At 61.8% G+C, this 57,671-nt stretch carries 48 protein-coding genes and 1 pseudogene (1 of these 49 running past the window's edge); 31 read left to right on the top strand and 18 right to left on the bottom strand.

Annotated elements, in window-relative coordinates:
• From LIX93_RS28650 to LIX93_RS28610, 9 genes are all read left to right on the top strand, one after another.
• A protein-coding gene (locus tag LIX93_RS28650) for an OprD family outer membrane porin (RefSeq protein ID WP_226507399.1) crosses the window boundary here: on the top strand, positions 1–518 show its final stretch. Its footprint begins 886 nt before the window's first position; the window shows 518 of its 1,404 coding nt (coding positions 887–1,404); its start codon lies off the left edge, out of view; it ends in the stop codon at positions 516–518.
• 69 nt (positions 519–587) lie between these two features.
• Positions 588–2,183 (top strand): ABC transporter substrate-binding protein, encoded by a 1,596-nt coding sequence (locus tag LIX93_RS28645; RefSeq protein WP_226507398.1) that lies wholly within the window; start codon positions 588–590, stop codon positions 2,181–2,183.
• A gap of 77 nt (positions 2,184–2,260) precedes the next feature.
• Positions 2,261–3,271: an ABC transporter permease subunit gene (locus LIX93_RS28640; RefSeq protein WP_226507397.1), complete on the top strand. Its 1,011-nt coding sequence runs from the start codon at positions 2,261–2,263 to the stop codon at positions 3,269–3,271.
• Positions 3,272–3,281: 10 nt separating this feature from the next.
• A complete protein-coding gene (locus LIX93_RS28635) occupies positions 3,282–4,193 on the top strand; it encodes an ABC transporter permease subunit (protein WP_226507396.1) in 912 nt (303 codons plus the stop codon).
• Between the two features lie 10 nt (positions 4,194–4,203).
• Positions 4,204–5,172 (top strand): oligopeptide/dipeptide ABC transporter ATP-binding protein, encoded by a 969-nt coding sequence (locus LIX93_RS28630; protein ID WP_226507395.1) that lies wholly within the window; start codon positions 4,204–4,206, stop codon positions 5,170–5,172.
• Positions 5,172–6,140 carry a peptide ABC transporter ATP-binding protein gene (locus tag LIX93_RS28625; protein ID WP_226507394.1) on the top strand — a complete coding sequence of 323 codons (969 nt, stop codon included), beginning with the start codon at positions 5,172–5,174 and terminating at the stop codon, positions 6,138–6,140. The genes LIX93_RS28630 and LIX93_RS28625 overlap by 1 nt, the downstream gene beginning before the upstream one ends.
• A 265-nt stretch (positions 6,141–6,405) precedes the next feature.
• Positions 6,406–7,653: an AMP-binding protein gene (locus LIX93_RS28620; protein ID WP_226507393.1), complete on the top strand. Its 1,248-nt coding sequence runs from the start codon at positions 6,406–6,408 to the stop codon at positions 7,651–7,653.
• Positions 7,646–10,789 carry an outer membrane lipoprotein-sorting protein gene (locus LIX93_RS28615; RefSeq protein WP_226507392.1) on the top strand — a complete coding sequence of 1,048 codons (3,144 nt, stop codon included), beginning with the start codon at positions 7,646–7,648 and terminating at the stop codon, positions 10,787–10,789. Before LIX93_RS28620 ends, LIX93_RS28615 begins: the two co-directional genes overlap by 8 nt.
• Positions 10,786–12,006 (top strand): porin, encoded by a 1,221-nt coding sequence (locus LIX93_RS28610; protein WP_226507391.1) that lies wholly within the window; start codon positions 10,786–10,788, stop codon positions 12,004–12,006. The genes LIX93_RS28615 and LIX93_RS28610 overlap by 4 nt, the downstream gene beginning before the upstream one ends.
• Here the strand turns inward: LIX93_RS28610 and LIX93_RS28605 are convergent.
• The 4 genes from LIX93_RS28605 to LIX93_RS28590 all read right to left on the bottom strand — a co-directional run bounded on the left by LIX93_RS28605 (position 12,003) and on the right by LIX93_RS28590 (position 15,492).
• Positions 12,003–12,596, bottom strand: coding sequence for a TetR/AcrR family transcriptional regulator (locus LIX93_RS28605; protein ID WP_226507390.1), 594 nt, complete (start codon positions 12,594–12,596; stop codon positions 12,003–12,005). The two genes, LIX93_RS28610 and LIX93_RS28605, sit on opposite strands and share 4 nt — an antisense overlap.
• Positions 12,597–12,775: 179 nt before the next feature.
• Positions 12,776–12,988 (bottom strand): hypothetical protein, encoded by a 213-nt coding sequence (locus tag LIX93_RS28600; RefSeq protein WP_346015254.1) that lies wholly within the window; start codon positions 12,986–12,988, stop codon positions 12,776–12,778.
• Between the two features lie 78 nt (positions 12,989–13,066).
• Entirely contained in the window at positions 13,067–14,650 is a 1,584-nt protein-coding gene (locus LIX93_RS28595; RefSeq protein ID WP_226507389.1) for a peptide chain release factor 3, read from the bottom strand.
• 98 nt (positions 14,651–14,748) lie between these two features.
• The gene (locus LIX93_RS28590; RefSeq protein WP_226507388.1) at positions 14,749–15,492 is read right to left on the bottom strand and encodes a phosphatase PAP2 family protein; all 744 of its coding nucleotides are present in this window, start codon (positions 15,490–15,492) and stop codon (positions 14,749–14,751) included.
• Between the two features lie 636 nt (positions 15,493–16,128).
• Between LIX93_RS28590 and LIX93_RS28585 the strand changes: the two genes are divergently transcribed.
• From LIX93_RS28585 to LIX93_RS28565, 5 genes are all read left to right on the top strand, one after another.
• The gene (locus LIX93_RS28585; RefSeq protein ID WP_226507387.1) at positions 16,129–16,842 is read left to right on the top strand and encodes an ABC transporter permease; all 714 of its coding nucleotides are present in this window, start codon (positions 16,129–16,131) and stop codon (positions 16,840–16,842) included.
• Between the two features lie 14 nt (positions 16,843–16,856).
• A complete protein-coding gene (locus LIX93_RS28580) occupies positions 16,857–17,774 on the top strand; it encodes a glycine betaine ABC transporter substrate-binding protein (protein ID WP_226507386.1) in 918 nt (305 codons plus the stop codon).
• Positions 17,771–18,424 carry an ABC transporter permease gene (locus LIX93_RS28575; RefSeq protein ID WP_226507385.1) on the top strand — a complete coding sequence of 218 codons (654 nt, stop codon included), beginning with the start codon at positions 17,771–17,773 and terminating at the stop codon, positions 18,422–18,424. Before LIX93_RS28580 ends, LIX93_RS28575 begins: the two co-directional genes overlap by 4 nt.
• Entirely contained in the window at positions 18,421–19,578 is a 1,158-nt protein-coding gene (locus LIX93_RS28570; protein WP_226507384.1) for an ABC transporter ATP-binding protein, read from the top strand. Before LIX93_RS28575 ends, LIX93_RS28570 begins: the two co-directional genes overlap by 4 nt.
• A 494-nt stretch (positions 19,579–20,072) precedes the next feature.
• Complete coding sequence (locus LIX93_RS28565; protein ID WP_226507383.1) at positions 20,073–21,236, top strand: type III PLP-dependent enzyme; 1,164 nt, start codon at positions 20,073–20,075, stop codon at positions 21,234–21,236.
• A gap of 176 nt (positions 21,237–21,412) precedes the next feature.
• Here LIX93_RS28565 and LIX93_RS28560 read toward each other — a convergent pair whose 3' ends face one another.
• Positions 21,413–22,174, bottom strand: coding sequence for a tetratricopeptide repeat protein (locus tag LIX93_RS28560; RefSeq protein WP_226507382.1), 762 nt, complete (start codon positions 22,172–22,174; stop codon positions 21,413–21,415).
• Between the two features lies 1 nt (position 22,175).
• Entirely contained in the window at positions 22,176–22,856 is a 681-nt protein-coding gene (locus tag LIX93_RS28555) for a Fe2+-dependent dioxygenase (RefSeq protein WP_226507381.1), read from the bottom strand.
• Positions 22,857–23,061: 205 nt separating this feature from the next.
• On the opposite strand from LIX93_RS28555, the gene LIX93_RS28550 reads away from it, so the two are divergent.
• Positions 23,062–25,305 (top strand): TonB-dependent siderophore receptor, encoded by a 2,244-nt coding sequence (locus LIX93_RS28550; RefSeq protein WP_226507380.1) that lies wholly within the window; start codon positions 23,062–23,064, stop codon positions 25,303–25,305.
• A gap of 134 nt (positions 25,306–25,439) precedes the next feature.
• Positions 25,440–27,998: a sulfite reductase flavoprotein subunit alpha gene (locus LIX93_RS28545; protein ID WP_226507379.1), complete on the top strand. Its 2,559-nt coding sequence runs from the start codon at positions 25,440–25,442 to the stop codon at positions 27,996–27,998.
• Between the two features lie 231 nt (positions 27,999–28,229).
• Here the strand turns inward: LIX93_RS28545 and LIX93_RS28540 are convergent, their stop codons facing one another.
• Genes LIX93_RS28540 through ptsP form a run of 3 tightly spaced genes read right to left on the bottom strand, consistent with a single transcriptional unit; the run spans position 28,230 to position 33,786 of the window.
• The gene (locus LIX93_RS28540; RefSeq protein WP_226507378.1) at positions 28,230–29,966 is read right to left on the bottom strand and encodes a PTS fructose-like transporter subunit IIB; all 1,737 of its coding nucleotides are present in this window, start codon (positions 29,964–29,966) and stop codon (positions 28,230–28,232) included.
• 11 nt (positions 29,967–29,977) lie between these two features.
• Positions 29,978–30,919 carry a 1-phosphofructokinase gene (pfkB, locus tag LIX93_RS28535; RefSeq protein WP_226507377.1) on the bottom strand — a complete coding sequence of 314 codons (942 nt, stop codon included), beginning with the start codon at positions 30,917–30,919 and terminating at the stop codon, positions 29,978–29,980.
• Positions 30,919–33,786 (bottom strand): phosphoenolpyruvate--protein phosphotransferase, encoded by a 2,868-nt coding sequence (gene ptsP, locus LIX93_RS28530; protein ID WP_226507376.1) that lies wholly within the window; start codon positions 33,784–33,786, stop codon positions 30,919–30,921. The genes pfkB and ptsP overlap by 1 nt, the downstream gene beginning before the upstream one ends.
• A gap of 394 nt (positions 33,787–34,180) precedes the next feature.
• Between ptsP and cra the strand changes: the two genes are divergently transcribed.
• Positions 34,181–35,176 (top strand): catabolite repressor/activator, encoded by a 996-nt coding sequence (gene cra / locus LIX93_RS28525; protein WP_226507375.1) that lies wholly within the window; start codon positions 34,181–34,183, stop codon positions 35,174–35,176.
• 2 nt (positions 35,177–35,178) lie between these two features.
• Entirely contained in the window at positions 35,179–35,991 is an 813-nt protein-coding gene (locus LIX93_RS28520) for a TatD family hydrolase (protein WP_226507374.1), read from the top strand.
• Here the strand turns inward: LIX93_RS28520 and ampE are convergent.
• From ampE to LIX93_RS28505, 3 genes are all read right to left on the bottom strand, one after another.
• Entirely contained in the window at positions 35,985–36,821 is an 837-nt protein-coding gene (gene ampE / locus LIX93_RS28515) for a regulatory signaling modulator protein AmpE (RefSeq protein WP_226507373.1), read from the bottom strand. The genes LIX93_RS28520 and ampE overlap by 7 nt on opposite strands.
• Positions 36,818–37,381 carry a 1,6-anhydro-N-acetylmuramyl-L-alanine amidase AmpD gene (gene ampD / locus LIX93_RS28510; protein ID WP_226507372.1) on the bottom strand — a complete coding sequence of 188 codons (564 nt, stop codon included), beginning with the start codon at positions 37,379–37,381 and terminating at the stop codon, positions 36,818–36,820. Before ampD ends, ampE begins: the two co-directional genes overlap by 4 nt.
• A gap of 72 nt (positions 37,382–37,453) precedes the next feature.
• Positions 37,454–39,661, bottom strand: coding sequence for a DUF1631 domain-containing protein (locus LIX93_RS28505; protein WP_226507371.1), 2,208 nt, complete (start codon positions 39,659–39,661; stop codon positions 37,454–37,456).
• A 373-nt stretch (positions 39,662–40,034) separates the two neighbouring features.
• On the opposite strand from LIX93_RS28505, the gene nadC reads away from it, so the two are divergent.
• Positions 40,035–40,883 (top strand): carboxylating nicotinate-nucleotide diphosphorylase, encoded by an 849-nt coding sequence (gene nadC / locus LIX93_RS28500; protein WP_226507370.1) that lies wholly within the window; start codon positions 40,035–40,037, stop codon positions 40,881–40,883.
• A gap of 211 nt (positions 40,884–41,094) precedes the next feature.
• Here the strand turns inward: nadC and LIX93_RS28495 are convergent, their stop codons facing one another.
• Positions 41,095–41,316 (bottom strand): hypothetical protein, encoded by a 222-nt coding sequence (locus tag LIX93_RS28495; protein ID WP_226507369.1) that lies wholly within the window; start codon positions 41,314–41,316, stop codon positions 41,095–41,097.
• Between the two features lie 182 nt (positions 41,317–41,498).
• Here LIX93_RS28495 and LIX93_RS28490 point away from each other — a divergent pair, with 182 nt between their 5' ends.
• On the top strand, positions 41,499–41,693 hold the full coding sequence (locus LIX93_RS28490; protein ID WP_226507368.1) for a hypothetical protein: 195 nt from the start codon (positions 41,499–41,501) through the stop codon (positions 41,691–41,693).
• Here LIX93_RS28490 and LIX93_RS28485 read toward each other — a convergent pair.
• On the bottom strand, positions 41,679–41,942 hold the full coding sequence (locus LIX93_RS28485; protein ID WP_226507367.1) for a hypothetical protein: 264 nt from the start codon (positions 41,940–41,942) through the stop codon (positions 41,679–41,681). The two genes, LIX93_RS28490 and LIX93_RS28485, sit on opposite strands and share 15 nt — an antisense overlap.
• Before the next feature lie 115 nt (positions 41,943–42,057).
• Positions 42,058–43,107: a LacI family DNA-binding transcriptional regulator gene (locus tag LIX93_RS28480; RefSeq protein ID WP_226507366.1), complete on the bottom strand. Its 1,050-nt coding sequence runs from the start codon at positions 43,105–43,107 to the stop codon at positions 42,058–42,060.
• A gap of 333 nt (positions 43,108–43,440) precedes the next feature.
• On the opposite strand from LIX93_RS28480, the pseudogene LIX93_RS28475 reads away from it, so the two are divergent.
• The 4 genes and pseudogenes from LIX93_RS28475 to LIX93_RS28460 all read left to right on the top strand — a co-directional run.
• Positions 43,441–45,546 (top strand): annotated as a pseudogene (locus tag LIX93_RS28475) (TonB-dependent receptor); the annotation flags it as partial.
• Between the two features lie 158 nt (positions 45,547–45,704).
• Complete coding sequence (locus tag LIX93_RS28470) at positions 45,705–47,036, top strand: LLM class flavin-dependent oxidoreductase (protein WP_226507364.1); 1,332 nt, start codon at positions 45,705–45,707, stop codon at positions 47,034–47,036.
• Positions 47,037–47,044: 8 nt separating this feature from the next.
• The gene (mgrA, locus tag LIX93_RS28465; protein WP_226507363.1) at positions 47,045–48,082 is read left to right on the top strand and encodes an L-glyceraldehyde 3-phosphate reductase; all 1,038 of its coding nucleotides are present in this window, start codon (positions 47,045–47,047) and stop codon (positions 48,080–48,082) included.
• An 11-nt stretch (positions 48,083–48,093) separates the two neighbouring features.
• Positions 48,094–49,023 carry a sulfonate ABC transporter substrate-binding protein gene (locus LIX93_RS28460; protein WP_226507362.1) on the top strand — a complete coding sequence of 310 codons (930 nt, stop codon included), beginning with the start codon at positions 48,094–48,096 and terminating at the stop codon, positions 49,021–49,023.
• 43 nt (positions 49,024–49,066) lie between these two features.
• Here LIX93_RS28460 and LIX93_RS28455 read toward each other — a convergent pair whose 3' ends face one another.
• Positions 49,067–49,468, bottom strand: a complete 402-nt coding sequence (locus LIX93_RS28455) for a cupin domain-containing protein (protein ID WP_226507361.1) — start codon at positions 49,466–49,468, stop codon at positions 49,067–49,069.
• Between the two features lie 106 nt (positions 49,469–49,574).
• Between LIX93_RS28455 and LIX93_RS28450 the strand changes: the two genes are divergently transcribed.
• From LIX93_RS28450 to LIX93_RS28435, 4 genes are all read left to right on the top strand, one after another.
• Positions 49,575–50,054 (top strand): OsmC family protein, encoded by a 480-nt coding sequence (locus tag LIX93_RS28450; RefSeq protein WP_226507360.1) that lies wholly within the window; start codon positions 49,575–49,577, stop codon positions 50,052–50,054.
• 131 nt (positions 50,055–50,185) lie between these two features.
• Positions 50,186–50,806 carry a hypothetical protein gene (locus LIX93_RS28445; protein ID WP_226507359.1) on the top strand — a complete coding sequence of 207 codons (621 nt, stop codon included), beginning with the start codon at positions 50,186–50,188 and terminating at the stop codon, positions 50,804–50,806.
• A gap of 10 nt (positions 50,807–50,816) precedes the next feature.
• Positions 50,817–52,061, top strand: a complete 1,245-nt coding sequence (locus tag LIX93_RS28440) for an AAA family ATPase (RefSeq protein ID WP_226507358.1) — start codon at positions 50,817–50,819, stop codon at positions 52,059–52,061.
• A gap of 3 nt (positions 52,062–52,064) precedes the next feature.
• A complete protein-coding gene (locus LIX93_RS28435; protein ID WP_226507357.1) occupies positions 52,065–53,474 on the top strand; it encodes a hypothetical protein in 1,410 nt (469 codons plus the stop codon).
• Between the two features lie 488 nt (positions 53,475–53,962).
• Here LIX93_RS28435 and LIX93_RS28430 read toward each other — a convergent pair whose 3' ends face one another.
• A complete protein-coding gene (locus LIX93_RS28430) occupies positions 53,963–54,634 on the bottom strand; it encodes a hypothetical protein (protein ID WP_226507356.1) in 672 nt (223 codons plus the stop codon).
• A gap of 212 nt (positions 54,635–54,846) precedes the next feature.
• Here LIX93_RS28430 and LIX93_RS28425 point away from each other — a divergent pair, with 212 nt between their 5' ends.
• Positions 54,847–56,469, top strand: coding sequence for a methyl-accepting chemotaxis protein (locus tag LIX93_RS28425; RefSeq protein WP_226507355.1), 1,623 nt, complete (start codon positions 54,847–54,849; stop codon positions 56,467–56,469).
• A gap of 78 nt (positions 56,470–56,547) precedes the next feature.
• Here LIX93_RS28425 and LIX93_RS28420 read toward each other — a convergent pair whose 3' ends face one another.
• Positions 56,548–56,709, bottom strand: a complete 162-nt coding sequence (locus LIX93_RS28420; RefSeq protein WP_226507354.1) for a hypothetical protein — start codon at positions 56,707–56,709, stop codon at positions 56,548–56,550.
• A 211-nt stretch (positions 56,710–56,920) separates the two neighbouring features.
• Here LIX93_RS28420 and LIX93_RS28415 point away from each other — a divergent pair, with 211 nt between their 5' ends.
• On the top strand, positions 56,921–57,220 hold the full coding sequence (locus tag LIX93_RS28415; protein WP_226507353.1) for a type II toxin-antitoxin system RelB/DinJ family antitoxin: 300 nt from the start codon (positions 56,921–56,923) through the stop codon (positions 57,218–57,220).
• On the top strand, positions 57,177–57,488 hold the full coding sequence (locus tag LIX93_RS28410) for a type II toxin-antitoxin system YafQ family toxin (protein ID WP_226507352.1): 312 nt from the start codon (positions 57,177–57,179) through the stop codon (positions 57,486–57,488). Before LIX93_RS28415 ends, LIX93_RS28410 begins: the two co-directional genes overlap by 44 nt.
• The last annotated feature ends 183 nt before the right edge of the window (positions 57,489–57,671 follow it).

The following is a 57,671-nucleotide window of genomic DNA, read 5'->3' as shown; positions in this document are numbered from 1 at the left end:
AGACCCGCGACACCGGCCAGCGCAAGCTGGGCGCCATCGACAACAACACCTACAGCCTGAGCCTCACCGCCAGCCACAAGGCCCACAGCCTGACCCTGGCGTACCAGGAGGTCGACGGTAACGAGTACTTCGATTACCTGCACGAAACCAACGGCATCTACCTGGCCAACTCGCTGCTCTCGGACTTCAACGGCCCCAACGAGAAGTCCGTGCAGGTCGCCTACGGCCTGGACATGACCGGCTACGGCGTGCCCGGCCTGGCGATGAATATCTACACGGCGCGTGGCTGGGGCATCGACGGCACCCACTACAAAGGCGGCGCCTATGACGTGCTCGCCCTCGACGGCGAAAAACACATCGAATACGGCATCGGCGCCAGCTACGTGATCCAGAGCGGCGCACTCAAGAACAGCCGTATCAAAGCCACCTACGCGACCCACCGCGCCAGCGCCAATCAGGCCGATGGCAGCCTGAGAGAGCTGCGCGTGGTCACGCAGATCCCATTCAACCTGCTGTAACCAACGGCTGCGGTCGATTCGACGGATCGGCCGCAGCGACTAATCTGCACTTGAGCGAAGAGGGTTCCAATGAAAGCGCATCCACTCCACGCAGCACTCGCGGTTGCCTTGCTGAGCCTTTCCGGCGGTCTGCTGGCCAAACCGCTGGTAGTCTGTACCGAGGCCAGCCCCGAGGGCTTCGACATCGTCCAGTACACCGCTGCGACGACCGCCGATGCGGTATCGGAAACCATCTTCAATCGCCTGGTGGACTTCGTGCCCGGCACCACCGACATCGAGCCGGGCCTGGCCAGCAGCTGGGACATCAGCGCCGATGGCCTGACCTACACCTTCCACCTGCGCCAAGGCGTCAAGTTCCAGACCACCGACTACTTCAAGCCCAGCCGTGAGTTCAACGCCGATGACGTGCTGTGGAGCTTCGAGCGCCAACTCGATCCCAAGCACCCCTGGCATGAACAGACCAGCTTCGGTTATCCCTATTTCGAAACCATGGGTTTCAAGGACCTGATCGCGCGCATCGACAAGGTCGACGACCACACCGTCACCTTCACCCTCAAGCGCGCCGAAGCGCCATTCCTGCGCGACATGGCCATGGGCTTCACCTCGATCTACTCCGCCGAATATGGCGACCAGTTGCTCAAGCAAGGCAAGCAGGCCGACCTCAACAGCAAGCCGGTCGGCACCGGGCCGTTCATCTTCAGCCGTTACAACAAAGACGCTCAGGTGCGCTACAAGGCCAACCCGGACTACTACAAGGGCAAGCCGCCGGCCGATCCGCTGGTGTTCGCCATCACCGTGGACAGCAACGTGCGCATGCAAAAGATTCGCGCCAACGAGTGCCAGGTGGCGGTGTATCCCAAGCCCGACGATATCAAGGCGCTCAAGGCCGACCCGAATTTGCGGGTCGAAGAGATGGACGCGTTGATGACCAGCTTCCTGGGCATCAACACCCAGCATAAGTACTTGAGCGATATCCGCGTGCGCGAGGCCATCGCCCTGGCGCTCGACAAACAGAATTTCGTGCGCACGCTGTTCGGCGAAGGCAATGCCACGCCGGCAGTCGGCCCCTACCCGACCACCTTGCTGGGGTATAATCGCGCGCTCGTGGACACCCCCTACGATCCGGCCCGTGCGCGCGAACTGCTCAAGCAGGCAGGCGTGCCCGAAGGCACCGTGCTGACCGTGTTCACCCGCAACGGCGGCGGCGCGACCAACCCCAATCCGGCGCTGGGGGCGCAATTATTGCAAGCTGACCTGGCCAAGGTCGGGCTCAAGGTGGATATCCACGTGCTGGAATGGGGCGAGCTGCTCAAGCGCCTGAAGAGCGGCGAGCACGACCTGGGCTTCTATGGCTGGGCCGGCGACAACGGCGACCCGGACAACTTCCTGGCTCCGAACCTGAGCTGCGCGGCCGCCAGCAACGGCGAAAACATCGCCCGCTGGTGCGACAAGGACTTCGATGCACTGTTGGCTGGCGCCCGCGCCACCACTGAACCGGCCAAGCGCGCGGCACTCTATGAACAGGCGCAGGTGATTTTCCAGCAGCAACACCCGTGGATCGCCCTGGCCTACCCCAAGCTGTTCACTGTTACACGCACCGATGTCGAAGGCTTTCACATAAGCCCACTGACCAATAACAACTTCGCCACCACGCATGTGAAGTGAAGACAACGCTGAGTTGGGCGTTCTATCCGAACGCCCGATGCAGGCATGCCTAGCCGGCTGATGAGGTATCACGAAAGATGTTGAGTTTTATTGCCCGCCGATTGGGATTGCTGATCCCTACCTTCTTCGGCATCACCTTGTTGACGTTCGCGCTCATCAGGATGATCCCCGGAGATCCCGTCGAAGTGATGATGGGCGAACGCCGTGTGGACCCCGAGATGCACGCGCAGGCCATGGAACGGCTGGGTCTGAACAAGCCGCTGTACGCACAGTATCTCGATTACGTGGGCAAACTGGCCCACGGTGATCTGGGCGAATCGCTGCGCACCCGCACCAGTGTGTGGGGCGAGTTCAAGTCGCTGTTTCCGGCCACCCTGGAGCTGTCCATCGCGGCGCTGATCTTCGCCGGGGTGTTCGGCCTGCTGGCCGGGGTCATCGCCGCACTCAAGCGAGGGTCCCTGTTCGACCATGGGGTCATGGGCATCTCCCTGGCGGGGTATTCGATGCCGATCTTCTGGTGGGGGTTGATCCTCATCATGTTCTTCTCCGTGAGCCTGGGGTGGACGCCCGTGTCGGGGCGCATCGACCTGCTCTACGACATCGAGCCCCGCACCGGCTTCATGCTGATCGACACCTTGCTCAGCGACGAACAAGGCGCCTTCGTCGACGCCGTACGTCACCTGATCCTGCCCTCCATCGTGCTCGGCACCATCCCGCTGGCGGTGATCGCGCGCATGACCCGCTCCTCGATGCTCGAAGTGCTGCGTGAAGACTACGTGCGAACCGCCCGGGCCAAGGGCCTGTCGCCGGCCCGCGTAGTATTCGTGCACGGCTTGCGCAATGCACTGATCCCAGTGCTGACGGTGTTCGGCCTGCAAGTCGGCACCCTGCTGGCCGGCGCCGTGCTGACCGAAACCATTTTCTCCTGGCCGGGCATCGGCAAATGGCTGATCGAAGCCATCGGCGCCCGCGACTACCCCGTGGTGCAGAACGGCATTCTGTTGATTGCCTGCCTGGTCATTCTGGTCAACTTCGTCGTGGACATCCTCTACGGCCTGGCCAACCCACGTATCCGTCATCAGCGCTGAGACCCTAATCATGAGTACGCCAACCCCTGCGGTCGCAGTCGATCAAAGTCTGCTTTACCCCTCCCCCTACAAGGAATTCTGGCACGCGTTCGCCAAGAACAAAGGCGCCGTCGCCGGCCTGCTGTTCATGATCCTGATCGTGTTCTGCGCGCTGTTCGCCCCCTGGGTAGCGCCGCATGACCCTAGCGAGCAGTTCCGAGATGCACTGCTCACTCCGCCATCCTGGCTCGAGGGTGGCCAGTGGCAGTACCTGCTCGGTACCGATGAACTGGGTCGCGACCTGCTGTCGCGGCTGATCCACGGCTCGCGGCTGTCGCTGCTGATCGGTTTGTCATCGGTATTGATGTCGCTGATTCCGGGGATCTTCCTGGGCCTGATCGCCGGTTTCTTCCCGCGCATCATGGGGCCGTCGATCATGCGCCTGATGGACGTGATGCTGGCTCTGCCATCGCTGCTGCTGGCTGTGGCGATCGTCGCCATCCTCGGCCCTGGCCTGATCAATACCGTGATCGCCATCGCCGTGGTCTCGTTGCCCTCCTATGTGCGCCTGACTCGGGCAGCGGTGATGGGCGAACTGAACCGCGACTACGTTACCGCTGCACGCCTGGCGGGTGCTTCGCTGCCACGGCTGATGTTCGTCACCGTGCTGCCCAACTGCATGGCGCCGCTGATCGTGCAGGCGACCTTGAGCTTCAGTTCGGCGATCCTCGACGCTGCCGCCTTGGGCTTCCTGGGCCTGGGTGTGCAACCGCCGACGCCCGAGTGGGGCACCATGCTCGCCTCGGCGCGGGACTACATCGAACGCGCCTGGTGGGTGGTGAGCCTGCCTGGCCTGACCATCTTGCTCAGCGTGCTGGCAATCAACCTGATGGGCGACGGACTGCGCGATGCGCTGGACCCGAAACTCAAGAATGCCGCCTGAGGAGCCGACCATGTCACTGTTGAATATTTCCAATCTCTCGGTGCGCTTCGGCGACCGTAACGCGGTACCGGTGGTCGACGGCCTCGACCTCAAGGTCGACAAGGGCGAAGTGCTGGCGATCGTCGGCGAATCCGGCTCGGGCAAATCGGTGACCATGATGGCGCTGATGGGCCTGGTCGATGCACCCGGCATCGTCACCGCCGACTCACTGGTGTTCGATGGCAACGATATGCTCAACCTGAGCAGTCGCCAGCGCCGCAAGGTGGTGGGCAAGGACCTGGCGATGATCTTCCAGGACCCGATGACCGCCCTCAACCCCAGCTACACCGTAGGTTTCCAGATCGAAGAAGTGCTGCGCCAGCACCTGGGCATGTCCGGAAAAGCGGCGCGCCAACGGGCGTTGGAGCTGCTGAAAAAAGTCGAGATCCCGGCCCCGGAAAGCCGCCTCGATGCCTATCCGCACCAGCTGTCCGGCGGCATGAGCCAGCGGGTGGCGATTGCCATGGCCATCGCCGGCGAGCCGAAACTGCTCATCGCCGACGAGCCGACCACCGCCCTGGACGTGACCATTCAGGCGCAGATCATGGAGCTGCTGCTCAACCTGCAACAAGAGCAGAACATGGCCCTGATCCTCATCACCCACGACCTCGCCGTGGTCGCCGAGACCGCCCAGCGCGTGTGCGTAATGTATGCCGGCCAGGCGGTCGAAGTGGGCCATGTCCCACAACTGTTCGACGTGCCGGGGCACCCTTACAGCGAAGCGCTGCTGGCGGCGATTCCCGAGCACAGCGCAGGCGCCGAGCGCCTGGCGACCCTGCCGGGTATCGTTCCCGGCCGCTATGACCGGCCGCAAGGCTGTCTGTTGTCGCCACGTTGCCCCTATGTACAGGAAAACTGCCGCACCCAACGCCCCGGCCTCGACCCCAAGGCCCACAGCCTGGCCCGTTGTTTCTATCCGCTGAACCAGGAGGTGGCGTGATGAGCGTCGTACTGACCGCCCGTGACCTGACCCGTCACTATCATGTCTCCACCGGCCTGTTCAAACCCCAAGCCGTGGTGCGCGCCCTCAATGGCGTGTCCTTCGAGCTGGAAGCCGGCAAGACCTTGGCCGTGGTGGGCGAGTCGGGGTGTGGCAAGTCCACCCTGGCCCGCGCCCTGACCCTGATCGAAGAGCCTTCATCGGGCTCGCTGCAGATTGCCGGCCAAGAGGTGCACGGCGCCACCAAGGCCGAACGCAAGCAGTTGCGCAAAGACGTGCAGATGGTTTTCCAGAGCCCCTATGCCTCGCTCAACCCGCGGCAGAAGATCGGCGATCAACTGGGCGAGCCGCTGCTGATCAACACCTCGCTGAGCAAGGCAGAGCGGCGCGAGAAGGTCCAGGCGATGATGCAGCAGGTGGGCTTGCGCCCCGAGCATTATCAGCGCTATCCGCACATGTTCTCCGGTGGCCAGCGCCAGCGTATCGCCCTGGCGCGGGCGATGATGCTGCAGCCCAAGGTGCTGGTGGCGGACGAACCGACCTCGGCGCTGGACGTGTCGATCCAGGCCCAGGTGCTGAACCTGTTCATGGACCTGCAACAGCAATACCAGACCGCCTACGTGTTCATTTCTCACAACCTGGCCGTGGTACGTCACGTGGCCGACGATGTGCTGGTGATGTACCTCGGCCGACCGGCGGAGATGGGCCCCAAGGAGGACTTGTATACCCGGCCGTTGCACCCTTACACCCAGGCGCTGCTGTCCGCCACGCCGACCCTCAAGCCGGACCCGCTCAAGCCGAAGATCAAGATCGTCGGGGAACTGCCAAATCCGCTCAATCCACCCTCCGGCTGCGCCTTCCACAAGCGCTGCCCCTATGCGACGCAACGTTGCAGCGATGAGATTCCGGAGTTTCGCAAAGTGGATACGCGGCAGGTGGCGTGCCATTACGCGGAGCAGTTCCTGTAACCCGCCACGCTGCGTAGCGAGGGGGCTTGCCCCCGAAACACCCGACCTGTGATTCGTGCAGTGTCGGAGCGGGGCTATCGGTGGCAAGCCCCCTCGCTACAGATTCAATAGCACGTGCACTGGCTCCCTAGGTCCAGCCTGCTCCCAGCGGTAAGAGCCTGAGTCCGTTACCCCAAGGGTATTGGTCTTTAGCGAGCAGAACTATCAGGTTCGATGACCACCAGTCGGGGCCGCCGTGGCGCCCACTCAAAGGTGCCCGCCCGAGTTGCAGGGGCTCCGTATTGATATATACAGACTTGTATGTATACTGCGGCGACCTTCTTTTCGCGAGCTAATCACAATGGACGTCTCCAGCTCTGGCATTGGGGAAAGTGCCCCTGCGCACGCGCTTTTCAACCGCTTTGACACTTTCGTCGATCTACTGCGCTGGCGCGCCGGGGCTACACCTGATCGCCTTGCGCTGACATTCGCGAGCAGTAGCGAACAGGCACAATCTTTCACCTACGCCCAACTCGATCTGGGCGCTCGAGCAATCGCCGCCACACTGCAACAGCACCATTGCGCCGGCGAACGCGCGGTGATCCTGTTGCAACCCGGCACGCACTACATTCTCGCGCTGCTGGGTTGCTGGTACGCGCGGGTGACTGCGGTCCCGGTCTTTTCACCCCGCGAAAATTCGTCCAATGAACGGGTACGCTTGATTCTTCAGGACGCCGGCGCACGCGCGGTGCTCAGTACCGCGAGCGTGCTGAGCGGCCTCGACCGCGGCGAGTGGCGCAGCGGCGGCAAAGGCGAAATCGCCTTTGTAGCCATCGATCAAGTGGCACCGCAAACGGCCCAGAACTGGCGCACACCAAGCCTGAGCAGTCAGACCCTGGCGGTATTGCAGTACACCTCCGGCTCGACCGGTGCTCCCAAAGGCGTACGCCTGCAACACCGCCACTTGCTGAAGAACTCGGAGATGATTCATCGCGCGATGGACACCCGTGAGGATGACATCGGGGTGTTCTGGCTACCGCCTTACCATGACATGGGGCTGATCGGCAGCATCCTGCAACCCCTCTACCGCACGCTGGACGTGCCCCGCTCGCGATTATTCAACTATCTCAGCAACCCGGCCAACGACCTGCACTGGCAGGCCTCGTGCGTAGAAGCACGCCTGCTTCAGGACAGCACCGAGGTGGGGAGTCGGTATGCGATCGTGTTCAGTTTTCTTGGCCGACGCATGAATTTCGAATGCCAGATCACCTGCGTCGAGGCCCCCGCGAGGTATGGCTTCAAAGTGCTGCAGGGGTCATTTCAATACGAAGGCCTGTATCGCTTCGAAGAAGCAGAGGACGGCACGCGCCTGCATTGGCAGTTCGATGTCGAGCCCGGCAGATTTTTCGGCATCGTGCCGGTTTCATTATTGAAAAAGGTTCTGGTTTCCCAGATCGAAAAGGACTTCGCGAAGCTGGCAACCCTGCTTCGACACGTCGACCCAGCGACTTCCAAGGAGTTGATCAATGAATAAGTACGCCCACTTCATCATCCGCTATCGGCTCTGGGTGATCATCCTGACAGTGGCAATCACCGCCGTGCTGGGAAGCTTCGGAGCCGGCCTGAAGGTCATCATCGACCCTGCTACCCTCGCCCCTCAGGGCCATCCGTTGATCAAATCGACCAACCAGGTCGAAAAAATCTTCGGCTCCAAATACCTGATGCTCATTGGCATCACACCCAAGCAGGGCGATATCTATCAACCCCACGTGCTCGAGACCGTCAGCGCGATCACCCGCCAGCTGGACGCTACACCCGGCGTGGTGCGCTCCACGTTGCTGAGCCTGGGCAGTCATCAGGCCAAGGGCATCGAGGGCACGGCCGAGGGCATGGAGGCACGCCAACTGCTGGGAGAACCCGGCGAGCCAGTCGACTACGCAGCGTTGCGCAAGACCCTGGCCGACAACCCGGTCTATCAGAACGCGGTGATCTCGGCCGATGGCCGTACCGCCGCGATCCTGGTCGAGCTCAAGGAGCGCTCGGATGGTTTCAGCAACATGGTGGCGCCGATTCACAAGGTGGTCGATGCTTTCCAGTCGGATGACTACACCATCACCTATGGGGGCAATCCGGTCTATCTGGAAAAAACCGAGCAGTTCGCCAACCGCATCAACATTCTCTTCCCGATCGCCATCCTGGTCATCGGCCTGCTGCACTTCGAAGCCTTCCGGACCAAGCAGGGCCTGATCCTGCCCTTGGTTACCGCACTGATGGCGGTAATGTGGGGCACCGGCTTCATGGGCGTACTGGGCCAGTCGATGGACATCTTCAACTCCCCCACACCCATCCTGATCCTCGCTGTGGCGGCCGGACACGCGGTGCAACTCCTCAAGCGCTACTACGAGGAATACGCGCGCTTGCGGCAGGCCGGCGAGCTCAGCCCCGACGCCGCCAATCGCCAGGCCGTGGTCAACTCCATGGTAGGCGTCGGCCCGGTCATGCTGATTGCGGGGAGCATCGCCGCCATTGGTTTCTTCTCGTTGCTGGTTTTCGATATTGCCACCATCCGTGCTTTCGGGATCTTTACCGGTGTCGGCATCCTCAGCGCCATGCTGCTTGAGATGACGTTCATCCCGGCCATCCGCTCCCTGCTCAAGCCGCCGGGCGATAAAGCCCTGCGTCTGGAACAAGAGCAGCGTATATGGGATCGCATTCCTGCCGCGGCCGCACGCTGGGTGATTGATCCGACCCGACGCAAATCGATGTTCGTCCTCTATTTCCTGGCGACTGTCGGCCTGGTACTGGCGATGCAGAACGTGGTGATCGACAACGCCACCAAGAACTTCTTCTCCGCCAACCTTGATATCCAGAAGGACGATGCGTTCCTCAATCAGCAGCTCGGCGGCACCAACAGCCTGTATGTGATGGTCGAGGGCCAGGCGCCTGATGCCATCAAGCGCCCCGACGTACTGACGGCCATCGCCAATCTGCAGCACTTCGCCCAAACCCGGCCGGAAGTCGGCAAGACCCTGTCGATCGTCGACTTCATCCGCCGCATGAACCAGGCCATGCACGCCGATGACCGCGCCTTCAGCACCGTGCCCACCAGTGAAAACCTCATCTCCCAGTACCTGTTGCTGTACTCGATGTCAGGCGAGCCGGGGGATTTCGATTCGTACGTGGATTACAGCTACCGGCGCGCCAAGGTGACCCTGTTGCTCAAGACCGGCAACAATGCCGTGGTCAAGAAACTCCTAGACGCGTTGCAGAGCGAAGCCGACCGTACCTTCCCTGCCGATGTCAAAGTCAGCTTCGGCGGTGATGTGGCGCAGACCGTGGCGCTCACCGATACCCTGGTCAATGGCAAGATCCGCAACATCGTTCAGGTCGGCCTGGCGATCTTCCTGATCTCGGCGCTGGTGTTCCGTTCGGCCTTCGCCGGTCTCATCGTCCTTACGCCACTGGCATTATCGGTGGTGGCGGTATTCGGCATCATGGGGCTGCTGCACATTCCCCTCAACATCCCCAATTCGTTGATTTCCGCCATGGCAGTCGGCATCGGCGCGGACTATGCGATCTACATTCTCTACCGCCTGCGCGAGCAAGTGCGAAGTGGCGAAGAGCCCGCCGCCGCCGTGCGCAACACCCTGGCCACCGCTGGCAAGGCATCGCTGTTCGTCGCCACGGCGGTGGCGGGGGGTTACGGGGTATTGGCGCTGTCATTGGGCTACAACGTGCATCTGTGGTTGTCGATGTTCATCGTCATCGCGATGCTCGTCAGCGTCTGCGCGTCGTTGACGCTGGTACCGGCCCTGGCCCTGGCGTTCAAGCCGGCTTTCATCTTCAAGGGCAGAACGCAGTACGCCACTCAGTTGAACGCGGGCCTGGTGCTGCTGGGCGTCGCGTTGTTGGCAGGCAATACGCCCTCGGCAAAGGCCGCCACCTTGAGCCCCGAACAAGTCATGCAGAACAGCTTCGTGAGCACCAAGGTGCTGGACTCTTCAACCGACGCCACCTTTACCCTCACCAACGCTAACGGCGAACAGCGAGTCCGCAAGACCGAAGGCGCCACGCGCCTGCAAGGCGACGGCAGCGATGATAATTCCCGTTATGTGAAGTTCGTCTCACCCCCTGATATCAAGGGTACCGCGACGCTGCTGGTGGAACACAGTGGAGCCGACGACGACATGTGGGTGTACCTGCCGGCACTAAGCAAGGTGCGCCGGCTCTCGGCGTCCAACAAGCGCGACAGCTTCGTGGGCACCGACTTCAGCTACGGCGACATCATCGGCCACAATCCGGCGCAATGGCAGCAGCGCCTGGTGCGCATGGAGGCGCTGCCCGATGGCACTCAAGCCTATGTGATCGAATCGACGCCAAAGACCGAAAAAGTCGGCAAGGACACCGGCTATTCGAAGATGCAGAGCTGGGTGCGGGCCGACAACTTCGTGGCGGTAAAAGTGGAGTTCGCTGACCTCAATGGGCAGCCGATCAAGCGCATCGTCGCCAACCAACTGCAGCCGGTCGGCAACCATGGCAAGTGGCAGCCCATGAGCTCCGAGGCCGAAAACCTGCAAACGGGGCACAAGACCACGATCCGCTTCGAGCACTTCGTGGCGGATCAGGGGGTGGCGGATCAGCTCTTCAAACCACAGGCACTGGACCGATGAGGCCTCTGGCTGCGCTGTTGCTGAGTACCGTACCAGTGCTGGCCATGGCGAATGTAGAGGTCGATAACGCGCTGACATTGCGCGGTGGCGAGTGGAGCGGCGATCGCTCCCTCACCTCGCAGAGTGACATCGTCACGGGCACCGCGGGCATCCGCACGCGACTCGATACCGAGTCTGCCGGCCAAGGCATCTTCGATGCCTGGGCCAATGTCCAGAACACCAGCGCGCCGCGCCACGGCCTGGTACGCGAGGCTTATTGGCGCGACGACGTGGATAATCTGAGCATCAAGGCCGGGCGGCAGATCATCGTCTGGGGGCGGGCCGACGGCCTCAACCCCACAGATAATCTGTCGCCACGAGACTTTACGCTGCTGACCCCCGTGGATGGCGACCAGCGTTATGGCAACACCGCGCTGAATCTGAGCTATGAATGGGACGTGGGGACCCTGACCGCCCTATGGTTCCCACAAGCGGCGGCTCACACTATCCCACTGACCCGGCTGGCCAATGTCAGCTACGACGTGCAGCAGCCCGATCAATCGCAGTGGGCACTGAAATGGGACATGAGCGGCGATAACATCGATGGCTCCGTGTCCTACTTCGATGGCGTCGACCCCATGCCCGATCTGGTGCCGGGAATGCTGACCAGCACCGGTGCGACGGTCAAGGTCAAGGCCCAGCGCACGCGGTTCTGGGGGGCAGACATGAGCATGACGCAAGGCGGCACCATCTGGCGCGCCGAAACCGCCCTGTCTGAGACCCAAAGCAGTGGCTCCGATGATTTCAGGCACAAGAAAAACCAGTTGTGGTTCGTGGGGGGCGGCGAATGGCGTCTCTTCGATACCGCGACGCTGGGGCTGCAGTTGACCTACACCCATGTATTCGACTACGCCGACGCCCATGACCTGGCCCCCGGGTTCGAGCGTGAAGTGGCGCTGCGCCAGGCGGCCACCAGCGGCCAGACGTCAAGGGACCAGGCAGGCTTCACCTGGCGCCTGGCCGATACCTGGTTCAATGAGCTGCTCAGGGTGGAATTCAGCGGTGTGGCGCAGCAAACCTCGGGCAGCGGCATCGCCCGCCTCAAAGCCGACTATGCCCTGACCGATAACATCAAGCTGACTGCCGGGATGGACTACTACTATGGCCCGAAACTCACCTTCTTCGGCCAGTTGCGTGACGACCAGACGGTCTACACGCAAGCCGAGTATCGCTTCTAGCGGCTGGCCACGCTGAGGCTTTGGGCGGCCCCCGGCGGGTGCTGGTGCAACAGTACCAGCATGGCCTGAGTCGCGGCATCCAGCGGCTGGCCGGACACGCCGATGAACGCCAGATTACGCGCCCCCTCGAACAGCATCAGGCATTGCAGTGCCAGGCAAGGTGCGTCGGCGTAGCCAAGATTGGCCAGCATCGCGGCAAACAGATCAACCAAGGTACGCTTGTGACGCAGGCACATCTGATGCACCGGATCGGCAGGATCGGGGTAGGCACTGGCGGCGATCACGAACAGACAGGTACGCGAGACGGGCTCGACGAACCTGGCTCTGTACCAGTCCAGCAGCAGTGCAAAGCGCACCTCCAGCACCGGTGGCGCATCGGCAACGCACTGCATCACTTCGCTGACGATTTGTTCATGATACAAGGCCAGCACGTTGACGATGAGGTTGTCGCGGGAGGGGAAGTATTTGTACAGCGTCATCTTGCTGACACCGGACACCTTGATGAGGCGATCGATGCCGACATTCTGCAGCCCTTCATCAAGAAAGAGTTCCAGGGCGGTCGTTAGAAGTTTTTGTCTGGCAGCTGACATCAAGGGCCTCTCGACGGAACGTCACCTTATCAATGGCGGGTAGAAAACCGCGCGACGCCTTTTGGTTGACGCCGGGAAAGTGGCATAGAATACCTTATCCCTACGTGGATTGTGCTGAAGCCAGATTTGGACAATAAAACATTCCTGCCGACTCCCCTCATCACCCCGGCAGCCGATGATCATGTCGAGGGGTGGGCACGCAATGTCTCGATCAACCGCAGATGATGCTGCAAGCTTACTGAGACCGCCCCGGCGCGGTGGCTGAGGATGATCGGCAACGTCGCGTTGGTTTCCTGCAGGCTCACCTCGCGAATATTATCGCGGTGCAGAATGCGCACCGACTCCGGCACCAGGGTGATACCAATGCCTGCCGCGATCAGGCCGACGGCCATCGGCAACTCGTTGCTCCACTGGGGCCCCTTCGCTGTAAATCCCCCATAGAAAAAGCAGCCCGAAGGCTTCTTTTTCTATCAGTGATGTTCCCGCGTCGCGCGGAATTTCACATCCGGCCAGCGCTCTTCCATCAGCGCCAGATTGACCCGTGTCGGGGCCAGGTAGGTCAGGTGGCCGCCGCCATCTACCGCGAGGTTTTCCACCGCCTTGTTCTCGAATTCCTCGAGCTTCTTCTTGTCCCCGCATTCGATCCAGCGCGCCGAGTACACGGTGATCGGCTCGTAGGCGCATTCGACCTTGTACTCTTCCTTCAAGCGGCTGGCGACCACATCGAACTGCAGCACACCCACGGCGCCGAGAATGATGTCGTTGCTGCGGGTCGGGAAGAACACCTGAGTGGCGCCCTCTTCGGCTAGCTGCTGCAGGCCCTGACGCAGTTGCTTGGACTTGAGCGGGTCTTTCAGGCGCACGCGGCGGAACAGCTCCGGGGCGAAGTGCGGGATACCGGTGAAGCCCAGCGCCTCGCCTTCGGTGAAGGTGTCGCCGATCTGGATGGTGCCGTGGTTGTGCAGGCCGATGATGTCGCCGGCCCAGGCCTCGACCAGTTGCTCGCGCTCGGACGAGAAGAACGTCAACGCGTCGCCGATGCGCACGTCCTTGCCGGTGCGCACGTGGCGCATCTTCATGCCTTGGTCGTACTTGCCCGAACAGATGCGCATGAAGGCGATGCGGTCACGGTGCTTAGGGTCCATGTTCGCCTGGATCTTGAACACGAAGCCGGTGAATTTCTCTTCGACCGGCTCCACGGTCCGCTCGTTGGCGACGCGAGCCAGCGGGCGCGGCGCCCAGTTCACCACGGCATCGAGCACGTGATCGACACCGAAGTTGCCCAGCGCGGTGCCAAAGAACACCGGCGTCAGCTGGCCGTTCATGAACTCGTCCTGGTTGAATTCGTGGCAGGCCCCCTGTACCAGCTCCAACTGGTCGACGAAGCGATCGTACTCGTCGCCCAGATGCGCGCGGGCCTCATCGGAGTCGAGCTTCTCGATGATCTTGGTTTCGGTGCGCTCGTGGCCGTGCCCCGGGGTGTAGACGATGATGTAGTCATCGGCCAGGTGGTACACGCCCTTGAAGTCACGGTAGCAACCAATCGGCCAGGTTATCGGCGCGGCCTTGATCTTGAGCACGGCTTCGATCTCGTCGAGCAGTTCGATCGGGTCGCGGATATCGCGGTCGAGCTTGTTGATGAAGCTGACGATGGGCGTATCGCGCAGGCGGCAGACGTCCATCAAGGCGATGGTGCGCGGCTCGACGCCTTTACCGCCGTCGAGCACCATCAGCGCCGAGTCCACTGCGGTCAAGGTGCGGTAGGTGTCTTCCGAGAAGTCTTCGTGACCCGGGGTGTCGAGCAGGTTGATCATGTGCTCGCGATAGGGGAACTGCATCACCGAGGTGGTGATGGAAATCCCGCGCTGCTTCTCCATTTCCATCCAGTCAGACGTAGCGTGCCGGTCGGACTTGCGCGACTTCACCGTACCGGCGATGGCAATGGCCTTGCCCATCAGCAAGAGTTTCTCGGTGATGGTGGTCTTACCGGCGTCCGGGTGGGAAATAATGGCGAAGGTGCGGCGTTTCGCGACTTCGGCGGCCTGTTGGGTCATGAGAGATCGCCTGCGAGGTGATTCAAAAAAGGGCGCAGATTATAGCCTAAAGGGGGGCGAGCTGAAACCATGAGGCCAACTCGCCGGTCGCCCCATTCTCAAGCCGTCGCCAAGGCTACCTTAGGTGCTTTCTGCACGGCGGGATGCGGACGGTAGAGCATCACGCGGTAGGTCCCGAGGCAGATCAACCAGCAGAAAATCGCTGCCCAGACGTTGTGTGACAAAAAGTGAGCACCCTGAATCATCCGCACCACCGAGAACAGCGTCCCCAGACCAAACGCGAACAGCAGGCCAGCACGGGCCATGCGCGGACGACGGTCGCGCAGCACGAAAAACAGCGCGAACAGGGCAAAACCGGTGGCGGCATGCCCGCCCGGCCAGCAGCGCCCAGCTTCGATAGCGACCGGACGGTGCTCGAACAGTTTGCTGTACGTTTCCTTGCCGCCGAACTCGGTCACATCCCACGGGCATTGCACACCCGTCACGGTTTTCAGCGGCGGGGTGTAGCTGGTGGCCAGGGTCATGGCGACGACCAGGCAGGCCAGCTCCTTGCGGATCGGCATCAAGCGCTTGACCTTGAAGCTGGCAAAATAGCCCAGCGCGCCAAATACGCCGATGGCGATCACCAACTGCTTGGCTCGGTCGTGCAGGATGTCTTCCAGCCAATGGCTGTGCCGGCCAATGAATGCATGGTCGACGGTGCTGTAGAAGAGCTTCTCGATGTCCATATCGATGTTGGTCAGTTCCAGCAGGCATAGCGCGATGGCGATGACGGCTGGAATGCCCAGGCAGATCCAGTAATTCAACGGACGTGACGTGGGACGCGAGAAGGTGGCTGACATGAGGGGTCCACTGCGGAAAGAAACGGCACCTCACGTTATGGCAATGAGGCTCGAGTACTGCAGGCGCGCTGCAGTCTGGGCCTGAAACTGTTTGTTACACATCATTTAGAAGTGAAAATAGCGTCAAACGCCTGAGACAGTAGCTATCCGCTATCCCGTTCGAACAGCACCGGCCTTCCTTACTTGGGGCTTCGGCGGCAGGGGATGAACTCATCGCAAATTTCGACTTGCCATGACAAATCCACCTTCTGAGGAAGATACCCTTAAGTGATTTATTTTTAGACAGCGTTCGGCATCCCTACCCCCCGGTCTTGGCCGATTTGAGAGGGGGGAATTTCCTTCTCGACAGGGTGGGAACACTGGCATCTCAAAATTTCACGCACTGCCGATACATGGCCAAATGCCAACTCACGGGGAACCTTTTCTGCCCCGCGCACGTCCACTCCCCGAGTCGAGCAACCCGCAGGGCTTTCAGAATCAATACGTTAGCTGCGGCAGGTTGCGCTCATGGTTCCTCTACAGCCCCTCTACAGCGGGCGCTGCAGCGAACTGCTTCTCGCGTATCGGGTGTCGGTCCTCCAAGCAGGCTGGCGCCACAGACACCCCGTGCGCCGACTGAAAAAAAGGAGCTCCTCTGTGGCTAAAGGCTATGGCAAAGGGCTGACGGGATGTGCGGCTGCGGTCGTGATCCTCGCCCTGCTGGTCTACTGGATCGGCATCGATACCCTCAAGCAATACCAAGACGATCTTTGGTTCTATCTGCAAGCCCACCTGCTGCTGGTACTGGCCTCGATGCTGGCCGCGCTGGTGGTCGGTATCCCTGCCGGTATCGCGCTCAGCCGCCCGAGCATGGTCGGGCGCGCCGAGCGCTTCATGCAGATATTCAACATTGGCAACACCGTGCCGCCCCTGGCAGTACTGGCCATCGCTCTGGGCATCCTGGGCATCGGCAGTGGTCCGGCGATCTTCGCGTTGTTCCTGGCCTCCTTGCTGCCCATCGTGCGCAACACCTATGAGGGACTGAAAAACGTTCAGGGCTCACTCAAGGAAGCTGCCGTCGGCATCGGCATGACCCCGCGTCAGGTGCTGTTCCAGGTCGAACTGCCCAATGCTGTGCCGATCATCATCGGTGGCGTGCGCGTGGCGCTGGCGATCAACGTCGGCACCGCACCGCTGTCGTTTTTGATCGGCGCCAACAGCCTGGGCAGCCTGATTTTCCCCGGCATCGCCCTGAACAATCATGCGCAGCTGCTATTGGGCGCCGTGTGCACGGCCCTGCTGGCGTTGATTCTCGACGGCCTGGTCACGTTGGCCAGCCGGCTTTGGCTGGAAAAAGGCCTGGCCCGTTGAGCAAAGGAATAAAGATGAACAAGACAAGTGTGCTAATGGCCCTGGCCCTGCTCTGTGCAGGCGCCGTACAGGCCGCAGAAAAACCGGTGATTCGCCTCGGCGCCCGGGTATTCACCGAGCAGACCGTGCTCGCCACCCTTACTGCCCAATACCTGGGCAGCAAAGGCTACGACGTCCAGATCACCGGCGGCCTGGGCAGCAACCTGGCGCGCAGTGCCCAGGAAACCAATCAGCTGGACATGCTCTGGGAATACACCGGGGTGTCGCTGGTGTCGTACAACCATGTCGACGAGAAGCTCGACAGCGCTGCCACCTACCAGCGGGTCAAGGAGCTGGACGCTAAAAAGGGGCTGGTCTGGCTTGCACCCTCCAAGTTCAGCAACACCTACGCCCTGGCGCTGCCGCAGAAGATCGCCGAGCAATACCCGCAGATCAACACCATCAGCCAGCTCGATGCTGTGGTGCGAAGCGAGAAGGACAAAGGCCACATCCTCGCCCTGGACACCGAGTTCGCCAACCGTTCCGACGGCCTGGTGGGCATGACCAAGGCCTATGGTCTGAGCTTCACCCGCGCGGATATCCGCCAGATGGACGCCGGGCTGGTCTATACCGCGCTGCGCAATGGTCAGGTGTTCACCGGGCTGGTGTACACCACCGACGGGCGCCTCAACGCCTTCCACCTCAAGCTGCTGGAAGACGACAAGCATTACTTCCCTGACTACACCGCCGCGCCGGTGATCCGCAAGGACTTCCTGGACAAGCACCCGGACATCGCGGCGCTCATGAAGCCGCTGGCCGAACAGCTGGATGACGCGACCATGCGCGAGCTCAACGCCCAGGTCGACGTCGAGCACAAGAACCCGTCCGTGGTCGCCGCCGACTTCCTGCGCAGCCACCCAGTGGCCGCGCCCCAACCGCAGGAGGCGCCATGAGCTTTTTAGATGCGTTCAATCAGCTGGACTGGGCGCAGGTCGCGCACCTCACCTGGCAGCACATCACCCTGGTCGGGATCGCCGTGACCCTGGCGATCGTCATCGGCGTGCCCCTGGGTGTCTTGATGACGCGCTTCCCCGCCGCCGCCGGGCCGATCCAGGCCAGCGCCACGGTGTTGCTGACCATCCCGTCGATCGCCCTGTTCGGCCTGCTGCTGCCGGTGTACTCCAAGTTCGGCCAGGGCCTGGGGCCGCTGCCAGCCATTACCGCGGTGTTCCTTTATTCACTGCTGCCGATCTTGCGTAACACTTACCTGGCGCTCACTGGCGTCGACCCAGGCATCCGCGAAGCCGCCAAGGGCATCGGCATGACCTTCGGCCAGCGCCTGCGCATGGTCGAGCTGCCCATCGCCGTACCGGTAATTCTCGCCGGCGTGCGCACCGCCGTGGTGATGAACATCGGCGTCATGACCATCGCCGCCACCATCGGCGCCGGTGGCCTGGGCGTACTCATCCTGACTTCCATCAGCCGCAGCGACATGTCGATGTTGATCGTCGGCGCCGTGCTGGTCAGCGTCCTGGCGATCATCGCCGACCTGTTCCTGCAATGGCTGCAACGCGCCCTGACTCCCAAAGGATTACTCAAATGATCGAACTTCAGAACCTGACCAAGACCTTCCAAAGCAACGGCAAGACCGTCACCGCCGTTGATTCCGTGAGCCTGACCGTCAACGAAGGCGAGATCTGCGTATTCCTCGGGCCATCGGGCTGCGGCAAGAGCACCACGCTGAAGATGATCAACCGCCTGATCATGCCGACCTCGGGCAAGGTGCTGATCAACGGCGAAGACACCACCGGCCTCGACGAGGTGACGCTGCGCCGCAACATCGGCTACGTGATCCAGCAGATCGGCCTGTTCCCCAACATGACCATCGAGGAAAACATCACTGTAGTCCCGCGTCTGCTGGGCTGGGACAAGCAAAAGTGCCACGAGCGGGCCCGCGAGCTGATGAGCATGATCAAGCTCGAGCCCAAGCAGTACCTGCATCGCTACCCGCGTGAACTGTCCGGCGGTCAGCAGCAGCGGATCGGCGTGATTCGCGCCCTGGCTGCCGATGCCCCCTTGCTGTTGATGGACGAACCCTTCGGTGCGGTCGACCCGATCAACCGCGAGATGATCCAGAACGAGTTCTTCGAGATGCAGCGGGCCCTGAACAAGACCGTGATCATGGTCAGCCACGACATCGACGAAGCCATCAAGCTGGGCGACAAGATCGCCATCTTCCGTGCCGGCAAGCTGTTGCAACTGGACCACCCGGATACTCTGCTGGCCCACCCGGTGGACGACTTCGTCAGCAGCTTCGTCGGGCAGGACAGCACCCTCAAGCGCCTCTTGCTGGTCAAGGCCGAAGACGCCGCCGACAACGCCCCGGCCGTCAGCCCGAGCACGCCAGTGGCCGAAGCGCTGGAACTGATGGACGAGCACGACCGCCGCTACGTAGTGGTCACCGACGCCGAGAACAAGGCGATGGGTTACGTGCGCCGTCGCGACCTGCACCGCCAGCAAGGCGCCTGCGGTGACTTCTTGCGGCCGTTCAACGCCACAGCGGCGTACGACGAGCACTTGCGCATCCTGCTGTCGCGCATGTACGAGTTCAACCGCAGCTGGCTGCCGGTGCTCAATGCCGAGAACGTGTTCCTGGGTGAAGTGACTCAGGAATCGATTGCCGCCTACCTGAGTTCGGGACGTTCGCGGGGCATGAAGACCAGCATCGTGTCACCAGCGGAGCAGGTCAGCGCCTGATTCCGCTATCGGGGCTCGACGTACCGGCCTCTTGGCAAGCAAGCCTTGCTCCCACAGTGTGAACCGCTCCTGGGCCGTACACCTGTGGGACGCCTTCACGGGCAGAGCACCCTCCCACAGGGACCGGCACCGTTCGCCGAATTCTCGGGAACATCAACCTGTCATCCGGGTCGGTTAAACAAGAGCGCAGAAGTGCATCGCGATCAAAGCGTGTAAAAACGCGACATTTTTAGTTGATCTATGGCCCCTCACGTCCTAAAGTTCGCGCCGAACGTCCATGCTGGAAACGATCCATCCGGCTCAAGTACTGACGACGAGACAGCAAGGCCATGAGGAACCCGCTTCCAGTGGCCTTTTTGCTTTCGGCGACATGCCTTGGGAAGTAGGCGAACCAAAGTGGGGATACGGAGGGCGTTCATTTGCACCCATTTTTCATCTTCATGCAGCTTTCAATCCCATGACTGCCATGATGTTTGCCACCAGGAGTCCCTAGCATGTCGATCCAGGTCGAAGATTATTTCGAGCGCGCAACCTTCGATAAAATGAAGGCTTTCGCCGACAAACAAGAAACCCCGTTCGTGGTCATCGATACTGCGATGATCAGCAAGGCGTACGACGATCTGCGCGCCGGCTTCGAATTCGCCAAGGTCTACTACGCGGTCAAGGCCAACCCGGCCGTCGAAATCATCGACCTGTTGAAAGACAAGGGCTCGAGCTTCGACATCGCCTCGATCTACGAGCTGGACAAGGTCATGGACCGTGGCGTCAGCCCCGACCGTATCAGCTATGGCAACACGATCAAGAAATCCAAGGACATCCGCTACTTCTATGACAAGGGCGTGCGCCTGTTCAGCACCGACTCCGAAGCCGACCTGCGCAACATCGCCAAGGCCGCGCCAGGCTCGAAAGTGTATGTGCGCATCCTCACCGAAGGCTCGACCACGGCCGACTGGCCTCTGTCGCGCAAATTCGGCTGCCAGACCGACATGGCCATGGATCTGCTGATCCTCGCTCGCGACCTGGGCCTGGTGCCTTACGGCCTCTCCTTCCACGTCGGTTCGCAGCAGCGCGACATCAGCGTGTGGGACGCCGCCATCGCCAAGGTCAAAGTAATCTTTGAACGCTTGAAAGAAGAAGACGGCATCGTCCTCAAGCTGATCAACATGGGTGGCGGCTTCCCGGCCAACTACATCACCCGCACCAACAGCCTGGAAACCTACGCTGAAGAAATCATTCGCTATCTGAAAGAAGACTTCGGCGATGATTTGCCGGAAATCATTCTGGAGCCAGGCCGTTCGTTGATCGCCAACGCCGGCATTCTGGTCAGCGAAGTGGTGCTGGTGTCGCGTAAATCCCGCACCGCAGTAGAGCGTTGGGTGTACACGGATGTGGGCAAGTTCTCCGGCCTGATCGAAACCATGGACGAAGCCATCAAGTTCCCGATCTGGACCGAGAAGAAGGGCGAGATGGAAGAAGTGGTCATCGCCGGCCCGACCTGCGACAGCGCCGACATCATGTACGAAAACTACAAGTACGGCCTGCCGCTGAACCTGGCGATCGGTGACCGTATGTACTGGCTTTCGACCGGTGCCTACACCACCAGCTATAGCGCAGTGGAATTCAATGGCTTCCCGCCGCTGAAGTCTTACTACGTCTAAGCTGCGCAGGATGTGAAAAAGCCCTGACAGTGTTCAGGGCTTTTTTGTGGGTTTGTAGTTGGTGTTTCTGAGATTAGCGGAGCACGGGCACCCCGAGCCTAGGCGAAGGGCCAAGGCCGGCTCGAAAGCAGAACGATCCCGATCCAAAAACCACTCTCCACATTTTGAGAAAACCGCTAAGCCAGCGAGCCACCAAGCTCCAACAAACGCGCCTGATAACGCACCGCCAAAACCTTAATACGCGGATCACCAGCGCTCTCCAACTGCGGCCCACTGACCCTCAGAAAGTTAGCGTTGCCGATACGCAGCGCCTCTTCGAACCACGCCAGCGCCAGATCCACCTGCCCCTTGCTGGCAAGCACCGAGGCATGGCTGAACTGCCCGCGAAAGTCCCCCGCTTCGGCCGAGCGCTCGTACCAGTCAAAAGCCTCAGCCGGGTTCGCCTTGCAGGCCAGCCCCTGTTCCAGGTAGCGACCGTAAAGGTTCATCGACTTGGCGTGCCCCAGGTTCGCCGCCTTGCGGTAGCAGGCCAGCGCCAACTCCTGATCCTGCGCCACGCCACGACCGGTGCTCAGCAGGTTGGCATAGTTGTACAACCCCCAATCCAACCCTGCCGCAGCAGCCAGACGATAGTGCACTGCCGCCTCTTGCGCGTCGGCCGTGCAGCCCCAGCCGTGCTCATGGCAACGGCCGAGCATGTTGCGCGCCATCAGGTGCCCGGCGTCGGCGGCGATGGCGAACCAGCGCAAGGCCAGCGGCTGATCCTGAGCGATACCGCGACCATCGAGGAGGATCTGCCCCAGCAACGCCTGGGCCTCGACCACGTTCTGCCCGGCCGCCGCAACAATCGCCTGGGCCGCACGCCCCGGCTGCTCGTCGAGCATCGCGCGCAGGCTGTCGGCATCGAGGACCTCTTCACGACGCATCTCGAAGCCCATGTCAGACCTCCACCCAGCGACGCAGCAAGTTGTGGTACGTGCCGGTGAGTTGGATCAGCGACGGGTGATCGGGCACATCCTGGGTCAGGCGCTGGATCGCCGTGTCCATCTCGAACAGCAAGGCGCGCTGGGCGTCTTCGCGCACCAGGCTTTGCGTCCAGAAGAACGAGGCATAGCGCACTCCGCGGGTCACCGGATTGACCTTATGCAGGCTGGTGCCCGGATACAGCACCAGGTCGCCCGCCGCCAGTTTGATCTCGCGCGTGCCAAAGGTGTCCTGGATCACCAGTTCGCCGCCGTCGTAATCCTCGGGGTTGCTGAAGAACAGCGTCGTGGACAGATCCGTACGGACTCGCTCCGGATTGCCCCTGGCCTGGCGTACCGCGTTGTCGATATGAAAATCGAACGTATCGCCGACCCTGTAGCAGTTCAGCAGCGGCGGGAACACCTTGTTCGGCAGGGCCGCCGACATGAACACCGGATGGCTCCACAGGCGCTCGAGCATCGCGGCGCCGATTTCCTTGCTCAACGGGTGGCTCTCGGGCAACTGCAGATTGTGCTTTGCCTTGGCCGATTGATGGCCGGCGGTGATCTTGCCATCGGCCCAATCGGCCTGCTCCAGCGCCTCGCGGATGCGGCCGACTTCGTCGCGGCTGAAGACGCCGGGGATGTGAATGAGCATGGTGCGCGGCCTGAAAGCGGAAAGTCGTCAATGATATTGATTCTTATTGCCTGAGCACAACCACCCCGTGAAGGAATCGTGAAAATCCCATGGTCGAAATGTGTAAAGAATGTAAATTAACCGCAAATAGCAATGTGTCTCAATTGCTACAGAGGAACACTTCCCCTATATTTCGCCGCCTCAACCTTGGGGAAGGTAACAATTCATGTCGCGTCAAAACATGCAAAATGCGCTGGGCGCTCCGCGCGCCTTAGCTTCTGCGGTCGGTATGGCGATCACGGCCTTTTCGGCAGGGCATCTGGCCCAGGCCGCCGAGCAGAGCGATGGCAAATCCATTTCGCTGGGCGCTACCGACATCAATGCGCAGCAATCGGAGACCAGTTACAAGACCGACGTCTCCGAGTCGAAGAAAATGACGGCACCTCTGCGCGATTCGGCCAAGACGCTCACCGTCATCCCGCAACAGGTGATCCGTGATACGGGTGCGATGTCGCTGACCGACGCGCTGCGCACTACGCCGGGCATCACCTTCGGAGCCGGTGAAGGCGGCAACCCCAACTCCGACCGTCCGATCATTCGCGGCTTCGGTGCCGAAAGCGATATCTTCATCGACGGCATGCGCGACGTGGCGGCGCAGAGCCGCGAGATCTTCAACGTCGAATCCGTCGAAGTCAGCAAAGGCCCAAGCTCTGCCTATACCGGCGTCGGTTCCACCGGCGGCAGCCTCAACCTGATCACCAAGAGCGCCAAACTCGGCGACGCCTACAACGGCGGATACAGCTTCGGCTCGGATCAGACCCAGCGTTACACCCTGGACGTGAACAAACAGCTGACCGAGACGTCGGCGTTCCGTCTGAACCTGATGAAACACGAGAACAACGTGGCGGGCCGCGACGATGTCGACAACAGCCGCTGGGGCTTCGCCCCCTCGTTCGCCTTCGGCCTGGGCACCGATACCCGTGTAATGGTCGATTACTATCACCTGCGCACCGACGACATGCCGGACTACGGCATTCCGCTGACCCTGAGCAGCAACCGCAGCAAGTATCACGTCGATGGGCCGGCCAACGTCAGCAAGAGCAACTTCTACGGCCTGAACGACCGTGACTACCGTAAAAGCGTCAACGACAGCGGCACGATCCGCATCGAGCATGACCTCAACGAAGATACGACCCTCTCCAACAGCTTCCGCATGTCGCGTTCGACGCTGGACTACATCGTCACCAACCCTGACGACAGCCGTGGCAACGTCGCCAATGGCCTGCTGTATCGTTCGTCCAAGAACCGCAATTCGACGTCCTCGGGCTTCGTCAACCAGACTGACCTGACCACCAAATTCAACACAGGCAGCCTTGAACACAGCCTGGCGACCGGTATCGAGTTCTCGTATCAGGATACCCACAACCGCGGCTACAACATCGGCGTGGCAAGCACCAGCAACACCTGTAACGCCGCCTTGCTGGCGTCCCACGACTGCACCAGCGCCTACGATCCAAATCCCCATGACAGCTGGAACGGCTCGATCACCGACAGCCTGGCATACACCGACACCGACGCCAAAAACAGCGCGGCCTATGTGTTCGACACGCTGAAATTCAACGAACAATGGTCGTTGAATCTAGGCCTGCGTCTGGATCACTACGAAATCGCCTCCAGTGGCTACTCCACCGGTGGTCGCGGTTCGGTGGCCGGTAATTTCAACCGCGAAAAAACCAGCGACATCTGGAGCTATCAACTTGGCGTCGTGTACAAGCCACTGCCCAACGGCAGCGTCTATGCGGCATGGTCCACCTCCAGCAACCCGTCGGGTGAAACCGCCGGTAACGGTGGGCAGGAGATCGCGGCCAACAACGCCGACCTCGATCCGGAAAAGAGCCGCAACTATGAAGTCGGTACCAAGTGGGACTTCTTCGACGACGACCTGTCGCTGACGGCCGCGCTGTTCCGCACCGAAAAGACCAACGCCCGTATCACCGATCCGGACAATTCCAGCTTCCAGGTCCTGGATGGCGAGCAGCGCGTACAAGGTTTCGAGTTCACCTACACCGGCAATATCACCCGCCAGTGGAAAGTGTTTGGTGGCTACACCTACATGGAAAGCGAGCTGGTCAAGACCTCCACCGCTGCCGACAAAGGCAATCACATGCCTAGCACGCCGCGTAATAGCTTCAACCTGTGGTCGACCTATGAAGTGGTGCCCAAACTTACCGTGGGCGCTGGCGCGACCTTTGTCGACCAACGTTTCGGTAACGAAGCCAACTCCATCGAGATCCCTTCGTACTGGCGCTACGACGCGATGGCCAGCTACAAGCTGACCAAGAACGTCGACCTGCAACTCAACGTGCAAAACCTGACCAACAAGCGTTACTTCGATCAGATCTTTACCACTCACTACGCGCACGTGGCCCCAGGCCGCACCGCGATGATGAGTGCCAGTTTCCACTTCTGATCCCGTCCGGCCCTTTCGCAAGCCCCGCTTATTCATTTGAGCGGGGCTTTTGCGTGCAAAATCAGAATAATTCTTAATCGTTTTTGTCATAATCGCTGCGCCCTGCCCCTCTTACCGATTACATGGTGGTCTGCGTGTTCAAGAAAGTCCTCTTCCAGTTGCACTGGTTTTTCGGCATCACCGCCGGGCTGGTGCTGGCCGTCATGGGTATCAGCGGCGCGCTGTATTCGTTTTCGGATGAGATCCTGCATGGCCTCAACCCACAGAGCATGAGCGTCGAGGTAAGGCCCGAGGGCATCATGCCGCTGTCGCAACTGGTGCCGTTGCTGGAGGCCGCGCAGGGCGAGAAGGTGTTCGGGCTGCGTATCGATACCGCATTAGGCGATGCCGCACGGGTCAACTACATGCCCGCTCCAGGCGAGCGGCGCGGACCAATGCGCTACTTCGATCCTTTTACCGGGCAGATGCAAGGCGACGTGGTGGGGCAGGATTTTTTCGAATTCGTGCTGCAATTTCATCGCTTTTTGACCATCGGTGACACCGGCCGGCAGATCACCGGCGCCTGCACCCTGATTCTGCTGTTCTTCGCCTTGTCGGGCCTGTACCTGCGCTGGCCGCGCAAGGCGCTCGATTGGCGCGCCTGGCTGACGCTGGACTGGGCGAAAAAGGGCCGCGCGTTCAATTGGGATCTGCACTCGGTGTTCGGCACCTGGTGCCTGGTGTTCTATTTGATGTCGGCGGTGACCGGGCTGACCTGGTCGTACAACTGGTTCCGCGATGGGCTGAATCTGCTCCTGGTGGGCGGCCCACCCGCAGGCGAACAACGCCGCCGCGAGGGGCCGCCGCCCGGTGGCAAACAGGACCGGACAAAAACCGATGCCGAGCCGGTCGCCACCGTCGATTACGACGCCCTGTGGGACAGCATCAAGCGCACCGCCGGGCCCGACCTGACTACCTTCGTGCTGCGAGTCGCGCCCAACGGCGGGCAACCGGCAACCGTGTTCTATCTGCTGCGCAGCTCGCCCCATGAGCGCGCGCTCAATCAGATCTCGCTGGAGCCGAACACCGGCAAAGTCCTCAAGCAACAGCGCTACGCCGACCAGCCCCTGGGTGGGCAGTTGTTCGCCAGCATTTACGCCCTGCACGTCGGCAGCTACTTCGGTATCGTCGGACGGATCTTGATGACGCTTGCCAGCCTGTGCATGCCGCTGTTTTTCGTCACGGGCTGGCTGCTGTATCTCGACCGTCGGCGCAAAAAACGCGCGACTGCCCTCTCCCGTGGTGCCGTAGTCAACCAGCCGGGGGGCACCGGCGACTGGCTGGTGGCCTTCGCCAGCCAGAGCGGCCTGGCCGAACAGCTGGCATGGCAGTCTGCTGGCCAATTACAGGCCGCAGGCCATGGCGTGCGGGTGCGTTCCTTGGCGCAACTGGATGACAACGACTGGCAGGCCACTCAGCAGGTGTTGTTCGTGGTCAGCACCTTCGGCGATGGCCAGGCGCCGGACAACGCCCGCGGTTTCGAGCGCAAGGTGCTCGGCCAGGCTTATGCGCTGGGGCATATCCGCTTCGCCCTGCTGTCGCTCGGGGATCGTCAGTACGCGAACTTCTGCGCTTTCGGCCAGCGCCTGCAGGGCTGGCTCGAACAGCACGGCGCCCGCGCGGCCTTTACTCCGGTAGAAGTCGACAACGCCGACGCCGAGGCCTTGCAGCAGTGGCAACGGCAACTGGGCCAGCTCACCGGCAGCGCCCCAGCAGCGGCCTGGCAGGCGCCAGTGTTCGAGGCGTGGAGCCTGCAAAAACGCACACTGCTCAACCCCGGCAGTGCCGGCGCGCCGGTGTACTTGCTGGACCTGCAAGGGCCGCCCGCAAGCCACTGGGAAGCGGGCGATCTGGTCGAGGTGCTGCCGCGCAACGGTGCCCCTTCGGTGCAAGGGATGCTCAAGCGCCTGGGTCTGTCGGCCGATGCCAAAGTTCGCCTCAATGACCTGCAAGAACCGCTGGCGCATGCCTTGGCGCTACGGCAGTTGCCGGTCAGCACCGAGCACCTGGTGGGCCTGCACGCCCAAGCGGTAGTGGACGCGCTTATTCCGGTGGATGCCCGTGAATATTCCATCGCCTCAGTCGCCGAGGGTGGCGCGCTGCAATTGATCGTGCGCCTGGAGCGCCATCCGGACGGCACCTCGGGGCTGGGCTCCGGCTGGTTGTGCGAGCACGCGGCGGTGGGTACCCATATCAGCCTGCGGGTTCGTCGCAACAGCAGCTTCCACCTGCCGAGCGAGGATGCACCGTTGATTCTGCTGGGCAACGGTACCGGGCTGGCGGGGCTGCGCAGCCTGCTGCAAGCGCGGATTGCGCGGGGCCAGCGGCGCAACTGGCTGGTCTTCGGCGAGCGCAATGCCGAGCATGACTTCTACTGCAAGGATGAGCTGCAAGGCGCTGTGCAGCGCGGCGAACTTCAGCGGCTCGATCTGGCGTTTTCTCGGGACCAGAGCGAGAAGATCTATGTACAGGATCGGTTGCTCGATGCCGCAGTGCAGTTGCAGCAATGGCTGGCCGACGGCGCCTATATCTACGTGTGCGGCAGCCTGATCGGCATGGCTGGCGGGGTGGATGAGGTGTTGAAACAGGTGCTCGGCGAGGAGGCTGTGGAGCAACTGGTCGAGCAGGGGCGGTATCGGCGGGATGTTTATTGATCCAGGGCTGAAATTACAGTGACGCTGCCGCCCCCTTCGCGGGCAAGCCTTGCTCCCACAGTGCGCATCTGAGCCGTACACCCGTGGGAGCAAAGCTTGCTCGCGAAGGGGCCGGTCCTGCTTGCCCAGCACCCTAGAGTCCCCCACAGATGCAAGGCTCTCCAGCGATGGCGAGTCATGCTCGCGAAGCGGCCTGTGAGTCCAGCGAAGGACTCAAGACCGCAACAAGACTCAGGCCGCCTCAGGCACCAAGGCGACTTCCTGAGCTTCAGGCCGTTTGATCAGGGCATACACCACCCCGGTCACCACACTCCCCGCGACGATCGCCAGCAGATACAGCAGCGCGTGGTTCATGGCGTTCGGGATCAGCAACACGAACAAGCCGCCATGGGGCGCGGCCAGCTGGCAGCCGAAGTACATCGACAGCGCGCCCGTCAGCGCACCGCCGGCGATGCTCGCTGGGATGACCCGCAGCGGGTCCTTGGCCGCGAACGGAATCGCGCCCTCGGAAATGAAGCAAAGCCCCAAGACCAATGCCGCCTTGCCGGCTTCACGCTCGCTCTGGGCGAATTTGCGTCGGGCGATAAAGGTCGCAATGGCCAGGCCAATCGGCGGCACCATACCCGCCGCCATCGCCGCGGCCATGGGCAGTTGGCTGCCGTTGGCCAGCAAACCGACGGAAAACGCATAGGCCGCTTTGTTCACCGGCCCGCCGAGGTCGACGCACATCATGCCGCCGAGGAAGATCCCCAGCAGAATGGCGTTGGTGGTGCCCATGCTCTTGAGAAATTCGGTCAGCGCGGCCATCACGCCGGCAATCGGCGAACCGACCACATAGAGCATCAACAGCCCGGTGATCAAGGACGCCAGCAGCGGAATGATCAAGATCGGCTTGAGCGCATCAAGGCTGGCCGGCAGGCGGATATAGCGGCTCATCGCCAACGCCGTGTAGCCGGCGATAAAGCCCGCGACGATCCCGCCCAGGAATCCCGCCATCAACGTGCTCGCCAGCAGGCCGCCGATCATGCCGGGCGCCAGGCCCGGACGGTCGGCGATCGAATAAGCGATATAGCCCGCCAGCAGCGGCACCATCAAGGTGAAGGCGGCATCGCCGACATGCTTGAGGGCCGCCGCCAGAGTGCCCGGTTCCTCAAAGGCCTTGATGCCGAACACGAACGACAGCGCGATCATCAAGCCCCCCGCCACCACCATCGGCAGCATGTAGGAGACACCAGTGAGCAGATGCTTGTAGACGCCGGTCTTCTCCTTGCGCGCCGGGGCAGCGCCTTCGGCCTTGGCGCCGGATTCTTCCTTGGCCTCGGCCAGCGCCTTCTTCAGGGTCGCCTGGGACTGCTTGAGCGCAATACTGGTACCACAGCGGTAAATCCGCTTGCCGGCAAAACGCTCGGTGGCGACATCGATATCACAGGCCAGCAACACCACGTCAGCCTCGGCAATCGCCGTGGCGCTGAGGGGATCGCGCGCGCCCACCGAGCCCTGAGTCTCGACCTTGATCTCGTAGCCCAGTTGTTTGGCCGCCTGCTGTAAGGCTTCAGCGGCCATGAACGTGTGGGCGACGCCCGTCGGGCACGCCGTGATCGCAACCAGGCGCGGCGCTCGATCAGCGGCGGCTGCAGGCGCCGCCTCGGCAACGGCCACATAGGGCTGAGCCTGCTCGGCCGCGTCGCGCAGAAACGTTTCGACATCCTGCAGCGCGTGAGCCGGTGTGCTCTGGTACACGCGCTTGCCGATAAAACGGCTCAAATCCAGCGGCCCGGTGTTGACCACCAGCACCCACTCGGCCTCATCGATGGTGGCCTTGCTCAGCTGGCGTTCCGGATGCTGCGGATCATGCACTTCAACGCTGGTGCTCCAGCCCTGACGCTGCGCGGCGGCGTCCAGCAGGCGCGCACTGAGCACGCTGGAGACGCGCCCGTTGGGGCACGCCGTGACAATGGCTAACTTCATTTCAGACCCTCTTATTGTTCTGCGAGCGCGCGGACGCTGACGCCGCTTTCGAGCCGTTCCAGTTCATCGTGATCGCTGATGCCGAAGCCGATTTGCATCACCGCCATGGCGGCGATCGCCGTGGCCTTGCGCAGCGTCTGGGCCTCATCGTGCTCGCTGAGCAACCCGTGCACCATTCCGGCCAGCAGCGAATCACCTGCGCCTACCGTGCTGGCGACATCGACCGTCGGCGGCAAGGCCTGCCAGGCGCCCTGGCTGTTGAACCAGTTGACGCCTTGGGCGCCTTGGGAGATGACCACATGCTCGATGCCACGAGCGCGCAACTGCGCGGCGACTCTGGCTTGATCGTCCAGGGTGCTGACGGTCTCGCCAAGCACTTCGGTCAACTCGTCGGTGTTGGGCTTGATCAGCCAAGGCTGTGCGGTGAGGCCGGCGCGCAAGGCGGCGCCGCTGGTGTCGAGCACCACCTTGAGGCCCAGCGCGTGCAAGCGTTCGAGCAGAGCCTGCAACCATTGCGGGCTGATCCCACGGGGCAGGCTGCCTGCGACGATCACCACATCGTGGCCTGGGGCGATCTGCTCCAGGCGCGCGAGCAAGACCTGCTGCGCGTCTTCATCGACCTGCGGGCCGGGGCCGTTGACGTCGGTGACGCGGCCACCCGTCTCGGCCAGCTTGATGTTGCGGCGCGTCTCGCCCGGCACGCGGACGAACTCGTCGACGAAGCCACGCGCCGTGAACAACTCTTCGAAGTGTCCGGTATTGTCGGCCCCGAGGAAACCCGCCACGGTCAGTTCATGGCCCAGATCGGCCAGCACCTGCGCGACGTTGATGCCTTTGCCCGCAGCGTGCACATGCAGGGCGTCGCCGCGGTTGACTTCGCCCAGGCGCAGCGATGTCAGCTCCATGGTCAGGTCGAGCGCGGGGTTGAGGGTAAGGGTCAGGATCTTGGCCATTATGTGTTCTCCACCAGGGCCCGCACTTGCGCGGCAGTGCCCAGCGTGAGGGCTTGCTGCGCCCACGCTTGTGCTTGCGCCAGGGTCAACTCGCGGACCCCGGCCTTGACCTCGGCAATGCTGCGCGCCGAGACACTCAATTCATCCACACCCAGGCCGACCAGCAACGGTACGGCAACCGGGTCTGCTGCCAGTTCGCCGCAGATGCCCACCCATTTGCCATGGGCATGGGCGGCACGCACGGTGATGTCGATCAGCTGCAACACCGCCGGATGCAAGCCATCCGCCTGGGCCGACAGCGTCGGGTGGCCACGGTCGATGGCCAGGGTGTACTGGGTCAGGTCGTTGGTGCCGACACTGAAGAAGTCCACCTCGCGGGCCAGCACCGGCGCCAGCAGGGCAGCCGATGGGACCTCGATCATGATCCCCAGTTGCAGATCGGCCACCGGAATCTCGGCACGCAGGCGCTCGGTCATGTCCCGCGCCGCGCGCCATTCTTCGACGCTGCCGACCATCGGGAACATGATCCGCAACGGGCGGTTGTCGGCGGCCCGCAGCAGCGCGCGCAACTGGCCTTCCATCAACTGCGGGCGCTGCAAGGTCAGGCGAATGCCGCGCACGCCGAGGAAGGGGTTTTCCTCTTTGGCGATCGGCCAATACGGCAGCGGTTTGTCGCCGCCCACATCCAGGGTGCGCACCACCAGCGGCCGCCCGGCCAGGCCATCGAGCACGCGGCGATACTCGGCTTCCTGCACGGTTTCGTCCGGCGCTTGGGAGTGGGCCATGAAGATCAGTTCGGTGCGCAGCAGGCCGACACCTTCGGCGCCCTGCTCCACCGCAGCGGCCACGCCGGCACTTTCGCCGATGTTGGCGAACACTTCCACGGCATGGCCGTCACGGGTGACAGCGGTTTCATGCCGGCGGGCGGCGGCGGCCTGCAAACGTTGCTCGCGGCTGTCGCGCTCGGCGAGGGCTTTTTCCAGTACCTCGGCGGCGGGCTCGACAGTGAGCAGGCCGCGCTGGCCGTCGATCAGCAACGGCGTACCCGGCTTGATCAACAGCACCGCCGCGCCAGCGCCGACCACAGCGGGAATCCCCAGCGCGCGCGCGACGATAGCGCTGTGGGCCGTCGCGCCACCGCGGGCGGTGAGGATACCGGCGACGCGGGCTGGGTCGAGACGGGCGACGTCGGAGGGGCCGACTTCGTCCATCACCAGGATATAGGCGTCGTCCGGCGCTTCGAGGGTCTGCACGCCGCACAGTTCGGCCAGCACGCGGCGACCGATGTCGCGCAGGTCGGCGGCGCGTTCGGCCAACAGCGCATCCTGTAGCGACTCTTGCTGGCGGGCGGCGGCTTCGATGACGGTGTTCCAGGCGGCGGCGGCGCTTTCGTTCTGCTTGAGCCGCGCTTCGACTTCGTCGGTAAGGGCCGGGTCGTCGAGCATCTCCTGGTGGGTGATGAAGATCTCGCGAATGGCTTTGACCGTGCTGCGCTGCACCAGCGCTTCGATATCGGCGCGCACGGCGGTCAACGCCGCTTGCAGACGTTGACGCTCGGCCGCCGGGGTTTCGCCGCGCAGCGGATAGTCGAAATCGGCCAATACTTGTACATGGGCCGGGCCGACCGCGATGCCGGGCGCGGCGGCGATACCTTGCACGCGCTGGCCTGCCAGGGGGGCCTGAACGCTGATCTCTGGTTCGATTTCGGCGACCTTGTCTGCCACCGCCGTGGCCGCAGGCAGCGCCTCGACCTCTTCACCCAGCCCGGACTCGATGGCCGCCAGCAACGCCGGCAACGCATCAGCCGCAACGCTCGGCTCGGCGATCAGCTCCAGCACCTGGCCGCGACGTGCGCCCAGGCTCAACAGTTTGCTCAGGCTCTTGGCAGAGATCGCCGGCTCGGCGCTGTCGACCAAGCGCAGATGCACCTCGCCTTCAAAACTTTTGGCCAGTTGCGCGAGGACCTTCGCCGGGCGGGCGTGCAGGCCGTGGGCATTGGCCAGAGTGATGCGCGCGCTGGGCCAGTCGGCCGGTACTTCACCGCCCAGCACTTCAAGCACTGCGCGGGTGCTGGTGGCGCGCCCCAGTTCCTGGCCGCGGCCTTCGATCAACAACGCGCACAAGCGTTCGAGCAGCGCTTGGTGCGCCTCGCCGAGGCTGGCCAGGCAGAACAGCCCGGTCAACGGCTGGCCGAGATAACGCAACGGCTGGCTCGGGGTGACGAACGCCAGGCCGGGGCGTTTGACTGTTTGTTCGCTGTGCAGCCACCACAGGCCATCGCCCAATGGCAGCGCTTCGACCTGCTGCAGCACTGCAGCAAATCCACCGCTCACGCAATCGGCCTGGCGCAGCAGACGGGCGCCACGCCATACCAGCTCTTCGAAGTCGTCGGCAGCCACACCCAGGCCGATCATTTGTGCATCCAAGGCCAGCTCTTGCGGGGCACCTTGCAGCAGTTTCAACAAGGCCTCGGCGGAACCGGCGCGGCGCAGGGCCTGGCCCAGATCGGTCTCGCCCAAGGCACGGGTCAGCAGTTGCAGGAGGCGCAGGTGCTCATCGGATTTGGCGGCGATGCCGATGGCCAGGTAGACGATCTGGCCGTCGCCCCAATCCACACCCTCGGGAAATTGCAGCAGGCGTACACCGGTGGCATACACCAGGTCGCGGGTTTCGGGCGTGCCGTGGGGGATGGCGATGCCCTGCCCCAGAAACGTCGAGCCTTGCACTTCGCGGGCCTGCAGGCCGGCCAGGTAACCCTCGGCGACCAGGCCATCGGCGACCAGCTTGTCTGCCAGCAATTGCAGGGCCGCGGGCTTGTCCGCTGCCGTCTGGCCCATGGAAATCTGCTCTATAGTGAGCTCGAGCATTGCCTTACTCCTTTGCAGCGTCATTGGGGCGCTGAGGTATTGTTGTAGATGAATCAAACCAAGGCCGAGCAACTGGGTAGTCTGTACCGACGCTTTCGTCATTGGACGCGAAGGGGTCAGTCACCTTGCTCAAAATCCTCAAAATTTCCGCAGCAATCGTTCAGGATAGGTCTCAGACCCCGGTCGAAGCAGATTTACCGCATGGAGTCGTCAGCTGAATCGTTTAATCTAGAATGACAGGCACGTTACTCGATAATCTGCGTGCAATGAAGCCCTTCCTGTCGCCCGGCGCTGTAAAAAACAGGTTGAACTGCCGCTGGCACTGCGGATCGGTAACAATAGAGTCTAGGCCGACGCTTGTGTCGTCTCGCTCAGCAGAACAAGGAAAACTCGGTTGAAACTCAGCGATATCGCCCGCCTGGCCGGGGTCTCAGTCACTACCGCCAGTTATGTCATCAACGGCAAGGCCGAACAACAACGCATCAGCGCCGCCACCGTCGAGCGTGTGCGCGCGGTGGTCGACGCCCATGGCTTTACGCCCAACCCCCAGGCGGCCGGCTTGCGCAGCCGCCACACGCGCACGCTGGGCTTCATCCTGCCTGATCTCGAGAACCCCAGTTACGCGCGGATCGCCAAGATCCTCGAGCAGCGCGCCCGGGCCAAGGGTTATCAATTGCTGATCGCCAGCTCCGATGACGACCCCGCCAGCGAGCGCCAGCTGCAGCAGTTGTTTCGCGCCAGGCGGTGCGACGCCTTGTTCGTGGCCACCTGCCTGCCAGCCGAAGACGACAGCTACCAGTTGCTGCAAAGCAAAGGTACGCCGGTGATCGGCATCGACCGGTGCCTCGATCCGCGGCATTTCTGTTCGGTCATCAGCGATGACCGCAACGCCAGCCTGCAACTGACTCGCAGCTTGTTGCACCCCGCGCCGCGGCATATCGCGCTGATCGGCGCGCGGCCAGAGCTGAGCGTCAGCCAGGAGCGGACCTGCGGCTTTCAGGAAGCCCTCGAAGGCTTCGATGGCAACGTGCTGCTGCAACATGGCGAGGCCTTCAGCCGTGAATGCGGGCGGCAGTTGATGAGCGACCTGCTGCAACATCTGGGGCAACTGCCGGATGCGCTGGTGACCACTTCCTACGTGCTGCTGCAGGGGGTGTTCGACATCCTGCAGGGCCTCAAGCTCGATACGCAACCGCTGCACCTGGCCACTTTCGGCGACACGCAACTGCTGGATTTTCTGCCGTTGCCGGTCAACGCCATGGCCCAGCAGCACGAGCTGATTGCCGAACAGGCGTTGGCACTGGCGCTGGCAGCCATCGAGCAGAATAGCTACGACACGGGCGTGCACGCGATTGCCCGGACCTTCAAGCAGCGCATTGCCGAGGCCTGAGCATGCGCCTGATCGACACCCACACCCACCTGGATTTTCCCGATTTCGATGCCGATCGACCCGCGCTGCTGGCCCAGGCGCAAGCCTTGGGCATCGAGCGTGTGGTGGTGCTGGGCGTCGAGCACGGCAACTGGCAACGGGTGTGGGACGGGGTCAAGGCCGATGCTCGGCTGTGTGCCGCGCTGGGAATGCATCCGGTGTATCTCGATACGCATCGCCCGGAGCACTTGGAGCAACTGCGCGAGTGGCTGGAACGTCTGGCCGGTGATCCGCAGCTCTGCGCGGTGGGAGAATTCGGCCTGGATTACTATCTGCCCGAGCTCGACCGCGAACATCAGCAGGCGTTGTTCGAAGCACAGTTGCAGCTGGCCGCCGACTTCGAGTTGCCGGCATTGCTGCATGTGCGCCGCAGCCACGCGCCAGTGACGGCCGCGCTCAAGCGCTTCAAGCTCAAGCGCGCGGGGGTTATCCATGCGTTTTCAGGCAGTCGGGAAGAAGCGCGAGAATATCTGAAGCTGGGTTTCAAGCTGGGCCTGGGCGGTGCAGCGACCTGGCCCCAGGCGCTGCGCTTGCGCAAGGTGATCGCCGAGTTGCCGCTGGACAGCGTGGTGCTGGAAACCGACTCGCCGGACATGGCCCCGGCGATGTTTCCAGGGGTGCGCAACAGCCCGGTGCATTTGCCGGCCATCTGTGAGGCGCTGGCCGAGATCATGGGCTGTACGGCTGACGCGCTGGCCGAGGCCAGTAGCGCCAATGCCTGTGAGTTGTTCGGCTGGGATATTGAAGCTCCCACAGGGAGCTCGGCGGGTCAGTAAAACAGGGTCCATAGCGCGAACGCGGCGTACCACAGCACCGCCGAGCGAAGCAGCAGTTCCCATAGGCTGGCCAGGCTTTCGACTCCTTCGGCACCTACCTGCGGTGCCGACAGCTCCCCTGCCACCCGCCCGGCCCGGGCAATGAAATCCCAGGCGCTCAGGTGCCAGTTCAGCAACTCGTGGAGCATCACCCGGCTCACCGCCAGAAAGTTGCCCACCATCGCAAAGCTCGCCGCCAACACCCGCACCGGCAGAAAATCAAAGGCATGACGCAATTGCGCGGCTCGCTCGACCAGCGCCGGATTGCGCCCTTGTTCGGCGATCAACGCCAGCAGGCGATAACTCAGCGCCGCCACGGGCCCCAGCAGGAAATACCAGAACACCACGGCGAAAAAACTCTGGTAGGCGTGCCACAGCAGATGGTTCTCGACCCCTTCGAGCAGGGCTTTCGGGGTCTCGGCCACCAACCCCAGGTCGCGCTCGGCCACATGCACGGCGGCTTGCTCATCGCCCCGGCGCCAGGCGTCGCGCAACGGCCCGAGGGACGCCTTGATGTCGCCGCGGCCGAGGCTATAGACCACCACCAGCAAATGCACCGGCAAGGCCAGCAAACCGTAGGCCACCGGCTTGAGCACCAACAGCAGCAGCCCCAGCAGTACCGCCGGCAGCAGCACCAGAATGATCAGCAGCAACCAGGGCCGAGCCGCCAGACTGCGTTGCACTTCAAGACGCGCCAGCTCGCCGAGGAAAAACCCGTCACGCTGGAAACGCTGGCGCAACGCAGAGAACTTCTCGATCAACAACACCAGCAACAACACCAGAAAACTCATTTTGCATCCTCTTCGGCACGCAACCCGGCGCGATAGCGCGCCCAGTCGAAGGCACTGCCTGGATCGGTCTTGCGGCCTGGGGCGATATCGCTATGACCGCAAATTCGCTCCACAGTAATGGCCGGCCAGGCCCCCTGCAACTGTCGGGTCAAGATGATCAGCGCCTGGTACTGCGCATCGGTGAATGCCAGGGTGTCGGTGCCTTCCAATTCAATCCCGAGGGAAAAGTCGTTACAGCCCTCGCGCCCGTTGAACGACGAGACACCCGCGTGCCAGGCCCGTCCCAGGCAGGAAACGAACTGGGTGACCCCGCCGTCGCGCTCGATCAGAAAGTGCGCCGACACCCGCAGGTGGGCGATCTGCGCGAAGAACGGATGCTCGCTGTGGTCGAGCTGATTCTGGAAGAACGGTTGCACCTTGCCGGTGCCGAACTGGCCCGGAGGCAGGCTGATGTTATGAATCACCAGCAGCGAGATTTCGCCTGCAGGGCGTTCATTGAAATTGGGCGAGGGGCAATGCTGCACACCGGCGCACCAGCCGGTGGTAGGGTCCAACTGCATGGGCTTACCTTGAACGCGGGGCGACCAGGAGAGTATGCCGGGAAGCGTAGCCCCTGTGCAGCTGCGTGTGTATCAAGCCTTGAGCTTGCGCAGATTGCTGACCACCGAATCCAGCGCGCGGTCGAACAACAGGGTGTCGTCCAGGACGCGCACGTGGCCTTCGTCAAACTCCAGCGCCAGCTGAGTACGGGTGCGTTCCAGGACTTTCATGCCGGTGCGGTTGACGAAAATGTACTTGCCGGTGGACTCGATGATCGCCGTCAGCTTGCAGCGCAAGGTGAACTCGTCATCTTCGCGAATTTCGATCCAACTGCCCAGGCGCAGCTTGTCGACCTCCACCAGCCCGGCATCGTCATCGGCCAGGGCGATTTGCGCGTCGGCCGCCAGCGTCTCGGTGCCTTCGAGCACGATCTCTTCGAGTATCGCGACCATGGGCGGATCATCGTGGGCAGCCGCCGGGTCGATGCTTTGCAGTTCACGCTGAAAGGCCTGCACATGCAGCGCTTCGAGCTGGCTGAAGAATTCGCCGGTGGCGAACGGATCGAACGCCGAGCTGGTCAGGCCGTCTCGCAGAGCCTTGAGCAAGCCCGGTACGAGCTCCAGCAGGCGCATGCGCGCGGCCGGTTCGTCATGGGGCTCGACGCTCCAGATCAAGTCGTCCATGGTGCGCAGGCCGCTGGCCCATTCAGGCGACTTGACGCCGTGCTTGAGGCACACCAGCAGCAGGACCTTGCTCCATGCCTCTTCCAGCAAACGCACCACCACCTCGGGCAGGGTCTTGCCGAACAATCGCTGGTTCAGCTCGACCTGCACCAGGCGCCGTGCAAGGTCGGCCTTGGCCCGACCTTCTTCGGCATCGCGGGTACGTTGTTCGAGGAGCTCGCTGCGACGGCGCTCGTCGGCGCTGAAGGCGAGAAAATCCACCAGCAGCTCGGAAAACAGCGCCGGATCATCGACAAAATCATTGAGCAGGCGCTGGACGATCTGCTCGATGCGCATATAGAGGCTGTCGCGCTGGTGATCGTCACGCCCACCCCAGCCCATCGCCGCCGAAGCGATTTCGTTGAGCAGACGGCGCGCGGGATGGCTGCCGCGGGAGAAAAAGCTCTTGTCCAGCACCGCCACCTTGAGCATCGGAATCTGCAAGCGGCCGATCAGCAACTTGAGAGAATCCGGTAGGCTGCCGTCGTCGAGGATGAACTCGAACAGCATGGCGATCAGATTGATGACGTCTTCGTCGACCACCCCCACCACGCGAAACTTGCCGCTCTTGACGCTGACCCGGGTCAGCAGCTGTTCGAGCTGAGACCGCAGGTCGAAGTCGTCCTGGTGCGCGAGCGCGTTCGGCACGTATTGCTGCAAGTGCGACAGCAGGCGCATGAGGTCGTTGGTGGAGATGGGCTGCGGCTCGCTGTGGCTTTCCATCTTCGGCGCGACACTGCCACGCAGGCCATGAATCAGATCCTGCAGCGCGGTGAAGACTTCCTGCACCGCCTGGTCCGGCGGCGGCTGGGGTGCGCCACCGCTGGTGGGGATGTCGTTGTTGCTGCGCGGGCGCGGTGGCGGACGATCTTCGGCTCGGCGAGTCGGCGCAGCTTTGAGCTCTGGCAGAATACCGGTGGCGATGAGCAACTGGTTGGCGTCACCGTAGAGTTTTTCGGTGTCGCTCAATACGTACTTCTCGAACAGCTTGAGAATGATCAGCTTGACCTTGATCTCCACCCCGAGATTACGCCCGGCCTGCAGGAAAAAATCGCAGAGCATCGCGGGGCCCATCGGGTTGGTGGAGTCTTCGAGACGGCGCGGTACCAGCGTATTGAGGCGCGTGGTGAGCTGGCCTAGCGCAAACCCGTCACGCGCAAACACCTTGCCGACCATGGCATCCAGGGCGACAGTGCGCTCCAGTTCGTCGTTGGGCACCAGTGCGAGCTTGTCATAGCTCATGGCCGGGGCTGGCTCGTGAGCAACATCATATTGACCGATACGAACGAAGGCTTCATAGAACTTGTCCAGAAACCCTCGTTCGATGCTCTTTCGCTTGAGGCGCAAGTCGCGCATGGCTTCGAAAAAGTTGTTTTGATCGACGTTGTTCTGGGCCTTGTCGGCCATCTCGAACAAGGTATCGTCGGCATTGTCGAACAATGCCTGCAGGGCATGCTTCAACTGTTGTGCGGCTTTATCACGCACTTGCAGGAGGACCACAGGCAAACGAGCAAGCGGCGCACTAGCTGCCTGTTCGGCTGCTTTGTTCAATGGCACCACTTTACCGTCGTTCTGCATGCTTGCCCCCTGCCAGAGTAAATTCGGAACCCAATATGAGAGATCGTTCACTGCAAGCCCTGGCATCCACGCACCGCACACCTGCTGAGCACTCTTTGGCAGAGTTGAACAGCAAAAGTTCACGGATCACGGAAGAAACGTCAAAGACGTGACGTCAATAACTAGGCGCGCATTATTATGCTAAATGCCTGTGGCTTGCCAGTGCCTTCACTGCAAAGGACACCTGCTGAGTGATAGACCACAAAACAAAAATAAAGTTGATCGAATACCGACCAAAGGCACGATTTTTTCCGGCGCATAGTGGCCATATGCCAAAGGTTACCTCCCTGCAGTTTGCTGCCTATAATCGCCGCACTTGTTCAGGGAGCCCGCCATGCCGAATCTACGCCTCGCCGACCTCACCGCCGAAATCGAAGCCAATGTGCGTCGCGCATTGCTCGAGGACGTCGGCAGTGGCGATATCACTGCTCAGTTGATCCCCGCCGAGCGCCTGGCCAAGGCCACGATCATCACCCGAGACGACTGCACCATCAGCGGTACTGCCTGGGTCGACGCAGTATTCCGCCAGCTGGATCCGCGTGTTGCGGTGCACTGGCAGGTCAGTGACGGCCAGCGTGGAACGGCCAATCAACCACTGTTCCACCTCGAAGGCCCGGCACGTTCGCTGCTGACCGGCGAGCGCACGGCGCTGAACTTCCTGCAGATGCTTTCGGCCGTGGCCACCCGCGCGCAGTATTTCGCCGACAAGGTCGCCGACACCCAGGTGAAATTACTCGATACCCGCAAGACCCTGCCCGGCCTGCGCCTGGCACAGAAATACGCCGTCACCTGCGGCGGCTGCCATAACCACCGCATCGGCCTGTACGACGCCTTCCTGATCAAGGAAAACCACATCGCGGCCTGCGGCGGCATCGCTCTGGCCATCACCGCCGCCCACCGCATTGCCCCAGGCAAACCGGTGGAAATCGAAGTCGAGAGCCTGGCCGAACTGAAGGAAGCGCTGGATGCCGGAGCCGACATCGTCATGCTCGACGAGCTCAGCCTCGACGACATGCGCGAAGCGGTGCGCCTCAATGCCGGCCGCGCCAAGCTCGAAGCCAGCGGCGGCATCAATGACAGCACCTTGCGGGTGATTGCCGAAACCGGCGTCGATTACATCTCCATTGGCGCCATGACCAAGGATGTCAAAGCCGTGGACCTGTCGATGCGCTTGAGCCTGTAACGCAAATTGGGCCTGAGAGGCGCGCCGCCGCCTCAGGCACTCCTGCTTACTGCTTGCGACATCGCTGGACAATCGTGGTCGTCCTGATAGCGCGGATATTGCGGATATTGCGGATCAGACAACACGACCAACCTGGACGGCATCGCTGCTATTTCTGCAGGCTGCTAGGTACCGACTATTGATCGATCTTGATCGCCATGATGTGGCGCGCTCAAGCACTCCCCCACATCAGCAGAGCAGCGATCGCAAACAAGCCTACCGACACCGCCGTCGACGCCCGTCCTACCCATTGGATGGGCTGGCGGCAGTCATGCCACCAACTGTGGTCAGGCTGCGCCTGAGCGTGCAGTTCCATGAACATCGCCGTCAATCCCACCAAGGGAATCGCCAGCCCCAGCGCCAGATAGCGGGTCAAGGTGTAGGTCGTTTCCATCGATTGCGTCCCCTGCACGTTGTTGTGCTCTGGGGACTTAGTGCGAGGCTCGGGAGGAAAGTTTCCGGAGGCGACGAATGGTGGCCTGAGGCGCTTGATCGGGTGACGCTAACGGGCAATCCAACCGCACTCCTCCCCCCCAGCGCAGTCCCACTGTTTTTAGGACCTTCAAGGGTAGGCAGATGGCAATTTCAGTGAAGAAACTCAGCGGCGAGGAAATCCCGGAGCATCTGCGCGCACAGGACCCGACAGCCGACGTGGTTTTCCAGGTCGAGGGGGCAGATGGGCAAATCCATTATCGACATACGGATGTGGCAGCGGCGGCGTTGGCGGTGGAGCTGAGCGAGCAGGAGAAGCACGACTCAGGCGGTGACTAGCAACCAGGCTTCGACGACACGGTGGTCCAGGTCTTCCCAATCAGCCATACCGATCACGCGGGTGGTATTGAGGCCACGCAGATAGCCTCTCAGTTGCTGCCCGGCCTCTTGTCGGGCTGCAGGTTCGGCCAGTTCGTCGTGCAGGACACGTTCATATTGCTCGAGATACTCATCGACCCGATCACGGTATTCAGGCAAGACGGCTTCACGAATGCGGTCGAAGGTACGGCGTTTTTGCGGCGCGTTCACATTGGCCTCTCTTGGGTGGTGGCGGGAAGCTGATCTGAGTGTAGAGCAACGATGGCCGCGTCCGAAAGAGGCTTGAATCTATAGCCGCTATTGGTCTTTGCAATACGCCTGCCCGTCAGCAGCTCTCCCGCTCGACCACCTCGCAGCCCAGCAGATTCAAACGCCGCACCTCCCCTTCAAGCGCCAGCACGCCGAGGCTTTCCAGCACCCGGGTGGCCGCCAGCACGCCAATCTCCAGTGCCGGCGGCTTGAGGGTACTGAGGCTCGGCATCAGCATCTGCGCGAAGGGAAAGTCACCAAAGCCCAGAATCGCGCAATCGCCAGGAATGCTCAGACCCGCACGCTGCCCGGCCAGCAAGCCGCCGGCGGCGAGGTTGTCGTTGGCGAAGATGATGGCGTCCGGCGGCTCGGCACTGGCCATGAGTGCCTGCATCGCCTGCTTGCCGGCTTCGAGGGGAGGATTGGCGGCATCGGGGGTGAACACCCGGGGCGTCAAGCCGAACTCGGCCAGCGTCGCGGCGTACCCCTCGCTGCGCTCCACTGCACTGAGGTCGCCAGGGGCACTGTTGAGCACATAGGCGATACGCCGATAGCCCTTGGCATACAGGTAGCGCACGCTCTGAACCCCGACTTCATGGTGGGAGAAGCCGATCTGTAGCGGCGCGCGCTCGGGTTGATAGTCCCAGGTTTCGATCAACGGAATGTCGGCCTGGGCGAGCATCTTTTCCGTGGCGGGCGAATGAAAGTGTCCTGTCACCACCAAGGCCGCCGGCGACCAGCCTAGAAAGGCCCGCACTGCGCTTTCTTCTTTGTCCTGATCGAAATAGCTCGAGGCCAGCAGCGTCTGGTAGCCATGGCGGCTCAGAGTATCGCTGAAGCCCTGCAGGGTATTGGCGAAAATCGGCCCGGAGATGTTGGGCACCACCATGCCGACGATACGCCCGCGCGCCGACGCCAGGCCACCCGCCACCAGATTGGGCACATAACCAAGCTCGGCTACCGCTGCGGCGATCTTCTCGCGTTGCTCGGGCGAGACCTGATCAGGCTGATTGAAGTAGCGCGAAATCATCATCGTCGACACCCCCAGATGCGCCGCCACGGCGGCCAGGGTAGTGCGCCCGGCCGAACGCCGCTTGCTGCGCGGCGGGCCTTTGGAATCGCTCAAAGGGATGCTCCTGCGGTATTGAAAAAAGGCATAAGAAGGTAATTTTTGATTATTTGACGATCTATCCAAGAGTTGATGATACTTGCACCGTTAGCGCTAACGAAGTGTTTTATCGCTTGCTACTCGCATGAGCGAATGCCGCCGAACACTCCATGCACTCTATCGCTGCAGCGGTCGCAGAACCGTAGCAGTTCGGCACTCACCCAAGCGAGCATCAAATCCATGCATCAACACTTCGGGGACACACTCAAACCCGCCCAGCTGGCCCAGGCCGTTGCCGCCGCGCTGACGCTGATCAGTCTGCCGGGCTACGGCGCCGACAGCAGCGACGGCCAGTCAGTATCACTGCAAGCCGTCACCGTGACCGCGACCCGCCGCGAGGAATCGCTGCAGAAAGTCCCGGTGGCCGTCACCGTGGTCGACGGCGAACAGCTGGAGCGCGACAACCGCACCGATATCGCCACCATCGCCCAGCAGATACCGACGTTGAATTTCCGAACCAACGCCTCTAACAAAGACACCTCGCTGTTCATTCGCGGCGTCGGCACCATCTCGACCTCGCCCGGCGTCGAACCGACCGTGGCGACCGTGGTCGACGGCGTCGTCTACGGTCGCCCCGGCCAGGCCACTCTCGACCTGCTCGACCTGGAGCGCATCGAAGTGCTGCGCGGCCCCCAAGGCACGCTGTTCGGCAAGAACGCTTCGGCCGGCGTGCTCAACGTCATCACCAAAGCGCCCAGCGCCGAAACCCACGGCTACATCGACCAGTCGTTCTACACCGGCACCGAAAGCCGCACGCGCTTCGGCATTGGCGGCACCTTGGTGCCCGATGTGCTCAGGGGCTCGCTGACCGGCCTGGTGGGCAGCTACGACGGCAACGTCGACAACAAGGCCAACGGCCAGGAAGTCAACGGTTACAACCGCAAGGGCCTGCGCGGCAAGCTGGAGTTCACGCCCAACGAAGACATCAAGCTGACGCTGATCGGCGACTACATGCAAAACCACAGCGACGCGCCCAACGGCGTGATCAGCCAGTCGCTGACCCCGGCCTTCGCCAACGCCCTGTCGCCGGTGACCGCCAGCAACGATAACCGCAATATCGTCAGCGACTACCGTAGCCACGTCGAGGACACCAACAAGGGCCTGTCCGCCCAGCTCGACTGGAACCTGGGTGATTACACCCTGACCTCGATCACCGCCTGGCGCGGCTGGGACAACACTCAGTGGCAGGACGGCGACCGCCTGGCGACCATCAGCACAGCGTTCCCCGGCACCGAGGACAAGGGCGACCTGAGCTACGACCAGTATTCGCAAGAACTGCGTCTGGCATCGCCCAAAGGGCAATTCCTCGAATACGTCGGCGGTCTGTTCTACATGCACGGCAAGGACGACGAGACGTACAGCCGCACGCTGCGCACCACCACGGCGGTCAACCGCGGCGTCGCCAACTACAGCACCACCAGCGACAGCTACTCGGCGTTCGGCGAGACCACGCTCAACTTCACCTCGCGGCTGCGCGGTATCGCCGGCCTGCGCTGGACCCACGACCAGCTCGAGTACGATCACCGCCGCGTGTCGACCTCGGCCACCACCGTCAGCGGCATTCAGCCGAGCACCAGCAGCTCCGGCTCGGTGGACGAAGACGGTTGGTCCGGGCGCCTGGGCGCGCAGTTCGATCTGACCGACACCGTCATGGCCTACCTGACCTACTCGCGCGGCTACAAGGGCCCGGCCTACAACGTGTTCTTCAATATGCAGCCGCGCGACACCGGCGCGCTCAAGCCCGAGACCTCGAACAACTGGGAGCTGGGCCTCAAGGCGACCAGCTTCGACAACCGCCTGACCACCAACCTGGCGGTGTTCCACAGCGAATACGACAACTACCAGGCCAACTTCTACGACACCGTTGCCGGCCAAGTGGTGACTCGCTTGATCAATGCCGGCAGCGTCAGTACCGAAGGCGTCGAGGCCGACTACGCATTGCAGGCCAGCCGCAACCTCAAACTCTCCGGCGCGCTGGCCTATACGCGCGCGCGCATCGACAGCTTTGCTTGCCCGGCGGGCGCGGCGGCCTCGTGCAACGTCAACGGCAAGACCCTGCCCTTCAGCCCGGACTGGAAAAGCTACGTGCGCGCCGACTACAGCATCCCGCTGGACAACGGCCTGGATGTCGAGCTGAGCACCGATTACAACTGGCAGAGCGAAGTGCAGTACGACATCAGCCAGAACCCCGACACCAAACAGGGCGCCTATGGCATCTGGAATGCCAGCGTCGCCTTGGCCGATTACAACAACGGCTGGCGCGTGGCATTGTTGGCGAAGAACCTGACCGACAAGTCCTATTCGCCGCTGCTGGCCAGTGGCACCGGGTATATCTACCGGGCGGTGGCGCGCGATGATCAGCGGTATTTCGGGGTGCAGTTGCGTAAGGATTTTTGATGGGCTGAAGGCCGATAGGGAGATGTCGCCTGATCAGGCCTCTTCGCCGCCGAGCGCGCAACCTTGCTTCCACAAGATGTATTGGCGGATACCTGTGGGAGCATGGCTTGCCCGCGAAGACGCCCGCCGCCACACCGCACACTCACAAGGACACCGCTATGACCACCGCAACACGACAACTCAAGCTCGGCGCCTTCCTGATGGCCACCGGGCACCACGTCGCGGCCTGGCGGCACCGCGAGGTCCCGGCCAACGCTGGCCTGGACTTCAAGCACTACAAGCACCTGGCGCAAGTCGCCGAGGCGGCGAAGTTCGACGCGCTCTTCATCGCCGACAGCATCGCTGCCGCGACCGGCGACATCGCCAGCCACATGGCCCGCTCCGACTACTTCGAGCCCCTGACCCTGCTCTCGGCGTTGAGCGCCGTCACCGACCGCATCGGCCTGATCGCCACCGCGACCACCACCTACAACGAGCCCTACCACGTGGCGCGCAAGTTCGCGTCCCTGGACCACCTCTCCAGCGGCCGCGCAGGGTGGAACCTGGTGACCTCGGATGCCGCCGCCGAGGCCCTCAACTTCGGCCGCGACAGCCATGTCGGGCACGCCGAGCGCTACGCCAGGGCGCGGGAGTTTCATCAGGTGGTCACCGGCCTATGGGACAGCTGGGAAGACGACGCTTTTATCCGCGACAAAGCCAGCGGCCAGTATTACGACCCGGCCAAGCTGCACGTGCTGGACCACCACGGCGAGCACTTCAAGGTCAGAGGTCCGCTCAATGTCGCCCGCGCGCCTCAAGGTCGGCCCGTCGTCGTGCAAGCCGGCTCTTCGCCCGTCGGCCTGGAACTGGCGGCCGAAACGGCCGAAGTGGTGTTCACCGCGCAAACGTCACTGGCGGCGGCGCAGGCGTTCTATCGCGATCTCAAAAGCCGCATGACGCGCTTCGGGCGTGATCCGGACGCGTTAAAAATCATGCCCGGCGCGTTCGTCGTCGTCGGCGACAGCACCGCCCATGCAGTGGAAAAATTCGAGCAGTTCCAGGACCTCGTCGAACCCGAAGTCGGCGTCGCACTGCTTGGGCGCATGCTCGGCAACTTCGATCTGTCCGCCTACCCGCTGGACCAACCGCTGCCCGATTTACCCCTCACCGACAGTGGCCAGCAAAGCCGCCAACAACTGCTGACCCAGCTGTCCCGTGATGAAAATCTCAGCCTCGCGCAACTGGGCCGCAAGATCGCCGGCGGCCGCGGTCACTACAGCCTGATCGGCACCGCCAGCGATATCGCCGACCAGATGCAGGCCTGGTTCGAAGGCCGCGGCGCGGATGGCTTCAATATTCTGGTACCGCACCTGCCCGGCGGCCTTGAGGATGTCGCGCACCACGTCATTCCTGAACTGCAGCGTCGCGGATTGTTCCGCCATGACTACACTGGCACCACGCTGCGCGACCATCTTGGCCTCGCGCGCCCTTCTTTCACTGCCCATAGGTAAACCGCCCCATGACCTATATCGCTGCCGAAAATCGCTACGAGAATATGCCCTACCGCGCCGTCGGCCGCAGCGGCCTTGTCCTGCCCGCGCTGTCGCTCGGCCTGTGGCACAACTTCGGCGACAGCACGCCCATCGACACTCAGCGTGCCATGCTGCGCACCGCCTTCGACCTAGGCATCAACCACTTCGACCTCGCCAACAATTACGGCCCACCCTACGGCAGCGCCGAAACCAACTTCGGCCGCCTGCTGCAGGAAGACTTCAGCCAGTATCGTGACGAACTGATCATCTCCACCAAGGCCGGCTGGGACATGTGGCCCGGCCCCTACGGCCAGGGCGGCGGCTCGCGTAAATACGTGCTGGCCAGCCTCGATCAAAGCCTCAAGCGCCTGGGCCTCGATTACGTCGACATCTTCTATTCGCACCGCTTCGACCCGCTCACCCCGCTGGAAGAAACCGCCAGCGCCCTGGCCACCGCCGTGCAGCAGGGCAAAGCGCTGTACATCGGCATCTCCTCGTATTCCGGCAGCAAGACCCGCGAAATCGCTGCGCTGCTGCGCGAGTGGAAAATTCCGTTGCTGATTCACCAGCCGGCCTACAACCTGCTCAACCGCTGGGTCGAAAAAGACCTGCTCGAGGCCACCGAAGACCTCGGCGCCGGGGTCATCGCCTTTACCGCCCTGGCCCAAGGCCTGCTGACCGACAAATACCTCAACGGCACGCCCAGCGACGCGCGGGTCAACCGCCCCGGCGGCGGTTCGCTGCAAGCCAGCCACCTGTCCGACGCCAATCTCGCTCACGTGCGCGCCCTCAACGACATCGCCCAACGTCGCGGCCAAAGCCTGGCGCAAATGGCCCTGGCCTGGACGCTTCGCGACCCACGGGTGACCTCGGCACTGATCGGCGCCAGCCGCCCGGAGCAGATCATCGAAAACGTCGCGGCCCTGAACAACCTGACCTTCAGCGCCGAGGAGCTGGCTAAAATCGATCGCTTCGCCGTCGAGGGCGGCATCAATCTGTGGGAAAAACCTTCCAGCGCTGAGTAAGTGAGAGCTTCATGAACATCGTCGTCAAAGCAGTTGCCAGCGTACTTGCGCTGGCCTTTACCCTCAGCGCCTGGGCGGCCGATCCGGCCACCCTGCGCATCGGTTATCAAAAGGGCTCGATCGCCCTGGTGCTGGCCAAGGAGCACGGCCTGCTGGAAAAGCGTTTCCCCAATACCCAGGTCAAATGGGTGGAATTCCCCGCCGGGCCACAGATGCTCGAGGCCCTGAACGTCGGCGCGCTCGACGTCGGCTCCACCGGCGATATTCCACCCCTGTTCGCCCAGGCCGCCGGGGCCGACCTGGTGTATATCGGCGCAGAACCCGCCAAGCCCCAGGCCGAAAACATCCTGGTGCGCAACGACAGCCCGCTGCACGACGTGGCGGAGTTGAAGGGCAAGAAGGTCGCCTTCCAGAAAGGCTCCAGCTCCCACAACCTGGTACTGCGCGCGCTGAACAAGGCCGGGCTGAGCTACAAGGATATTCAGCCGGTGTACCTCACCCCCGCCGATGCCCGTGCGGCGTTCGAACAGGGCAGCGTGGACGCCTGGGCGATCTGGGATCCCTATGCGTCATTGGCGTTGAGCGAGGGGCATGCACGGTTGCTGGCCGATGGCACGGGGCTGGGGTTGTCCGGGCCGATCTACACGGCGCGCCGGGCTTATGCGCAGGACCATGGCGACTTCGTCCATGCATTGCTGGGCGAGTTGACCGCGGCCGAGGCGCTGACGCGCAGCCATCGGGACGAGAGCATCAAGGTGCTGACGCAGTCGATGGGATTACCGCAGGGGATTATCGAGCGGTATGTGGATAACCGCCCGCCTTCGCCGATCCTGCCGATCGACGACGGGGTGGTGAAGGCGCAGCAGGCGACGGCGGATCTGTTTTATGGGAACGGGTTGTTGCCGAAGAGGATTGTGGTGGGGGATGTGGTTTGGAAGTGAATGCGAAAAACGCACCCCGCCACGCCGAGATTGAAGCTTCGTCTTACTGAATCACCTGCGTCAACGGCTTGCCCGCCTCGGTGATATAGGTCGAAACGATTTCCGTCTCCTGCGGCCCGTTCTTGACGATATGCGGAGCATTGGCCGGCGTCTCGAACGTATCACCCGCATGCAGCACATGCTCAGGCTGGCCATCGATCGCCACTGTCACCGAGCCACGCACCACATAACCGGACTCCAATCCAGGATGGGTGTGATGCGGTGAATTAGCATTGGCCGGCAGCACGATGCGGATCACGTTGACTTCATAGCCGTTGGGATAGGCCACATGCTGCAGCGTCGTGCGCGAGCCCTTGGACGGCGCGCTGGCCGGTGTGGCGCAACCCGCCAGGGCGGCGATGATTGCCAGGACAGCGCAGGCTTTGATGTGGCGACCCAGTTCCATGGTGTTTCCTTTCTTTGATAATGGCCGAGAGAATCAGGCAGGATATCGCCTGGAATCATCATGGCAACAGCTTGTTACTTGTCGGTAGCAATCACAGGGAGGATCCATGGCCAACAAAGAACACCACTACCAGGTTCACGTCATCTGGACCGGCAACCAAGGCACCGGAACCGCGACCTATCGCGGCTACAGCCGGGCACACGAGATTCAGGCCCCAGGCAAGGCGACGATCGAAGGATCGTCCGACCCCAGCTTTCGTGGCGATCCGGCGCGCTGGAATCCGGAGGAGCTGCTGCTGGCGTCGTTATCGGCCTGTCACAAGCTGTGGTATCTCGGGTTGTGTGCCGAGGCAGGCATTGTGGTGGTGGAATATGAAGACCACGCCGAAGGCACGATGATTGAACAAAGCGATGGCGCCGGGCAGTTTACCTCGGTGGTATTGAAGCCCAAGGTGGTGCTGGCGCCTGGTGCGGATGTCGACAAGGCGAAGGCGCTGCATGGGGTGGCGCACGAGAAGTGCTTTATTGCGCGGTCGGTGAATTTTGCGGTGGGGCATGAGGCGCAGGTCATCAACCAATACCCTTGATGCAGGGCGTTTCACCGCCCTCTACCAGCGTGCATCAGGAAGCCAGACAGTAAAACCTTATGATCGCGGACCCGCTGCCGATACATCCAGAAGTGGTTAAATACCGAAACGTATATTCAAGGACGATGTTGATGGCCGGCAAGCATCTGGAACCTGTTCCTCAATCCTCAAGCACCACCATCATCGCCCCACGCGTGAAGAAAGGTCTCCCCAAGTTTCGCCTCGCGATCATTGCCGCCCTGCTGGTCCTGGGCGGAGGTAGCCTTCTGACGGCCTGGTGGCCGGGCAGCTCCGACCATGTATCGAACGCTACCCGCAACGAGTTGCAAAAATCCTTCGCGACCCTGGCGCCCCTGCAACTTGAACCAGTTGCACCTCAAGACATGGAGCGCGCGCTGGATACCATGCACCTCGACACACCTCAGCGCGCCCAGCTGCGTGCCGCCGTCACGTCGTCACTGGCTACCCACCAGACCGATCAGACCCGTTTGGTATGGGTTGAGGTCTGGGATTTCGCCTCAGAAGATGGCGATGTCGTCCATCTCGCCTCTGCCGGATTCAGCATCGATTGCAACTTGCTCAACGCGCACCAGCGAATCGCGATACCGGTGGACGCTACACACCGCTTGACCGTGACAGGAGCAGTCGATGGCGGGGGCGGCATCACCCTGGGCATCCATACCAGCACCGGGCCGGTCTTGCTGCCAGTGCTCGCCCCTGGGCAAACGCTGCAGTTGCCACTTGGGATTTAAGGAGCAAACCATGCTCAACCGATTGCCCCGCTACATGCCGCTGATGTTCGCGCTGATGGTTTTCGTGATGCTGTTCCAGTTCATCGAGACTCATTGGCCGAAACCGGCCGCCGTCGCGGCTTTCATCGCCTCATTGCACGGTATCGGCTGGTACCTCTGCGCGGCTGCCCTACTCGGCTGGTTCCTGCTTATCCTGGGCTGGCTGCACGCGACCGACCGACTCCCCACCCTTTTCAAGACAGGTGCGCTTATGGACATTCTCGACAGACTCACCAACAAGCAGGTGCTCGAAGAGGGTATGGAAAAACTCGACTCGGCCACCTTCATCGATGCGAAAAGCCTCGCTGCAGCACTCAAGCTTAGCGTCGTCGGACAAAACGCCGTCTGCGATGACATTGCCGCACAGATTCGTCGGCGCCTGGCGCTGTCGCAACGCGGCAAGCCGGTAGGCGTGTTCCTGCTCGCAGGGCCGCCCGGCACTGGCAAGACTTATCTGGCTAAAGTCCTCGCCAAGGAACTGGAGCGGCCGCTGCTCCATTTCGACATGAGCCAATTCGCCTCCGGCAGCCATTCGCTTTCGCAGTTGCTGGGCATGAACAAGGGCTACGTGGGCTCAGACACCTACGGCAAGTTGACCGCAGGCTTGCTGGACTCGCCGAATGCTGTCGTGCTGTTGGACGAAATCGAGAAGGCCCACCCTGATGTGCTCAAGGCATTTCTCACGGCCTGGAACGACGGTTTCATCACTGAACGGTCCGACGGTCAGCAGATCGCTACCACGCAAGCCATCTTCATCCTCACCACCAACGCGGGCACTCAGCGCCTGGCGGAAGTGTCGACGCAGTTTGCCGCCGACCCCGACAGTTTGCGCGACGCGGCGGTAAACACCCTGCACGATGCCAACTTCGCGCCTGAAGTGCTCAACCGGATCGACCGAATTTTTGTATTTCAGCCTTTTCAGGGACTCGATATCGCTCGAGTCTGCGCCCTCGAAATAGAAAGCATGATTCATGGGTACGGACTGCAAGTGGCTGAACAGGGCATTGATCCGAATATCATTCTGACGCTGATGGCGCGCTATCAACGGCAGAAGCGCTCGACCTCTTCTCGGGACCTCATCCGGGCCATCGAAGAGCAATTGGCGGACTCGTTGATCGAGGCCAAGAAAGCCGGGCAGCTACGCGTCGAGTTACACATGGACGAAGAGCAGCAAGTGGCGGTACGCCCCCCGCTCGCCACCCCTTCACGAGGCTAGACGATGGGCGATGCTGACAGCCTGTGGCATGACGCGCCGGCATGGCGCTGGGTGTTCTGCTGCACCGTGCTAATAACGGCGTTATGCATACTCGCAGCACCTTGGCGCCTATCACCTGCTCCACTGACTGTGGGGCAGTACCAGGCGCCTGCGGCCGCAATTGCCCGTGTGCAGGCGGTTTCCGCCAGCCAGAACCGCCAATCGCCCCGCGATCCCGCTTTTGACCGCCCCGTGACCATCGCTGCACAGACCTATGGCAGTGATGTCGAGATGCACGTCGTCGGTGTCTATGGGCCGGCGACATCCGGCCCGCAGCGTATCGAATGGATGCAGGCCTGCAAGGCGGTCATGGGCACGCCGCAGATGATCGACTGCAAACGGCAGTTCGAAAATGCGCACGCCGATTACCGCACTATCAATGTCGATGTCGAACGCACCACCGCGCCCATGGTGCTGGTGTTGATGGCCTATGAGGCGGTCAGCTGGAAAATCGCCGTGCGCCCAGGCATCGACCTTCGCAAAGTTATCGTCGCCGGCTACTCCGGCCCCGACATTCAAGGTGTCCCCAGCGGTGTGCCGGTCGAAGTCTACAGCCATGACCTGTCCCCATGCGGCAACTGTTCGCGCCAGCCGGGCGGATTCTGGGCATACGATGCCAGCAGGCCTGAATACTCAAGCGCCATGCTTCGGCTCAGGTCATTGACCGGTCTGGAGCCCACCTCCTTCCAAGGGGGCTATCAGGGCGATCACTTCACCATCCAGCGCTGGCTGGGCAACAAGCAAACCGCCGTGAAGAATCCCACCGCGGATAACGTAGTCGGCAAAGTAGTCAGCAACTTCATTGACTTGGCAGGCAAGACCTTGCCGCTTCCCGACGGCGCCTGGGAAGTGCTAGCCACCGACAACACACCCTCGCCACGCGGCCAGGATCGAATGCTGGTGCTCGCGCGCAGCGACAAAGGGCGGCTTCTGGAATTGATGGTCACGCACCTTGAGACAGTCACCGACAACAACGGCTTTCCCGCCTACGGCGCCTGCAGTCAGCCCGCCGACTATACCGCCCGAGTGGAACTGAACCAGCCCCGAGGGCTGCAACAGTGCTACTGGGTCAATCACAGTGAGGCCCCCTGGCAGCAGCCCGTCTATCGCGCCGCCGCCAGCCGCCTGAAGGACCGGGGTTTCAGCGTGCCTGACTCGGCGCTGGTCAGCGGTTTTCACAAGGCCACCCGCGACTTTTCAGTGACCACGCAGTACTACGCGTTTTCAGATCAACAGCCGGCAGGGACTGTGGATTGGGTGAGCAACCCGTGGAATCCGGTGCAGATCAAAAATTTCGATTCGATTCAGAAGTTTGTGAAAGCCCGTGTGGATTGGGCGAGTGGGTGGTTCATGTTGGTTAATGCGATGCGTTGAGGAGAGTAGAGTACCCCTACTATCGGCGCGCCGGGAACTTGCATGAAGTGATCGCCAGGACAGCAGTCGGCGCCCATGCGCCGCGTATCCAAGGCGCATTTATTTTTCCAGTACTCCCCGATGGGAAAAACAGATGAGATGGAAAGACCTGTTGATCTGGACACCCTCAGCTATGTTCCTGGCTTGGTGGCGCGTGTCCCTCTGGGTACATGATCGCCTGGGTTGCCTTGGCGGCAAAAGTATCTCGTCAGCCTGTATGTGGAACGGCACGGACATACAAGGCTGGATCGGCGCAGGGATGTTCTTCGGGATGGTGTTCTTCATCGTATCTACACCGATAACCGCGATCATCCAATTGGAGATATGGATGCGCCGCTTGGGAAAAAAGCTGGCTTCGCGTGTTGCTCGGACATAGGGCGATGGGCAGGTGACTTTCCAGTTCGGAGCCGTCACGTGTGCGGTTGAGCTACCAGCGCATAGCTGGACGCTCAGAACCACCGCCCAAACGCTCCACGCCCTCGCACGATGCGCCATATCAGCCCCGCACTGACCAGCGCTGCAACTATCAGCACCAGCAAGTCATGGGAAAAGTAAATTCCAAACTCGAGCGGCTGATGTGCCCAACCGAGCGTTTGCAAAAAGGGCTCCCGACGGGATCCAGTGTTCCATACAAACTGCAGATCCGCCCAAGCCTTACTGACATCTTTAAAGGTGTCGAACGTGAGCGGCACTGAAACCAGCAATCCGAACGTGGAATACATCTTCACCCGATACTCGGGGATGCGCACTTTCTCGATGGCGGCCAGTGGGTCCGGGGAGGCTTTCCATTCTTCAGGCAGAACAATCCGGCACGCCTCGGGATTTTTCCTGGCGCACCATACCGACACCGTATCCCCCACAGAAAAACGCACAACAGCCTCTCGGAGCCTGTAGTCGTCACTGCTATCCAGCGTGTCTGCCCAGGATTTATGAAACCGCGTGCCGCCCACTGAATAGCTGAAGGTCAGTAGCGGGAGCCCGGCGGTTTTACCCTCCAGATACGTGATCCGACCATCGACCGTATAGCCGTCCTTGGGACGCCTGCGTGCAATGACCAGCCATATGGTCACGACGCAGATGATAACGGGGGAGAAACCCAAGATGATGTGGAGAACTTCCATGCGCGTTCGCTGAATAGATGGCTTGATCGAAAATGTCGGCGGCGGTAACAAAAGCTTGAACTCCAGCCCCTATATTTGCCGAAACGGCTAAAGACTTTCAGCGCCCAGCCGACTAGATATTGTGGTGGTCTGACACGACTGCCTTGCAGATCACCCCAAGATTTCTCGCCCAAACGACTGCCCAACGCACTCCCAGCCCGAGCGAAAAACCCATGTTCTTGAGAAACATAAGAATTGCCGCCAGAGCCTTCATCGGCTTCGCCGCTATCGCCGCGCTGAGTATTTTCCTCGGCCTGTTCGCGCTGAAGCAGATCGGCGAAGTGCAGTCCCAGGCCGCCGACATTCAAAACAACTGGATGCAACGCGTTCGAATCCTGGCCCTGGCCAACGCCTCGCTCGATCGTTATCGCCTGGGGGAAATGGCGCACATCCTGTCGTCGGCCGATGCGGACATGCAGACCTACGAAGATAAATCCGCCGGCCGCTTGAAAGCCGTCAAAGAACAACTGACCCAATACGCCGCACTCCTCACGACCGCCGACGAAAAGTCGCGCCTCGATGTATTCAACCAGAGCCTCGACGCCTACGCGAAGAACCACACCGAAATGCTCAAACGCTCGCGCTCCGGCGACAAGGCCGGCGCCGTGGACTTCCTCAACAGCATTCGCCCAAGCTATGAGCAGATGACCAAGAACTTCGATCAATTGATCGAGTTGGCCAACAAAGGCGCAGAGCAAGCCGGCAAGCAATCCGTTGACGCTTACCAACACGCCGTCAGCGGCATCGCCATCGTTATCGTGCTCGTGAGTGCCGGTACCATTCTGGTGGCCTGGCTGCTGACCAAAAGCATTACCGGCCCCATCATCGAAGCGGTTCACGTGGCTGAAACCATTGCCAAGGGCGACCTCACCCACCCGATCAATCCCACCGGCAACGACGAAGCCACGCGCCTGCTGCGCGCCCAGGAAACCATGCGCAACAGCCTGGTGCAGACCCTCAAGCAAATCACCGGCTCATCCAACCAGCTCGCCGCCGCAGCCGAAGAACTCAATGCCGTGACCGCCGAGGGCAGCCGGGGCTTGCAACAGCAACACGGCGAAATCGAGCAGGCCGCCACGGCCGTCACCGAAATGACCACCGCCATTGAAGAAGTCGCACGCAACGCCGCATCGACCTCCCACCTGTCCCAGGAATCGCGCAGCATCGCCCTGAAAGGCCAGCAGCGCATGGTCGAAGCGCTGAACGCCATCAAGGCGCTGACCCGCGGCGTGGAAGTCAGCTCCGGGCAGGTCGGCGGCCTGGCCACACAAGCCAAGGATATCGGCAAAGTACTGGACGTTATCCGCACCATCGCCGAACAAACCAACTTGCTGGCCCTCAACGCCGCCATCGAAGCCGCCCGCGCGGGTGAAGCCGGCCGTGGTTTCGCCGTGGTCGCCGACGAAGTGCGCGCCCTCGCCCACCGCACGGCGCAGTCGACGCAAGAGATTGAACAGATGATTGGCAGTATTCAGGCCAATACCGCCAGCACCGTGAATACCATGCTCGATAGCAGCAATATGACCCAGCAGACGCTGGAGTTGGCTGAGCTGGCGCAGAAAGCGCTGACCGATATTCTGGCGGCTAACGATGAGATCAATGACCGGAACCTGGTGATCACTACGGCGGCGGAAGAGCAGGCGCATGTGGCTCGGGCGGTGGATCAGAACTTGTTGAATATTCAGCAGTTGTCGATTCAGTCAGCGGAAGGGTCTACGCAGACCACGACGGCTTCGCAGTCGTTGGCGAGTCTGGCTTATGAGTTGAATACGATGGTGAAGCATTTTCAGGTTTGAGGTGAATGATCGCCGTGTTCCTAAACACAGCGATCACCTGCCCACCCGCGTCAGCACTTGCTTCGTGCAAGGCCCTGCTTACTTCCCGTCATCGAATTGATACGTGGCGCTCAGTGCATCGACGACCGCCTTTGCGCTGGTGAGCGAGTGGTGGACCAGCCATGCCTGGTTGCCCTGCAGAGGCTTGCCCATGGCCGCCTCCTTTACCGCGTCAAGGGCGCTGGCGATCAGGTCGGACATCAGCCCTCCTCTACCGCCAAGAAAACGATGTTCAGTACTGATCCGAACCGAGCCAACACGCCGCACGCCGTCGGCTATCCAGCTTCTCTACCGCTTATCAAGCAACCGCCAGGCAGACCGTACAGCATCTGCTTGATCAAATTTGAGCAAGCGTTTAGCATTACAAGCACGTTACCACAACGTAGCTACATTTTTCGAAAGAGGTGATACTATGGCTGCCGTACTTAAAACCACTGACGTGCGCTGTCGCATCGAGGAGGATTTGAAGGAGAGCGCCACGGCTGTACTCCAGAGCTGCGGTCTCAGCATCAGTGACGCGATGCGCCTTTTCCTCCGCCAGGTTGTAGCAGTCCAGGGACTACCCTTTGAGGTAAAAGTCCCTAGCGAGAAAACCGCAAGAGCGCTTGCTCAAGCTCGCGAAATTCGGCGTCAGTTCTATTCGATGGAAGAGATGCTAGAGGACCTGAATGGCGAAGCAGGAGAAGAAGCAAAAGCGGGCCGCACTACCTAGGAGCGTCGCGTACACGCCTGACTTTAAAAAATCCTGGAAGCGCTATGAGCGAGCAGGAATGAGGGACATGAATGAAGCCGTCACGGTCATGTCCCTGCTTTTCGCCGGCAAGCCGCTACCTGCGGAGTATCTTGATCACGAGCTACGCGGAAACTGGGAAGGTTCTCGCGAATGCCACGTCGGCGGTGATTTTCTTCTGGTCTACCAAGATGATGGCCACCTACTTACCTTTGTTGATCTAGGCTCTCACAGCGAGCTGTTTGGCTAGGCTTCTTAGCCGCAAGGCCCTGCTTACTTCCCGTCATCGAATTGATACGTGGCGCTCAGTGCATCGACGACCGCCTTTGCGCTGGTGAGCGAGTGGTGGACCAGCCATGCCTGGTTGCCCTGCAGAGGCTTGCCCATGGCCGCCTCCTTTACCGCGTCAAGGGCGCTGGCGATCAGGTCGGAC

Source organism: Pseudomonas sp. MWU16-30317, assembly GCF_020515695.1.
Taxonomy (GTDB): Bacteria; Pseudomonadota; Gammaproteobacteria; order Pseudomonadales; family Pseudomonadaceae; genus Aquipseudomonas.
The sequence above is the reverse complement of the archived record's forward strand: the minus strand, read 5'-3'. Positions and strand labels throughout refer to the sequence as shown.

Coding starts and splice junctions, on each gene's coding strand:
- LIX93_RS28555 (WP_226507381.1), bottom strand. CDS start 22,856: ATGCTCATTCACATCCCCGGCGTCTTCAGCCGCGACGAAGTCGGCCGC.
- LIX93_RS28450 (WP_226507360.1), top strand. CDS start 49,575: ATGGCCAACAAAGAACACCACTACCAGGTTCACGTCATCTGGACCGGC.
- LIX93_RS28590 (WP_226507388.1), bottom strand. CDS start 15,492: ATGTCAGCCACCTTCTCGCGTCCCACGTCACGTCCGTTGAATTACTGG.
- LIX93_RS28440 (WP_226507358.1), top strand. CDS start 50,817: ATGCTCAACCGATTGCCCCGCTACATGCCGCTGATGTTCGCGCTGATG.
- LIX93_RS28470 (WP_226507364.1), top strand. CDS start 45,705: ATGACCACCGCAACACGACAACTCAAGCTCGGCGCCTTCCTGATGGCC.
- LIX93_RS28605 (WP_226507390.1), bottom strand. CDS start 12,596: ATGTCAGCTGCCAGACAAAAACTTCTAACGACCGCCCTGGAACTCTTT.
- LIX93_RS28435 (WP_226507357.1), top strand. CDS start 52,065: ATGGGCGATGCTGACAGCCTGTGGCATGACGCGCCGGCATGGCGCTGG.
- nadC (WP_226507370.1), top strand. CDS start 40,035: ATGCCGAATCTACGCCTCGCCGACCTCACCGCCGAAATCGAAGCCAAT.
- LIX93_RS28630 (WP_226507395.1), top strand. CDS start 4,204: ATGTCACTGTTGAATATTTCCAATCTCTCGGTGCGCTTCGGCGACCGT.
- LIX93_RS28540 (WP_226507378.1), bottom strand. CDS start 29,966: ATGAAGTTAGCCATTGTCACGGCGTGCCCCAACGGGCGCGTCTCCAGC.
- LIX93_RS28565 (WP_226507383.1), top strand. CDS start 20,073: ATGTCGATCCAGGTCGAAGATTATTTCGAGCGCGCAACCTTCGATAAA.
- LIX93_RS28595 (WP_226507389.1), bottom strand. CDS start 14,650: ATGACCCAACAGGCCGCCGAAGTCGCGAAACGCCGCACCTTCGCCATT.
- LIX93_RS28520 (WP_226507374.1), top strand. CDS start 35,179: ATGCGCCTGATCGACACCCACACCCACCTGGATTTTCCCGATTTCGAT.
- LIX93_RS28600 (WP_346015254.1), bottom strand. CDS start 12,988: ATGGCCGTCGGCCTGATCGCGGCAGGCATTGGTATCACCCTGGTGCCG.
- LIX93_RS28445 (WP_226507359.1), top strand. CDS start 50,186: ATGGCCGGCAAGCATCTGGAACCTGTTCCTCAATCCTCAAGCACCACC.
- LIX93_RS28460 (WP_226507362.1), top strand. CDS start 48,094: ATGAACATCGTCGTCAAAGCAGTTGCCAGCGTACTTGCGCTGGCCTTT.
- LIX93_RS28415 (WP_226507353.1), top strand. CDS start 56,921: ATGGCTGCCGTACTTAAAACCACTGACGTGCGCTGTCGCATCGAGGAG.
- LIX93_RS28560 (WP_226507382.1), bottom strand. CDS start 22,174: ATGGGCTTCGAGATGCGTCGTGAAGAGGTCCTCGATGCCGACAGCCTG.
- LIX93_RS28580 (WP_226507386.1), top strand. CDS start 16,857: ATGAACAAGACAAGTGTGCTAATGGCCCTGGCCCTGCTCTGTGCAGGC.
- LIX93_RS28455 (WP_226507361.1), bottom strand. CDS start 49,468: ATGGAACTGGGTCGCCACATCAAAGCCTGCGCTGTCCTGGCAATCATC.
- LIX93_RS28640 (WP_226507397.1), top strand. CDS start 2,261: ATGTTGAGTTTTATTGCCCGCCGATTGGGATTGCTGATCCCTACCTTC.
- LIX93_RS28610 (WP_226507391.1), top strand. CDS start 10,786: ATGAGGCCTCTGGCTGCGCTGTTGCTGAGTACCGTACCAGTGCTGGCC.
- LIX93_RS28410 (WP_226507352.1), top strand. CDS start 57,177: ATGGCGAAGCAGGAGAAGAAGCAAAAGCGGGCCGCACTACCTAGGAGC.
- LIX93_RS28635 (WP_226507396.1), top strand. CDS start 3,282: ATGAGTACGCCAACCCCTGCGGTCGCAGTCGATCAAAGTCTGCTTTAC.
- LIX93_RS28550 (WP_226507380.1), top strand. CDS start 23,062: ATGTCGCGTCAAAACATGCAAAATGCGCTGGGCGCTCCGCGCGCCTTA.
- mgrA (WP_226507363.1), top strand. CDS start 47,045: ATGACCTATATCGCTGCCGAAAATCGCTACGAGAATATGCCCTACCGC.
- LIX93_RS28430 (WP_226507356.1), bottom strand. CDS start 54,634: ATGGAAGTTCTCCACATCATCTTGGGTTTCTCCCCCGTTATCATCTGC.
- ptsP (WP_226507376.1), bottom strand. CDS start 33,786: ATGCTCGAGCTCACTATAGAGCAGATTTCCATGGGCCAGACGGCAGCG.
- LIX93_RS28570 (WP_226507384.1), top strand. CDS start 18,421: ATGATCGAACTTCAGAACCTGACCAAGACCTTCCAAAGCAACGGCAAG.
- ampE (WP_226507373.1), bottom strand. CDS start 36,821: ATGAGTTTTCTGGTGTTGTTGCTGGTGTTGTTGATCGAGAAGTTCTCT.
- LIX93_RS28495 (WP_226507369.1), bottom strand. CDS start 41,316: ATGGAAACGACCTACACCTTGACCCGCTATCTGGCGCTGGGGCTGGCG.
- LIX93_RS28420 (WP_226507354.1), bottom strand. CDS start 56,709: ATGTCCGACCTGATCGCCAGCGCCCTTGACGCGGTAAAGGAGGCGGCC.
- LIX93_RS28425 (WP_226507355.1), top strand. CDS start 54,847: ATGTTCTTGAGAAACATAAGAATTGCCGCCAGAGCCTTCATCGGCTTC.
- ampD (WP_226507372.1), bottom strand. CDS start 37,381: ATGCAGTTGGACCCTACCACCGGCTGGTGCGCCGGTGTGCAGCATTGC.
- LIX93_RS28490 (WP_226507368.1), top strand. CDS start 41,499: ATGGCAATTTCAGTGAAGAAACTCAGCGGCGAGGAAATCCCGGAGCAT.
- LIX93_RS28505 (WP_226507371.1), bottom strand. CDS start 39,661: ATGCAGAACGACGGTAAAGTGGTGCCATTGAACAAAGCAGCCGAACAG.
- LIX93_RS28615 (WP_226507392.1), top strand. CDS start 7,646: ATGAATAAGTACGCCCACTTCATCATCCGCTATCGGCTCTGGGTGATC.
- LIX93_RS28645 (WP_226507398.1), top strand. CDS start 588: ATGAAAGCGCATCCACTCCACGCAGCACTCGCGGTTGCCTTGCTGAGC.
- LIX93_RS28575 (WP_226507385.1), top strand. CDS start 17,771: ATGAGCTTTTTAGATGCGTTCAATCAGCTGGACTGGGCGCAGGTCGCG.
- pfkB (WP_226507377.1), bottom strand. CDS start 30,919: ATGGCCAAGATCCTGACCCTTACCCTCAACCCCGCGCTCGACCTGACC.
- LIX93_RS28625 (WP_226507394.1), top strand. CDS start 5,172: ATGAGCGTCGTACTGACCGCCCGTGACCTGACCCGTCACTATCATGTC.